Below are 57671 nucleotides of genomic sequence, written 5' to 3'. Positions count from 1 at the left end.
CGCCGGGGCCGTCCTCGCTCAGGTGGGTGCGATAGCCGTCCCGTTCCAGGTACAGCTTCTGGAGGGCGGCGATGTTCTGGTCGTCCTCCACGATCAGGACGAGTCCCTTGCGGGGGTTCATGACGACTCCGGGGAACGTGTACGCAGGGCGGAGCCGCGGGGGACCGGCCGGGAACGTGGCCATGCTAACCAGCCGGCCCCGCCCCCCGGCCGCACCGGGGTCGGCCGGCGCCCCGCCTAACAGAGCCCTAACAATCCCCTCACGGCCGCCTCGCACCGGCCGCCCACGATCATTGCCGGGTGCGGGCCGGAGATCCGGCAGGCGCCCGTCCCGACGTCGCCCCGGCAAGGATCACCGTTGACGAAACCCACCGATCAGACCACCGCGTACATCAATGACGCCGACCGCGCCGACCGCGCCGACCGCGCCGACCGCGCCGACCGCGGCGCCCCGGGCCCGCGGCCGGGCCGGCCGCCCGGGCCCCCGGCCGCCGCCGCGCCGGCCCCCGTCGGCCTGCTGCACCGGACCGGCCGGGCCTGCGCCCGCCGGCCCTGGCTCGTGATCGCCCTCTGGCTGCTCGTCCTGCTGGCCGTCGTCGGCGCCGACCGCGCCTGGGGCGGGCGGTACGAGGACGACTTCAGCCTCCCCGGCACCTCCGTGCAGACCGGCGCCGAACTCCTCGACGCCCACGGCGGCCCCAAGGCCGCCGGCGTGCCCGCCCAGATCGTCCTCTCCACCGGCGGCGGAACCCTCGCCGCACACCGGGCGGCCGTGGGCACCGTCCGCGACCGGCTGGCGGGCCTGCCCGACGTGCTCTCGGTGGCGGACCCCCTCGCCACGCCCGGCGCCCTGACCGACGACGGCCGCACCGGCTACTTCACCGTCCGGTTCGCCTCCAGCCCGGCCGCCTTCGAGAAGACGTACGTCGACCGCGTCGACCGGGCCGTGGCACCCCTGCGCGAGGACGGCGTCACGGTCGAGTACGGCGGACCGCTCGGCCTGCTCGGCCGCCCGGGCGCCGCCGACCGGGCCTCGGAGGCCATCGGCGTCGGCACGGCGGTGGTCGTCCTGCTGCTCGGCTTCGGCAGCGTGGCCGCCGCAGCGTTCCCCCTGATCAGCGCCGCGGTCGGGGTGGCGGCCGGACTGGCCGCCCTCGGACTGCTCGCGGCCTGCTTCGACTTCGCGGCCGTCTCGCCCACCCTCGCCGTGATGATGGGCCTCGGTGTGGGCCTCGACTACTCCCTCTTCCTCGTCACCCGGCACCGCAAGCTGCTGCACTCCGTGCCCGACCCCGCGGAGGCGGCCGGCCGCACCGTCGCCACCAGCGGCCGCGCCGTCCTGGTCGCGGCCCTCACCGTGGCCGCCGCGCTCGCCGGACTCTTCGCCTCCGGCGTCGGCTTCATCGGCATGCTCGGCGTCGCCGCCGGGGTCACCGTGCTCACCGGCGCCCTCGCCGCGCTCACCCTCACCCCGGCCCTGCTGGGCCTGGCCGGACGGCGCATCGACCGGTTCCGGGTACGGCGGCCCGTGGACGAGCCGGACGGCGACGGCGACGTGTGGCACCGCTGGGCCGCGGTCGTCGGCCGCCGCCCCTGGACCTTCCTGCTGCTCGGCACCGCCGTGCTCGGCCTGCTCGCGGTGCCCGCCCTCTCGATGCGGCTCGGCCACGTCGACGCGGGCGCGTCGCCCTCCTCGTACACCGAGCGCCGCGCCTACGACCTGGTCTCCGAGGGCTTCGGCCCCGGCGCCAACGGCCCGGTCACGGTCGTCGTCACCCTGGACAAGGACGGTACGGACCCGGCCGGGCGCGCCCGGCTCGCCGACGGTCTGCACCGGGCCCTGACCGGCACGCCGGGCGTCGCCTCGGCCACCCCGCCCGCCCCGACCCCGGACGGCGCGCTGCTGGTCTCCACCGTCGTACCGGACGGTGCCCCGCAGGACCGGGCCACCGCCGACCTGCTGCACCGGCTGGAGGACCGCACCCTGCCGGAGGCGCTCGACCCGTACGGCGCCACCGGCTACCTCACCGGCCAGACCGCCGCCCAGCAGACCTTCCGGGACGTGCTCGCCGCGCGGCTGCCGCTGGTCGTCGGCCTGGTCGTGGCGGCGGCCTTCGTGCTGCTCCTGGCGGTGTTCCGCAGCCCGCTGGTCGCCCTGAAGGCCGGGCTGCTCAACCTGCTGTCGATCGGGGCCTCGTTCGGCGTGGTCGTCGCGGTCTTCCAGTGGGGGTGGGGCGCCGGGCTGCTCGGCGTGCACGAGAAGGTGCCCGTCGAGTCCTACGTACCGATGATGATGTTCGCGATCGTCTTCGGCCTGTCCATGGACTACGAGGTGTTCCTGCTGTCCCGCATCAGGGAGCACTGGCTGGTCAGCGGCGACAACCAGGAGAGCGTCGCGACCGGGCTGGCCTCCACCGCCCGCGTGATCACCTGTGCGGCGATCGTGATGACCAGCGTCTTCCTGGCCTTCCTGCTCTCCACGAGCACCGTGGTCAAGATGCTGGCACTCGGCCTCGGCGTGAGCGTGGTGCTCGACGCGACGGTGGTCCGGCTGCTGCTGGTGCCCGCGACGATGAACCTCCTCGGGCGGGCCAACTGGTGGATCCCGGGCTGGCTCGACCGGCTGCTGCCCCGCCTCGACCCCGAGGGTGCCGCCCACCCCGCCGCCGAGGGGGCGGGAGCATGAGCCGCACCCTGCAGGCGGCGCCCGCGCCGACGCCCGCACGGCGCCGGCGCCGCCGGGCCGGGTGGCTCCTCGCCGTGCTGACCGGCCTGACCCTGGCGGGCGTCGGGGCCGAGTCGGCCGCCACCGCCGCCGTCGAGCACCGCATCGAGGCGGCCCTGCGGCCCCGGCTCGGGGAGACCACGGCACGCCTTTCGGGCTCCGGCCTGGCCGCCCTCCTCACGGGCCGCGTCGACGCGGCGGACGTCAGCGGTGACCGGCTGCCCGTCGGGGACGGCACCGGCTCGGTGCGGCTGCACCTGGAGGGCCTGACCCGGGCCGGGGAGGGCGGTGCCGAGGTCGACTCGCTGCGCGGCACGGTCACCGTGCCGCTCGGATCGCTGCGCGGTCTGCTCGCCGGTGCCGGCGGGGACCGCCCGCGGCTGCCGCCCGGTCTCGTCCCCGGTGCCGTCCGGCCGGCGGACGGGGGCGTGGAGATCGAGGTCCGGGCGGACCGCCTGGCGCTGGGCCCCGGGCGGTGACGGAGGGGGTCAGCCCACCCGCGCCGTCACCGTCCGCCCGGGCGCGACCGTGACGGTGGCGTAGGTGTACGTGACCCCGTCGATCACCTTCGTACGGGCCGGGCGCGCCACCCCGTCCACCGTCACCGTGGCGTGGCGGCCGGGGAAGCGGGCCTCCCAGGTGTGGGCGGCGCCGCCGGAGACGTGCGTGAGGGCGGACGCGGTGGCGCCGTCGTGCCGCAGGGAGAAGCGGGAGCCGCCGACGGCCAGACCGTCGAGGGCCAGCCAGTCCATGCCGGAGGGCAGCCGGGACTGGGTGGTGAGCGTGTGCCGCGGCGCGTCGGGGGTGACGCCCATCAGGCCCTCGACGGTCTGGCCGAGGAGGGTGAAGGAGACCTCGGGGTAGTCGCCGTTGGTGCCCTGCTTGGTGTTGACGTGCTGGACGTCCTTGCGGTCGTAGACGTGCTTCATCCACTTCCAGGCGGTGTCGTTGCGGTTGTTGGCGAAGAAGGTGTCCGGCAGGTAGGTCAGTGCCTCGATGTTGGTGGGGCGGTCCGTGCCCGAGGCCTGCTCGTCGATGTAGTCGAGGTAGGCCTCGCGGCGCGGGCCGGGGTCGACGATCTGCTTCATGGGCATGAACCAGCTGTTCTCCTTGCCCCATCCGGTCAGGGCCCGGCCGTCGGTGGTGTAGCCGCGGACCATGTCGGCGCCGGAACCCGGGCCGCTCCAGACCGTGTTGTAGTACGTCTTGAGGTCCCGGGCCTTGCGGTCGTACCTGCCCGCCAGCACGCAGTCGCCCTTGGCGCGGGCCAGCGCGGCCATCGCCCGGTAGGCCTGGTACTGGGAGCCGATGCCGTCGCCGGCCTCCGCGAGCGGCTCGCCGCTCTGCTCGTTGTAGCTGGCGGTGCCCTGGAAGATGCCGCCGCCGGTGCCCTCCGCGACCTTCACCGCCCCGTTGTCCTTGAGGCCGTCGTGGAGGTCGACGAACTCGCCGGTGGCGTGCCGGTAGAAGTCCCACAGCTCCGGGTCGTCGAGGTAGGCCCGGTCGCCGCTCCAGCGGTACGCCTCCTCGGCCTTCTGGACCAGCTCGAACGGGGCCGGCACCTCGCGGACGAAGGTCGAGGGGTTGCGGTAGTCGATGGACAGGTAGGTGCTGTCGTCGAAGTTGAACGCCCAGACGGGGTAGTACTTGTGCTGCTTGGTCGCGGAGCCGGCGAAAGCGGTGAGCATCGCCCTGTTCTCGGCGTGCAGGCCCAGGACCCCGGCGCCGGCCAGCTGGTGGGCCGTGTCGCGGGAGTAGAACCCGGTGCGGTTGGCGTAGCCGGCCCAGTACGAGGGCGCGTACGTGCCGGTGCCGTCGCCGCCGGGCTGGCGCTCGTCCACGTTCAGCGGCCCGCGCGTGCCGGGCAGGTGCACCCAGCTGTTCGCCTTGCGCTTGGCCCAGTCGAACATCTCCACGATCCGGGGGTCCGAGGAGCGGACGGTGGGACCGGCCGGTGACGCGGGCGAGAGCATCACGTCGTCGGCGTTGACCCAGCCGTCGCCCGACTCGAAGCGGATCTCCAGCCGGTCGCCCGCGGCCAGGGGGATCCGGCTGAGCGTGTACCGGCGGTAGTTGGCGGAGGCGGGCAGCGTCAGCGCGGCCCGTTCGGTGCCGTTGACGCGGGCGGCGTACCGGCCGTTCGGGCCGCCGGTCGCGATCCAGGCGGAGACGTCGTACGCGCCCGCGGCGGCCGCGGTGACGGTCTGGGAGACCGTGCGGCCGGGCCCGGCGTCGAGGTAGGCCAGCCGGCCGCCGCCGTGCGGGTAGTTGGTGGCGACGCCGGTCCCGGGGCCGAACTCCCAGCCCTCCGCGCCCTGTTCGAAGCCGGGGTTGAGGACGGCGAGCGGCGCCAGCAGGGCGAGCGCGGACAGCAGGGACACGGGGGACGGTGGCACGGGCTCTCCCGGAGGGGGTGGCTGGGGCGGGGCGGGCGGCACGCTAGCAAGCGCGACGGACGGCTTGCAATGACTCTGCCGAAAGTTGGTTGCTGCTTGGACTGAAAACTTTCAATGAAGTCTTGTAAGTCGACGGAGGGGCGTGGTTGAGTTCCGGCCGTCAGCGAACGACCGCCGTGGCGAACAGGAGTGGCCCGACATGGAGTTGAACCGTCGAAGCGTGCTGCGGATGGGCGGCGGCCTCGCCGCCGCCCTGCCCGTGCTCACCGCCTGCTCGGGCAGCGGCGGCGACGCCGGAGGCGGCCACGCGGGGGAGCGGGGCAAGGGCGACATCACGGTCTGGTCCTGGCAGGGGCCGGCCGCCGAACTCAAAGCCCTCGTACCGGAGTTCAACAAGCAGTTCCCGGACATCCGGGTCACCGTCGAGGACATCGGCAACCCGGCCATCTGGGACAAGATCACCACGGCGCTGGCCGCCGGCGGCCAGGGCCTCGCAGACGTGCTCCACATCGGCGTCGACTACCTGCCCGGCTACGTGGAGAAGTTCCCCGGCGGCCTCGCCGACCTCGGTCCTCTCGGCGCCACCGCCCACAAGGACGCCTTCGCGCAGGGCCTCTGGGCGACCGTCAGCCCCGACGGCAAGCGCGTCAACGCCCTCCCGTGGGAGGCGAACTCGGCCGGCTTCTACTACCGTGCCGACCTCTTCGAGCGGGCCGGCGTCGACGTCGCCGCCCTGGCCACCTGGGACGAGACCATAGAGGCCGGCAAGCGCGTCAAGGCCAGGACCGGCGCCCACCTCCTCGGCATCGACAAGCCCGCCTCCCAGCCGGACGCCGCCAACTTCTTCCAGATGCTGCTCCAGCTCCAGGGCGCCTTCTACTTCGCCCTCGACGGCACCATCACCCTCGGCTCACCCGAGGCCGTCCGGGCGATGACCCTCATCAAGACCATGAACGACGCCGGCCTCGTCAGCGACCTCGCGGGCGGCTGGAACGCGCTGATGAGCTCGCTGAAGAAGGGCACCAACGCCGTCCAGCCCCTCCCCACCTGGTTCGGCGGCATCATCGAGGAGCAGGTGCCCGGCGAGGCCGGCAAGTGGGGGGTGCGCCTGCCCCCGGCCGTCCGCCCCGGCGGCCCCACCGCCGCCACCGTCAACTCCACCCACCTCGCCGTCGCCGGCAGCAGCAGGCACCAGGCCGCCGCCTGGACCTTCGTCGAGTACGTCCTCACCCGGCCGGCCTCCCAGGTGCGGATCTACCGCGGCAAGGGCATCGCCCCCGCTCTGATGAAGGCCTACGACGACCCGGTCTTCCACGCCCCCTCGCCGTTCTTCGGCGGCCGGAAGAAGGGCGAGGTGTTCCTGGCGGCCCTCAGGGCACCGCAGTCCGCCACCAACTACACCGCCGACTACGCCCGCGCCCTCAAGCTCGTCACCGACGCCCAGACCAAGGTGCTGCTCAAGGGCGCCGAGCCGGCCGAGGTACTGGGGGAGGCGGCCGACCGGCTCGGCGAGCAGACGGGCCGCAAGGTCCGCTCATGAGCGCCGCACTCACCGCCCCCTCCACCACCGCCACGCCCGCCGCGGGCGCGGGTGCGGGCCGCCGGCCGCGCCGCCGCGGGCGCGCCGCCCCGTACCTCTTCGTCCTGCCCGCCCTGGTGCTCTTCGGGGTCTTCAAGCTCTACCCGATCGGCCGGTCCTTCCTGCTCAGCCTGTACCGCAGCACCGGCGGCACGGAGCGGTTCGCCGGCGCCGCCAACTACACCCGGCTGCTGAACGACCCGCTCTTCTGGACCGCCCTCAAGAACACCGCGCTGATCCTCGCCGTCCAGGTCCCCGTGATGCTCGCCCTCGCCACCGGGCTCGCCGTCGCACTGGACTCCCGCCTGCTCCGCGCCCGCGCCCTCTTCCGGCTCGGATTCTTCCTGCCCATGGTCACCGGACTCGTCGCCTACGGGATCATCTTCTCGGTCCTCCTCAACCAGGAGTACGGGCTGGTCAACTGGCTGCTCGGACTCGTCGGCGGCGGCCCCGTGCCCTGGCTCACCGACCCCCTGTGGGCCCGCGTCTCCCTCGGCCTCGCCCTCACCTGGCACTACACCGGCTACAACGCCGTGATCCTGCTCGCCCGGCTCCAGACCGTACCCGCCGAGCTGTACGACGCCGCCGCCGTCGACGGCGCCGGACCCTGGGCCGCCTTCCGGCACGTCACCCTGCCCGGACTGCGCCCCGCCCTGCTGCTGACCGCCGTACTGTCCACCATCGGCACCCTCCAGCTCTTCGACGAGCCGTACGTGCTGACCGGCGGCGGACCCGACAACGCCACCCTCACCATCGGCGTGTACCTCTACCAGAACGCCTTCAAGTACTTCGACTTCGGCTACGCGTCGGCCATCGCCTACGCCCTCACCGTCCTCATCGGCCTGCTCGGCCTGATCCAGTTCCGGGTCCTCGGGGAGCGCCCGTGACCACCGCCCGCCGTCCCGCCCCCGGCGCCCCGGCCCGCCGCCGCGCCGGCAGCCTCCTGCTGACCTCCGCGCTCGCCCTGGCCCTCGCCGTGGTCGCCGTGCCCTTCGGCTGGCTCGTGGTCGCCGCGACCCACAGCTCCCGCGAGATCTTCGACAGCCCGCCGCCCGTCCTGCCCGGCGGCCGGCTGGCAGAGAACCTCGCCGCCCTGGAAACCGCCGCCGGCTTCGGCCGCGTGGTCCTCAACTCCCTGGTCAACGCCACCCTCTACACGCTGTTGGCCGGCGCCGTCTGCACCCTCGCCGGGTACGGCTTCGCCACCTACCGCTTCAAGGGCCGCGACGCCCTGTTCGCGCTGGTCATGCTCGGCCTCGTGGTCCCGGCCCAGGTCACCCTGGTACCGCTGTTCACGATGATGGCCGACCTCCGCTGGCTCGACACGCCCCAGGCGGTGATCCTGCCCCACCTCGCCCTGCCCTTCGGCATCTTCCTGATGCGCCAGTCCATGGCCGCGCTCCCCGCCGAACTCCTCGACTCCGGGCGCATGGACGGCTGCGGCGAACTGCGCCTGTTCTGGCGGGTCGCCCTCCCGCCGATGCGGCCCGCCCTCGCCGCCCTGGCCGTCTTCCTCTTCCTCTACCAGTGGAACGACTTCGTCTGGCCGCTGATCGTCCTGCGGGACGGCGCGTCGTTCACCATCCCGGTCGCCCTCGCCTCCCTCCAGGGGCTGGACGAGACGGACTACGGCGCGATCCTCGCCGGCACCTCCGTCGCGGCGGTCCCGATGGCCCTCGTGTTCCTGGCGCTGCAGCGCCACTTCGTATCCGGCCTGCTCGCCGGCGCCGTGAAGGAGTGACCCGTGCAGTCCCAGTCCCACGCCCGGTCCGACGCCCAGTCCCACGCCCAGTCCCAGCGCCAGGAAGCCGAGCCCGTCACGACCGCCCTGCTGCCGCCCGCCCCGTACGCGCCGCTGCTCGACCAGGTCTCCCTCGCCGTCCGCGCCCCCGGCGCCGCCACCCCGCCCCGCTGGACGCTGACCGAACTCCCGGACGGACCGCACCTGCTGGAGGTCAGGGCCGACGGCGCGCCCGTCGAGATCCGCTTCTCCGTCCCCCTCGGCAACGCCGCCGGCTACTGGCACCCCCAGGGCGGCTGGCGGCGCACCCTGCTCGCCGACTGGGCCGGCCGGTCTCGTGTCTCCCTCGTCGACGGACACGCCGCCGGCTGCCTGTACGACCACTCCGGCGCCACCCTCCTCACCTTCGCCGCGGCCGACCCGGTACCCGAGGCCGCCCTGCGCTTCGGCGTCTCCGAGGAGAACGACACCCACGTCGTCCACCTCGCGCTGCCCGCCGCCGACACCCCCCACCGGGTGCTGCTCGTGCCCCGCGCCCCCTCCGTCGCCACCGCCCTGCGCACCCTGCGGGCCTGGTTCGCCCGCGCCTTCCCGCCCATGCCGGTCCCCGACGGGGCCCGCATCCCCGTCTACTCCACCTGGTACGCCTTCAACCAGGACGTCAGCGCCGCCGCCGTCGAGACCCAGGCGGCCCTCGCCGCCGGCCTCGGCTGCGGGGCGCTGATCCTCGACGACGGCTGGCAGCTCGGCGGCCACGGCCGCGGCTACGCGCGCTGCGGCGACTGGCGCCCCGACCCGGCCAAGTTCCCCGACTTCACCGGACACGTCGCCCGGGTACAGGCCCTCGGCCTCCGCTACCTCGCCTGGGTGGCTCCCCTGCTGCTGGGCACCGACGCACCCTGCCGCGCCACCTGGGACCCGTACGCCCCCGAGGCGGCCGGGGCGCCCGGCGCGCTGGTGCTCGACCCGCGCCGCCCCGAGGTGCGCCGCCACGTCGTCGCCGTGTGCACCGCACTGGTCCGCGACCACGGCCTCGACGGCCTCAAGCTCGACTTCCTGGAAGAGGCCCGGGCGTACGCGGGCGACGGCCGCGGGGACGTGGGCCGGGCCATGACCGTCCTGCTCACCGAGTTGCGGGACGCCCTCACCGCAGTGCGCCCCGACGTCCTGCTGGAGCTCCGCCAGCCGTACACCGGACCCGGGATGACCCCGTACGGCACCATGCTCCGCTCCTTCGACTGTCCGGCCGACGCGACGGCCAACCGGGTCCGCACCCTGGACACCGCCCTGCTCGCGGTCGGCGGAGCCGTCCACTCCGACATGCTGATGTGGTCGCCCGGCGCGCCCGTCGAGGCGGTGGCCCGCCAGCTGATCGGCGCCTTCCACGCCGTACCGCAGGTCTCCGTGCGCCTGGACCGGATCCCGGAGGCGCACCGCGCGGCGCTCGCGTTCTGGCTCGGCCGGTGGCGCCGGAACCGAGAACTCCTGCTGGACGGCGAGGTCGAGCCCGGCCGCCCCGACACCCTCTACCCCCTCGTCCGCGTCACGGCGGGGGACCGGAGCCTGGTGAGCGTGCACGGCGACCTCGTGGTGCCGGTCGACCTGGCCGCGTACCGGACGATCGAGCTGGTCAACGGCTCGGACCGGGACCGGCTGGTGCTGGACGTGCGCGGCGGCGGGGTGCCCGTACGGGTCGTCGTCCATGCCCCGGACGGCCGTATGATCGGGGACGCTCCGGCCGTCCTGCCGGAGGGGCCCAGCCCGCTGGCCGTGCCACGCGGCGGACTGGCGTCGCTCACGATCACGGAAGGACCGCGATGAAGGTCGGCATCACCGACGTCGCAGCCCGCGCGCAGGTCAGCGAGGCGACCGTCAGCCGGGTCATCAACCGCCGCCAGGGCGTGTCGAAGAAGACCCGGGACGCCGTCGAGCAGGCCATGGCCGAGCTGGGGTACGAGCGCCAGACCCAGGGCCAGCTGGTCGCCGTGGTCACCGGCTTCGTCTCCAATCCCTTCTTCGCGGACGTGGCCGAGCGCATCGAGTCGGCCCTCGCGCCGCACGGCCTGAAGACCGTGCTCTGCCCGGCCTTCCCGGGCGGCGTGCCGGAGCCCGAGTTCATCGCCGCGCTGGTTGACAAGGGCGTGGCCGCCGTCGTCTTCCTCTCCGCCTCCAACACGCTGGAGGGCGCGGACACCGACACGTACGAGATGCTGCGCCAGCGCCGGGTCCCGTACGTCGGCATCAACGGCGTCTTCGCGGACGGCGTGCCCACCCCGGTGTTCTCCACCGACGACGTGCTGGCCGCCGAACTGGCCGTCGACCACCTCCACCGGCTGGGGCACCGGCGGATCGGCATGGCCTCCGGCCCGTCCGGCAACCACCCCGCCGACCGGCGGGTACGCGGCTTCCTGGAGGCCATGGCCCGGCGCGGCATCGAGGACGCCGGGCGCTGGGTGATCCGCCAGTCGTACTCCGTCGAGGGCGGCCAGGCGGCGGTCGCCCCGCTGCTGGCCCAGGGCGCCACCGCGATCGTCGCGGCCAGCGACTACATGGCGCTCGGCGCGATCCGCGGGATCAGGCGGCAGGGGCGCTCGGTGCCCGACGACGTGTCCGTGGTCGGGTACGACGGCTCCGCCATCACCGAGTTCACCGACCCGCCCCTGACCACGGTCCGCCAGCCCGCCGACCGGCTGGCGCTGGAGGTCGGGCGCAGCGTGCTGGCGCTGGTCGGCGGGCGCGAGGTGCCGGACGGCGAACTGCTCTTCGACCCGGAACTGGTCATCCGCGCCACGACCGCCCCGCCGCCGGGGGAGTAGCGGCCCCGGGACCGTTCCGCGCGGCAGCGGCCCAAAACGCCCACCCGCGGTCAATCCGCTCCCCGGCCCGGCCCCCTCACGGTTTCGGCCAGCCGTCCGATTAGGATCACGCCATTCTCAGTGGGGGGCCACCGGGCGGTCCGGCGCGCACGCGCCCGGTCCGGCACGCCCTCCCGCGCATCCGCCCCGGAGGGCCCGCCTTGCCCCGTCACACCCGCGCGCGCCGCGCCGTCCCGGCGCTGCTCTCGCTCGGCCTGCTGGCCGCCACCAGCGCCTCGTTCGCCGGCCCCGGCACGGCGGCCGCCGCCGCCACCGCCGTGCCGCCGGTCACCGAGCTCGTCCTGGACGCGCCCGACCCGAACGCGGAGCCCGGCGACGACCGGCTGCTCGCCTCCGGCACGACCGGCTTCCTGCACGTCCCGCCGGGTGCCGACGCCCCGGTCTGGACCCGGTACGCCGGCCTCGTGAGCGTCCCGCTCCCGGCGACGGCCCCCGTCCCGGCGAGCCCCTCCCAGGGCTGGTACGGCCAGGGCGCCGACCTGGTCGCCCTGCCGAACGACGACGACCCCGAGAGCCTGACCCTCTGGCGCCCCGACGGCTCCGCGCCGGTCACGGTGGACCTCCAGGGCCGGGTGTACGTGGGCACGTTCGGCTCCAGCGTGATCACGCAGGACTTGTCGACCTCGGCCGTGGTGCTGACCGACTTCCCGTCCGGCGAGCGGCGCGACCGTACCATCACCGGACTGCCGCAGGGCGAGACCGTCAGCGTGTACGTGTGGCCCGGCGGCGCGGGTGACACGGCGGGCGCGCTGCTGAAGTACCGGGTCAGCGAGGAGGGCGAGTTCGACGACACCCGCGCCGGGTACGTCGACTTCGCCTCCGCCGTCTTCACCGACGCCTTCGACGCGACGGAGGAGGCGATGCCCCTGCTCGACGGCACGCGGGCCGGCCTACTGGACGGCCCCTACCTGGTCACCAAGGGGCGCACGGCCATGACCGGCCCCGCCAAGACGGTCTCCTTCGAGGAGGAGAACAGCGAGCTGTACCAGCCGAAGTCCGCCGCCCTGCTCGGCGACTGGGTGCTGATCCACGGCGAGTACGAGGCCCTCTACGCCGCCCCGGTCGCCGGCGGCGCCGAGCGCACCGTCCTCCCGGCCGCCCTGACCAGCCTCGTTCCCACTCCCGACGGCCGCGTCCTCGCGGTCGGCGGCACCAACGCCGCGGACTGGTGGGTGCAGCGCATCGGCAGGGCCACCGACGGCACGCCGCTGCCGGCGAAGCTGGCCCAGGTGCCGGGCCCCGGCTACCGCAAGACCGGCATCGCGATCAGCCGCGGCGTGCTGCGGGTGGCCGAGGACCACAACAGCACCGCCACCGACCGCACCAGCGTCTGGAAGATCGGCAGCTCGCCCACCGCCGGCCTGACGGCCTCGGCCCGCACCGCGGGCACCGAGACCGACGCCCCCTGCCCGGTCTCCTCCGTGAACTGCACCCCGCTGTGGGGCAACGCGGGCTCCGGCGGCGACGTGGTCCAGTACCGCGCGGACGTGGAGGGCGAGCGGGACCGGGTCAGGGCGCTCGACAGCAAGGCGTTCCTGGAGTTCGCCGAGACCACGGGCGGCTCGCTCGTGGACGTGTCCGACGGGTACGTGCTCTTCAACTCGGGCGGGGCGGCCCCGGCCCAGTACGTGGCCGAGTTCGGCCGCCACCTGCTCAAGCGGTCTGTCCGAACCGCCGCGCTCGACGCCGGTGTCCTGTGGAGCGCCACCTCCACGGCCGGTCGGCTGGAGAAGCGGAGCACGCCCACGAGCAGCCCGGTCACCGTGGAGACCGGCGCGCCCTGCGTGCCCAAGGAGCTCCAGGCCCGCGGCCGCTGGCTGTACTGGAGCTGCGGCAGCACCGGCCCCGCGGGCGTCTTCGACACCGTGGCCAAGACCTCGAAGTCCGTACCGGCCGGCGACGTGCTGCTCGGTGACGGATTCACCGTGCGCCACGACCACACGGCCAGGACCCTCGCCCTGACCGACGCGCGGACCGGCGCCGGCCGTACCCTCGCCACCGGAGTGCCGGTCAAGGGCCTGGCCCTGGACCGGCGCGTGCGCTGGGCCGTCGACGAGTTCACCAACCTGGTGGCCTGGGTCGACGCCGACGAGAAGGTCCACGTACGGCCGGCAGGCATCGACCCGTCGCCGCTCACCGTGACGGAGAGCGGCTCACCCGGCACCGTCGACCCGAGGTACGCCCCCGTCCGCTGGGACTTCCTGCTCAGCCGCCCGGTCACCTCCTGGACCATGACCTTCACGGACCTGGCCGGCACGCCGCTGCGGACCCTCACGGGTGGCGCGGGCCCCGGCCGCCTCGCGGTGGACTGGGACCTGAAGACCGCCACCGGCGCCTACACCCCCAACGGCGGGTTCCGCTGGACCCTCAAGGCCGTTCCGTACGGCACGACGGCGGCCGTCTCCGTCGCATCGGGCACCGGCAGGGTGTCCGGCGGCGGCCCCGCCCCGCACGACTACGGCAACTTCGAGCAGTGGCCCGACGGCACGGGCGACGTCCTCGCCCACACCACCACCGGCGGCCTCCGCTTCGTGTACGGCGACGGGAAGGGCACGTTCCACGGCACCGCCACCGGCTCAGGCTGGCCCGCCGGGATCCGCCCCGTACCGATCAAGGACATGAACGGCGACCGGTGCAACGACCTGCTGGTCCGCAACGCGGCCGGCGAGCTGCGCCGGTACACCCCCTCCTGCGGCAAGACGGTCACCCCGGCCACCGCCAACAAGCTCGTCGGCACCGGCTGGAACCAGTACGACGTGCTGACCTCGCCCGGTGACGTGACCGGCGACGGCCGCGGCGACCTGGTCGCCCGCAACGCCTCCACGGGCGCCCTGTACCTGTACGCCCGCAACAGCGACGGCGTGTTCGCGGCGCGGACGCAGGTCCCGGGCGCCTACAAGGGCTATAAGCGGATCACCGGCGCGGGGGACCTCGACGGCGACGGCCACGGGGACCTGGTCCTGCACGACACGGGCAACGAGCTGTGGCGGATGAGCGGCCTGGGCGGCGGGAAGTTCGCCGCCCCCGTGAAGCTCGCCGACAACTGGGGCACGGCGTACAACGCCCTGGCCGGCGTGGGCGACCTGACCGGTGACGGCCGGGCGGACCTGATCGCCCGCGACACCTCCGGCGTCATCTGGCGCTACGCGGGCACCGGAAAGGGCACCTTCGGCTCTCGCGTCCAGATCGCCACCGGCTGGCAGGTCTACGCCGGGCTGTACTGAGCCGGGCTGTACAGGGCGAGGGCGGCACCCCGGCTTCGGCAGGGGGGCCGCCCTCGGTCCGTTCGAGCGGGAGGCTACGCCTCGCAGCCGCGTCCCGAAGAGGGGTTGCGGCAGGTGTCGGTGCCCGAGCCGCCGTTGTTGACGTTGGTTCCGGCGCCGCCGTCGAGGGAGTCGGCGCCCGCGCCGCCGCCCAGTTCGTCGTCACCGTCGCCGCCGAGCAGGGTGTCGCTGCCACCGCTGCCCGTCAGGGTGTCCTGCCCGGCGCCGCCGTCGAGCCGGTCGTCGTTCCCGCCGCCGTTCAGGCTGTCGTTGCCGGCGCCGCCGCAGATCCGGTCGTTGCCGCCCCGGCCGTTGACGTTGTCCGCGCCGTCACCGGCGATGATGACGTCGTCCCCGGACGTGCCGCTGATGCGGTCGTTGCCGGCCGTGCCGGTGATCGTCGCCGGGAGCCCGAAGCACAGCGCGGGGCCGGGGTTGCCGGGGGTGAGGGTGGTCGTCTCCTGGACCCGGTTGTTCGCGGGGTTGGGGTCGGACGGCCACGGGACCTCCGCGGTGTCCGTCGCCGAACCGGCGGCGACCGCCGTCGCGTTGACGGTCACCGTCCTGCTGCTCCCCGCGTCGAGCGTGCCGAGGTCGCACACGACCAGGCCCACCACCTCCTCGACGCAGCTGGCACCGCTCGCCGAGGTGAAGTCCAGCAGGTTCGTGGGGAGTTCGTCGGTGAGCGTCACGCCGGTGGCGGCGGCGGGGCCGAGGTTGTCCACCCTGATCGTGTAGGTCACCGTGCCGCCCACCGCCACGGGGTCGGACCCCTGGTCGGACTTGGTGACCGCCAGGTCCGCGTCGGGGGTCTCGGTCACCTTGGCCACGAAGGCGTCGCTTGCCCCGCCGTGGGTCGTGGAGGGGCCGACCACCGTGGGGAAGGGCGGCGTCAGGCTCCCGGTGGCGTAGGTCTCGCCGACGACGTAGGCGCTGCCCGCGGAGTCGACGTCGACGCCGGAGCCGAGGTCGTCGGAGATGCCCCCGAGGTAGCCGGCGTACTGGAGGAGCGCGCCGGAGGGTGCCACCTTGGCGATGAAGGCGTCCCACACGCCGCCGCCGTGCGTCACGTCCGGGCCCCGGTGCGCAGGGAAGCCCTGCGCGACGGTCGTCCGCCCGACGACGTAGGCGGCGCCGTCCGCTCCCACGGCCACCGCCCGGCCGAGGTCGTCGGCGTCCCCTCCGATGAAACCGGAGTAGACGAGGCCGGTTCCGTCGGGCCGCACCTTCGTGACGAACGCCTCGCTGCCCTGGCGGGGCGTGGTGGCGGGCCCCGTCACCGCGGGGAAGCCGGAACCGGACCTGGTGTCACCGGTGAGGTAGGCGGCGCCCGACGCGTCGACGTCGATGCCCCGGCCCGAGTCCTCCTCCGTCCCGCCGAGGTAGCCCGCGTAGCCCAGGCCCGCCCCGCCGGAGTCGATCCTGGCGACGAACACGTCGTTGCCGCCGTTGTGGGTCAGGTCGGGACCCACGGTCTCCGGGAAGGTGCCCTCGTTCGAGGCGGTCACACCGGTGACGTACGCCGCCGCGCCGGACGGCGCCACGGCGATCGACTGGCCCGCGTCGTAGGTGTCGCCGCCCAGGTACCCCGAGTAGAGGATGCCGCTGCCGGCGCTGTTCACCGCCGTGACGAAGGCGTCGTAGTGGCCGTTCTGCGTGAGGTCGGGTCCCACCGCCACCGGGAAGGTGGCCTGGGCCGAGTCGGTGTACCCGGTCACGTAGGCGTTGCCCGCGGCGTCGACCGCGACGCCGTTGGCGATGTCCACCCGGTCGCCGCCGATGTAGCCGGAGTACACCAGGGCCGAGCCGGTCGGGTCGACCTTGGTGATGAAGGCGTCGTAGAGGAAGCCGTTGTAGAGGCCGTCCGGATCGGGGCCGCCCACGACGGGGAACGACGTGGCGGTCGAGGAGGTGTAGCCGGTGACGTAGGCGGCGCCCGAGGCGTCGACCGCGACTCCCTGGCCGATGTCCCCGGCGGTCCCGCCGATGTAGCCGGCGTAGACCAGGGTGGCGCCGTCGGGAGCGACCTTGGCGATGAAGGCGTCGGTGCTGCCGTTGTACGACAGGTCGGGGCCGGTCCCCTCGGGGAAGGTCCCCGCGTCCGAGGCGGTCTCCCCGGTGACGTAGGCGGCACCCGAGCCGTCGACCTCGACGTCGTAGGCCGCGTCGGCGCCCGCGCCGCCGACGAACCCGGAGTAGGCGAAGGTCACCGGGTCGATGACCAGCGGCCGGGTCCGGTCGTACGAGCCCAGGTCGAAGCCGTACGTGAAGACGTCCTCGTGCTTCGACAGCCGGAACGCGCTGCGCACCTCGGTGCGGCGTCCGCCGCCGCTCCCGGGCTGGTACGTCACCGGCGCCTCGTCGGTGAAGGACCCGGCACCGGTCTCGACCCGGAGCGCCCCGGACCCGTCCACGCTGACGTCGGACGGTCCGCGCCAGGTCATCCGGATGCGGGAGGGATCCGCCCCGGGGTCCACCCGGAACTCGTACTTCATCCGGCCGCCCGAGCCCGAGTAGACGAGATCGATGCCGGGCCAGAGGTCGTTGTAGACCACGCGCTGGTACGCGCGGATGCCGGTGCGCCACTCCTCGGGCGCGCCCTTGAAGTGGCTCACGTGCCCCGGGGCGAGCTGTTCGGCCACGGGCCTGACGGGCCGGGCGCCGTCGAAGCCCAGGGTCAGGCCCCAGCGGGTCCGCTTCTCCCCGGCCCGTGCGCGGAGTTCCGCCACCGGGTCCCGGCCGACCCCGGTCCTCGGGGCCGCCCCGGACGGGCTGGTGACCGCGTACCTGAGCCCGGACGCGCCGAAGCCCACGGAGGCGGTGGCGCCGTCGAGGTAGTAGTCCACGCCCGGGGACGCCTGCCCGCGGTTCTCGACGAACCGCAGCGGCAGCCGGGTGAGGGCCGTCGCGACGCGCTCCTCCTGCCCCGCGGCCGGCCGGTCCGGGGCGTGACGCTCCGTCACGGTCCCCGGCTGTATGGACGCGTACGCGGAGCCGCCTCCTGCCAGCAGCAGACCGAGAACCGCACCGACCGCGGGCGCACGTCGCATGAACCAGCCCTTCCTCGTCCCTTGCCTCCCCCTTCGGGTCCAGGGAACACCAGGACCGCCCGCGCACGGCGTTGCGACGACGGACAGTGACGAGGAGTGCCCCGAACGGCCGGGTACTCGTCACGGTCCGTCAGCGCCCGGCGGACTTGACCCCTTTCGCGCCGTTCGCGCCGTTCGCCGCCCACTCGCGGCCGATGCCGCGGATCAGTGCCGGGTAGACCCCCGCGTACCGGAACGGCTTGATGGCCAGCATGTACAGCGCGCCGAGCCGGCCGTTCGGCTTGACGAGTACGGCCATCTGACCGCGGTACGCGCCGGAGCCGTCCGGTACCCAGCCGATGTGCATCAGCCCGTGCACGGTCCCGTTGCCCATCTCGGCGACCCACTCGTCGTGCGTCTGGTAGACCGAGGTGAACGGGACCGTGCGCAGGTCGGGGCCCCTGTTCCCGGCGCGGAGGTCGGCGGGCAGGCGGTCCCGCAGCGTGGTGATCCGTCCGCCGACGCCGCTGCCCTCCTCGTCCCAGCCGAACCACTCGCCGAGCTTCCAGCGGGCGGCGAAGAGGAAGCGCGTGACGGGCGCCCGGACCGGCTCGCCGGTGCCGCGGGCGAACTGGTCCACCAGACGTGCGAGGTCGTCGGGGCCGCCCGGGGTGGGGAGGGCCCAGACGTCCTCGACCGTGAAGTCCGGGGCGATCTCGCGGATCCGCCAGGGCTGGGAGGTGTGCGCGGACCTGGGAAGTCTCATCAGCCGTACCCCTGTCTATACGATGCCGTATAGATCTACGCTAGCACCGTCTATACGGCACCGTATAGACGGGTGGAGACACCCGAGGGGAGACATCCATGGGCGCGATCCGCACGCCGCGCGGCGCCTGGATCGACGAGGGTCTGAAGGCGCTGGCCGCCGGCGGCCCGGACGCGGTCAGGGTCGAGACGCTGGCCGCCGCCCTCGGGGTCAGCAAGGGCGGCTTCTACGGCTACTTCCGCAACCGGGACGCGCTCCTGGCCGAGATGCTCGACACCTGGGAGCGCGCGGTCGCCGACGCGGTCATCGAGGAGGTCGAGAGCGGCGGCGGGGACGCCCGGACCAAACTCGACCACCTCTTCACCATCGCCGCCGGCGGTGAGCGCCACCCTGCCCTGGGCACCGCGGCCGACCTCGCCGTCCGCGACTGGGCCCGCCGGGACGAGGCCGTGGCGGAGCGCCTGCGCCGGGTGGACAACCGCCGCATGGAGTACCTGCGTTCCCTCTACCGCTCCTTCTGCCCGGACGAGGACGACGTCGAGGTCCGCTGCCTGCTCACCTTCTCCGTCCGGATCGCCGGTCACTTCCTGCACGTGGACCACGGCGGCCGGAGCCGCGGCGAGGTCATGGCGCTGACCCGCCAGTGGCTCCTGCGCTGAACCGCGGGTTGCCCCTGCGTCGAGCCGCCGGTGGCTCCTGCGCCGACCCGCCTGTCACAGCGGCGCGGCCGGGTCGAAAAGCGGTTGACCCCGGTCCGCCGGCGCCGGTCACATGGTCCTCATGATCCCCACGGACGCAGCACCGTCGGCCCCCGGCGGACAGGACATCGACGAGGACCTCGTACGACGGCTCGTCGCCGGGCAGTTCCCCGAGTGGGCCGGACTCCCGGTGACCCGGATCCCCTCCGGCGGCACGGTCAACGCCATGTTCCGGCTCGGCGACCTGATGGCCGTACGGCTGCCGCTGACCGAGGGCGGTGCCGGGGACGTGGGACTGGAGCGCCGCTGGCTGCCGCGCCTCGAGCCCCTGCTGCCCACGCCCGTCCCCGCGGTGCTCGGCGCCGGCCGCCCGGCGGAGGGATACCCCTGGCCCTGGTCCGTGTACGGGTGGCTCGCCGGCGCGAACCCCGAGGCCGGGGCACTCGACGCGCCGGTCCCGCTGGCCCGCGACCTCGCGGCCTTCGTCACGGTGATGCGCGGCGTCGCGCTGCCGGACGCGCCGCCCGCGTACCGCGGCGGGCCGCTCGCCGGGCTCGACGCCGCCACCAGGGCGGCGGTCGAGGAACTGCGGGGGATCCCCGAGGAGGGCGTCGACTGCGACGGCCTGCTCGCCGTCTGGGAGGACGCGCTGGCCGCGCCGGCCTGGGACGGGCCGCCGGTCTGGCTGCACGCGGACCTGATGCCGGGCAACCTGCTGGTCTCCGGGGGCCGGCTGACCTCGGTGATCGACTTCGGCTGCACGGGTGTCGGAGACCCGGCCTGCGACCTCTTCCCCGCCTGGAACCTGCTGCCGGCCGGGGCGCGCGAGGTGTTCCGCGACGCCCTCGGCGTGGACGACGCCACCTGGCGCCGCGGCCGGGGCCGTGCCCTCTCACAGGCCGTCATCGCGCTGCCCCACTACCGGGGTGTGAACGCGCACATGGCCGGCAACGCACGCCACGTCATCCGCGCGGTCCTCGACGGGGCCTGACCCCGGCGGGACCCCGGCACTGCAGGACGTGCGCGTCCCCGGCCCGCACCGGGCCGGGGACGCGCACGCCGTCAGAGGGCCGGGGTCAGCGGCGCTCGGGCAGGTCCGCCTCAGCCGGGTTCACCGAGAACCCGCGCGCCGCGGACCGCGCCGCCGGGGCCTTCTTGCCGCAGAACGCGGGCTCCAGCACGCCGCCCAGGGCCGTGTTGGCGACACCCCGGTTCGAGGTGTTCGCCATCGCGGCCAGGCTGCGCTTGCCGTCCTTGGTCGCGAACGCGTACGTGTAGAAGCCCTGCACGGTGCCGGTGTGCCCGTACACCGAGGTGCCGCACGACAGGTCGTACCGGCGCAGCCCGAGCCCGTAGTGACGGGTGTTCGTGGCATCGGTCGGCGTGACCGTGGTCATGGCGTCCAGCATCGCCGGCTTCAGCAGCTTGCCGCCCAGCAGACCCTTCACGAAGGTGTTCAGGTCGGCCGCGTTCGAGATCATCGCGCCGGCCGACTGGCCCCAGGACACGGTCTGCTCGGTGGAGTCGACCAGCGGCGCGCCCGCCTCGTCGGGGTGCAGGTAACCGCGGGCGTGCAGGCCCTTGATCTCCGTCTGCGGGTGCACGTACGAGGTGTTGCGCAGGCCGAGCTTCTTGATGATGCGGCGGTCGTACTCCTTGGCGACCGGGCGCCCGGTCAGCTTCTCGATGAGCATGCCGACCACCACGAAGTTGGTGTTCGAGTACTTGTACGCGACGCCCGGCTGGGTCGTGCGCGGCTCGGCCAGCGACAGGTCCACCAGCTCCTGGTAGCTGAACTGACGGTTCCGCACGGCCTCGAAGCCCGGGACCGTCTGCGCGAACATCTTCTCCGTGTAGTCCGCCAGGCCGCTGCGGTGGGTCATCAGGTGGCGCACCGTGATCCGCTCGTCCGGCAGCAGACCGGGCAGGTAGCGGTTGACCGGGGCGTCCAGCTCCAGCTTCTTCTCCTGCACGAGCTGCAGCAGCACCACCGAGGAGAAGGTCTTCGTCACGCTGCCGATGCGGAAGCGGGCCTTGGCGTCCATGGCGGCACCACTGACACGGTCACGGACGCCCACGGCACGGCTCTGCGCGCCGTCGGGGCCGGTGAAGCGGGCGAGCGCGCCCGGCGCGCCGTTCGCCATCGCGGAGTTGAGCGCCGCGACGACCCCGTCCAGGTCGGGGGCCGGAGTGGTGGCCCGCGCGGCGGCGGGAGCGGCGGGGGCGGGAGCGGCGTACGCGCCGGCGGCGGGCACGAGACCGCCCACCAGGGCGGCGAGCAGGGTGGTGCTCACGGTCAGGCGTCGATGCGGCGACAGGGACACGTTGGTTCCTCGACTTGATCGTTACGGGTCGGCAGGGCCGCCCACGCGGGGCGGTCGGCCCGTGGGGGCCGGGCGCTGCGCGCCGTTCCCCCCGGGGTCCACTGATCATGAGGGGTGCCGTGGCGGACGGGTTCCTTCCGCTCCTGGCGGGTTCCGGGCGGCGCCCGGAGCGGGGCACGTACTGGGCCGGCCGGGCCCACCCGATCGTGTGGCCTCGCGTGTCCCCGCCGTGGCGCTGAGGGGTGGCCGTTCCGTCAGGGGCCAGGGTGGCGGAGGCCGTTCCCCACGCAGGTGGTGGAGCAGTTCCCCACGCTAGGAGCAAACCCCATGCGCATTCGTACGACCATCGCCGCCGGTGTGCTGGCCGCCGCCGCCCTCGTCCTCGGCGGCGCGGGCGCCGCGTCCGCCGACTCCATCGCCGAGGGCTTCGCGTACGGCTCGCCCGGCGTCCTCTCGGGCAACGTGATCCAGGTCCCCGTCCACGCCCAGCTGAACGTGTGCGGCAACTCGATCAACGTCATCGGCCTGCTCAACCCGGCCGCGGGCAACGTCTGCGTCAACGCCTGACGCACCGCCCCGGCCCGCCCGCCGGCCGCGGGCGACGCCGACGCGCCGCGCCCGGGTGCCCCCGCACCCGGGCGCGGCGTCGTTCACCCCACCGGGAGCCCGCGTACGAGCCTCCCGTACGCAGTCCCCCTGTGAAGTCCCCTCACGACGGGACAACCGCCCCATGCGCCCGGGACGCCCCCCGCCCGAGCATGAGCCCGTCCCGATGAACGGGCAATGACAGGGGGGCACATGAACCACCGCATACGCATCACCCGCACCGGCGGCCCCGGCCCGGCCGGCCGCACCGCCGCGCGCCGCAGGCTGGCCACCGTGCTCGGCGCCGGTGCGCTCGCCGCGTCACTCGTGGCCGGCACCGCCGCCGCACAGGACGCACCCGCAGCCAAACCCGCGCCCGCCGCCCCGGCCGGCGCCACCACCGGGCACACCGGCCCCGTCCCCGGCGGCTTCGCGTCCTGGGCCGACCTGATGGCCCTGCAGAAGAAGCTCGACGCCGCCGCCGACCGCATCACCGCCACCCGCGCGGAGGGCTACGCCGGCATCGTCACCGCACCCGAGAACCGCGAACTGCGCCTGTACTGGAAGGGAGCGCTGCCCGCTCCGGTACGGAACCTGGTGGCCGACATCCGGCGCAGCGTGCCGGTACGGGTGCTGCCGGCAGCCCACACCGAGCGCGCACTCCAGGCCGAGGCGGCCCGGCTCATCCGGCAGCCGGGCGTGCTCTCGGTCGCCCCGGACGCCGACGGCGGCGGCCTCACCGTGGCCACCGCCGGCACCGCGGCCGCGGACGGCCTGACCGCCTCGGTGCCCCTGCGGCGGACGGCCGAGCGCCCCGCACCCGTCTCGCGCGGCGCGGACACCTCGCCGTACTGGGGCGGCGCCCGCTGGAACGGCTGCTCCACCGGCTTCGCCGTGATCACCAGCACCGGCACCTCGGCCATGCTGTCCGCCGGGCACTGCGCCGACGACGGAGCGACCGCCCGCACCGGCGGCGGCATCACCATGGGCACGGTCTCCGGCACCAACAAGACCCGCGACACGCTGCTGGTCAACGCCACCTCCGCGGGCCGCATCTACGACGGCGGCGTCGGCACGGGCGAGTTCTCCAAGCCCGTGGCCGGAGCCCGCCGCAGCTACACGGGCGACTGGCTCTGCGACTCGGGCGCGTACTCGGGCGCCGTCTGCAACATCCAGGTCAAGGCCACCGGCCAGTGGATCAACATCGGCTACAGCGTGGGCCCGGTGGTCCGCGCCGAGCAGGTCGACCACGTCGCGCCGGTCGGCAACGGCGACAGCGGCGGCCCGGTCTTCGAACTCGACTGGCCCGACCACCCCGAGCGCGTCATCGCCAAGGGCACCAACACCGCGATCGACCTCAGCACGCAGGCAGCCTGCCAGGGCGTCCCGGAGAGCGCGAGCCGGCGCTGCGCCTGGCGCTTCTACTACGCCGACGTGATCGGCGCCCTCACCTCCTACGGCGCCCGCATCGCGACCGGCTGACCCGACCGCCCGCACCAGGCCGGGCCGCACAGCCGGGCCCGGTCACCCGGGCCCGGACCCCCGGGGCCCGGGCCGGCCGGCTCACGGCACGTGGGCGGCGAAGGCCTCGTAGGCCGGCTCCCCGAAGAGCACGAAGCGGACCTCTTCCACGGAGGTCGGGGTGGCGCGCACCGTCTCGACGGCGATGCGCGCGCCGTGGTCCATCGGCCAGCCGTAGACGCCCGTCGAGATCGCGGGGAAGGCGACGGTACGGGCGCCCAGCTCGTCCGCGACGCGCAGTGACTCGCGGTAGCAGGAGGCCAGCAGCGCGGAGCGGTCCTCCTCGCGCGACCAGACCGGGCCGACGGTGTGGATCACCCAGCGGGCCGGGAGCTTCCCGGCGGTGGTGGCCACGGCTCGGCCGGTGGGCAGGCCCTTGCCGTAGTGGGAGGCCCGCAGGTCGCGGCAGGCGGCGAGGATCTCCGGGCCGCCCCGGCGGTGGATCGCGCCGTCCACGCCCCCGCCGCCGAGCAGGGAGGAGTTCGCGGCGTTCACCACGGCGTCCACCTGCTGTTCGGTGATGTCGCCCCGCACCAGCGTCAGCTCGGTCATCGTCCCTCCCTTGGGGTCTGCCCCTCGGTTCGAGGTCCCTGCGCCTCGCGCGTGCGCTGCTGCCCGAGCCTACCCGCCGGGCCGGGAGCCCGGCGGATTCCGTAGGCTGGAGGCATGACCGAGCGAAAACCACCGGGTGTCAGCTTCGAGTCGTTCGTGGACAAGCAGATCCGCGAGGCCACGGAGCGCGGCGACTTCAAGGAACTGGCCGGCTTCGGCAAGCCCCTGGCCGACGACGCGGCCCCCTACGACGAGCTGTGGTGGGTCAAGGGCAAACTCCACCGCGAGGGCGTCTCCGTCCTCCCGCCCGCGCTGGCCCTGCGCAAGGAGGCCGAGGACGCCGTGGAGGAGGTCGCCGGGGCGAGGACCGAGGCCCGCGTCCGGCAGATCCTCACCGCCGTCAACGAGAAGATCGCCGCGGCGATCCGGATGCCGCCCCCGGGACCGCCGCTGAACCTCCGCCCCTTCGACGTCGAGGCCATGGTCCGGGACTGGCGCGAGACGCACCCGGGCTGAGCCCCGCAGCGGCCCGCGGGCCCCTGGTCAGGTCTCCCGGGACGGCGCGTACTCCGCCGCGTCCAGGCCGAAGGTCCACGCCACCCCCTGCCGTGCGGTGAGGGTCTCCGGCGGTACGCGCAGCCAGTAGGTGCGGCTCGTACCGTCGGGCTCGGGCGTGGAGTTGACCACCTCCACCATCACCACGTCCTCGTCGTCCGGCAGCGGTATCCGCCACAGCACCCCCGTCCCGTCCCGGTGCACCGGCTCGGCTCCCGACTCGTCCAGGTACCGCTCGTAGCCGTAGTGCTCCAGCATCACGCGGCGCAGCTCCGCGTTCTCCTCCTCCCGGATCCGCTCGGGCGTCAGCGTGGCCAGGCCGGACAGCAGATCGGCGGGCACCGGCATCCCGCGCCACGCGTACAGGGCGAAGCCGTCCGGGAAGGCGAGGGCGGGTCCGTCGCCGCGGTCCAGCCGGCCCGCTTCGTCCCGGTGCAGCTCCACGGGGCGCTCGCACACCACGGCCAGCCGCTCGTACGGCCACCACCAGCCCGCGGCCGTGGCCACCGCCGCCACCCCCTCCAGCGGCGTGCCGGCACCCGTGTCGTACGCGCTCAGCCAGGCCGCGTCGTGCTGGCCCAGGACCGCGTCCAGGAGCAGCAGCCGGACCTCCGCCTCCTCCGCGCGGTCCTCCGCCAGCTCCTCGACCAGCCCGGTGCGGATGCGGTCCGCGAGCCGCTCGGTGTTCTCCCACAGGCGGGCTCCGGTCAGGGCCCATCGCCGGCTCCACCCCTGGGGCCCCAGCGTCCCGTTGAGCCGGGCGCGCTCGGCCGCCCAGGGCGCGCTGCGGACCGCCTCCCGTACGCTCCGCCCGCGCGACTCCGTGCCCCAGGGGCCGTCCGGGTCGCCGAGCAGGCACAGCGCGGCCCGCGGCGAGTCGGCCCACACGATGCGGGCGGGCTCGGCGAGTCCGGCCGTCCGGTACGCGAGCCGCACCCCCGCCTCCGCAGCCGCCCGGTCCGCCGGCCCGGTCGCGGCCGCGACCGCCCGCCAGCCGTCCGCCGGCCGGTCGCCCTCCGCGACCCCGTCCGCCGGCGCCGCGCGCCCCGGCCCGACGACCGACACGCCGTCCACCTCGACCTCGTCCACCTCGACCTCGTCCGTCTCGGCCCTGTCCACCTCGGCCCCGTCCACCTCAGCCCCGTCCACCGGTACTTCCGCCATCGCCTTCACCACGTTCAACCCCCTCAGTCCGCCGGCCTGTGGATGCACCGGCCCGCACCGCCGTCCGTCACGTCAGTCCGCCACGTCAGTCCGCCACGATGCGGACCGCGCCCGGCACGTACTCCCGCTGCCGCACCACCCGGTACCAGCCCTTCGGCAGCGGGATCGCGGCGTGCTCCTCGTGCACCACGCGCCCGCCGTCCGGGAGATGGAGCAGCATCGGCCCGAACGGGCCCGGCTCCCGCACCAGTCGGCCAGGACCGAGCACCGCGTGCGCGTGGCCGGTCACCTCGCCCAGCGCCAGTACCAGCCGCCCGCGCCCGTCCCTCGGCTCCTGCGGTGCGTCCGCCGCGTGCGGCGGCACCGAGGCCTCCGCGAGCGGCACGATCAGCACGTCCCCCTGCCGGTACATACGTGTCCCCTTCCCGCACGCCGCCCCGTGCGCCGCGCCGTTCACGAAACGTAGGGCCGGGGTCTGACAACGGGGCCGCACGCGGTCCGGGAGGCGGGGAACGCCGCCGGAACCGCCCCTGCCGCGGCCGTTGTCAGCGCCGCTTGCTACAACTTGCAGGCACGTCGGACGAGGCGTCCGGGACCGAAGAGGAACGGCGGGGACCATGAGTTACGCGAGGCATCTGCGGGAGTCGTACGGACTGCCCGTGTTCGACTTCCCGGAGGCCGAGGACCTGAAGGGCCTGGCCGCGCTGCCCGAGGCCGACGCCGTCGCCTGGCGGATCTCCTCCAACCCCTACGACGCCACCGAGAGCTGGCCCGCGGCCTTCGACCGCTTCACCGCGGCCGTCGACACCACCCGCGTCAAGTCGCTCGTCGTCGGCGCCTGGGAGGAGGCGTACGACCAGGGCCCCGGCGACATCATCGAGGCGCTCCTCGCCGCCCGGGACCGGCTGCCCGCCCTGCGGGCCCTGTTCCTCGGGGACATGGAGTCCGAGCAGTGCGAGATCTCGTGGATCAACCAGGGCGACGTCGGCCCCCTGCTCGACGGGTTCCCCGAACTGGAGGAGTTCGGGGTCCGCGGCGGCAGCGGCCTCGTCATCCCGCCGTTCACGCACGGGCGGCTGCGCTCCCTCACCGTGCAGACCGGCGGCATGCCCGCCGCCGCCGTCCGGAACGTCGCGGCGAGCAGCCTGCCGGCCCTGGAGCACCTCGACCTCTGGCTGGGCACGGACAACTACGGCGGGGACTGCGTCCTGACCGACGTGGAGCCCGTCATGGCGGGCGACCGGCTGCCCGCGCTGCGGCACCTGGCCCTGCGCAACAGCGACATCCAGGACGAGATCGCCACCGCCATGGCCGCCGCGCCCGTGGTCGCCCGGCTGGAGCACCTGGACCTCTCCATGGGCGTCCTCACCGACCAGGGCGGCACCGCCCTCCTGGGCGGACAGCCCCTCACCCACCTCCGCTCCCTCGACCTCCACCACAACTACCTCAGCGACCCGCTGAAGCAGCGCTTCCGCGACACCCTGGCAGGCGCCGGCGTCCGGCTCGACCTCGACCGCGGCCACGCCGACGAGGACGAATGGGACGGCCGCGTCTGGCGGTTCGTCGCCGTGGGCGAATAGCCACCACGGCCGTGACACAGCACACGCCCCCGCGCTGGGCGGTCGTCGGCAACCCGGAGAACCGCCGCGTCGCCCTCTTCGGCCAGGCCCTGCACGACGCGGGGCTGCCCGCGCCCCGCGTCGTGCCCTGGGCCGCCGTCCTGCACGAGGGCGGTGCCGTCTTCGGGCCCGACGAGCTCGTACGCCTCGACTCGCCGGGGGAGAACGCCGAGGTCGACCGGGTCCTGCGCGGACTCGACGACCCCACCCGCGTGGAGGGCGGCGCCCGCTGGTACGCCGGGTTCACCGCGGCCGTACGGTCCCTGACCGGCGGGGTGCGCCTCGACGACCCGGACGAACTGGCCGTGCTCTTCGACAAGAGGCTCTGCCACCGCGTCCTGGACACGGCCGAGGTGCCCGTGCCCCGCTCTCCGACCTCCGGCGGCCTGGCACCGGTCCGGGGCTGGGACGACGTGCGCGCCCTCATGGACGCCCACGCCATGCCGCGCGTGTTCGTCAAGCTCGCGCACGGCTCCTCCGCCTCCGGCATCGTCGCGGTCGAGACGGCGGGACGCGGCCGGATCCGGGCCACCACCGCCGTCGAGACCACCGAGGACGGCAGCCTCCACAACTCGCTGCGGGTGCGCCGCATCACCGGCGAACGCGAGACCGCCGCCCTCGTCGACGCCCTCGCCCCCGACGGGCTGCACGTCGAACGCTGGTGGCCCAAGGCCTCCCTGGGCGGCCGTACGGCGGACCTGCGCGTGGTCGTCGTGGCCGGCCGCGCCACCCACGCCGTCGTCCGCACCAGCCGGTCACCCATGACCAACCTCCACCTCGGCGGGCTGCGCGGCGACCTCGCCGCCGTGGTCGAGGCCGCCGGCCCCCGCTGGGCCGACGCCCTGCGCATCTGCGAGCGGGCCGCGGCCTGCTTCCCCCGCACCCTCTGCGTCGGCGTCGACCTGCTGCCGGCCGTCGGCTGGCGGCGGTTCGCCGTCGCCGAGGTCAACGCCTTCGGGGACCTGCTGCCCGGCCTCACCGGCCTGCCCGGCAGCGGGGCCGAGGGCCTCGACACCTACGCCGCCCAGGTCGCGGCCGCACTCCCGTACGCGCACGGGCGCGCACCCCTGCACCACCACCCGAGGAACCACCGTGCACCAGCCTGAGACCGCCCCCGAGGGGCCGGACATGAACGAGGTCGTCGGCCGCGACGACCTCCTCCTGCTCACCCTCGACACCCTCCGGTACGACGTGGCCGCCGAACTGGCCGCCGCCGGACGCATCCCCCACCTCGCCCGCCACCTCCCGGGCGGCGCCTGGGAACGGCGGCACGCGCCCGGCAGCTTCACCTACGCCTCCCACCAGGCGATGTTCGCCGGCTTCCTGCCCACCCCCGCCGCGCCCGGCCCGCACCCGAGGCTGTTCGCGGCGCGCTTCGCCGGCAGCGAGACCACCGCGGGACGCACCTGGGTCTTCGACACGCCCGACCTGGTCTCCGGCCTCGCCGCGGCCGGCTACCGCACGGTGTGCGTCGGCGGCGTCGGCTTCTTCAACAAACAGGGTGCGCTCGGGGACGTGCTCCCCGGCATGTTCCAGGAGAGCCACTGGGAGCCCGAGTTCGGCGTGGCGTCCCCCACCTCCTTCGAGGCCCAGGTGGCGCGGGCCGAGCGGGTCGTCGGCTCGCTCCCCGAGGAGCAGCGGCTGTTCCTCTTCCTCAACGTCTCCGCGCTGCACCAGCCCAACTGGTTCCACACGCCCGGCGCCACCCGCGAGGCCGGCGACAGCCGGGCCACGCACGCCGCCGCGCTGGAGTACGTCGACCGTCACATCGGCCGGCTCTTCGCCGCGATGGGCTCCCGCCGGCGCTGCTTCGCCATCGTCTGCTCCGACCACGGCACCACCTACGGCGACGACGGCTACACCGGACACCGGCTCGCCCACGAGGCCGTCTGGACCGTGCCTTACGCCCACTTCTTCCTGGAGCACTCCGCATGACGCCCACCGCGACCGAGACGGCCACCGCGACCGAGACGGCCGCCGCGACCGAGACGCCCACCGCGACCGAGACGCCCACCGCGACCGAGACGCCCACCGCGACGGCGACGCCGACCGGGGCGGCGGAAGGCACTGCGGCCCCCGTCCGCCCGTACCAGAGCTACGTCTACGCCTACCCGCACAAGACGGCGTACCGCCCGCTCCCCGAGCGGCCCGCCCTGCGCGACCTCTGGCGGGGCGAGGACAAGCAGGCCCTCTCCCTCTACCTGCACATACCGTTCTGCGAGGTCCGCTGCGGCTTCTGCAACCTCTTCACCCGCATCGGCGCCCCCGACGGGCTCGCCGGCCGGTACCTCGACGCGCTCGACCGCCAGGCCGCCGCCGTCCGGGAGGCCCTCGGCGACGAGGGCCCGGTGCGGTTCGCCAACGCCGCCTTCGGCGGCGGCACCCCGACCTTCCTCACCGCCGCCGAACTGACCAGGCTCTGCGACATCGCCGAACACCGCATGGGCGCCGACCTGCGCGCCGTACCCCTCTCCGTCGAGACCTCGCCCGCCACCGCGACCGCCGACCGGCTCGCCGTCCTCGCCGACCGCGGCGCCACCCGCGTCAGCATCGGCGTACAGAGCTTCGTCGACGACGAGGCCCGGGCGGCGGTCCGGCCGCAGCGCCGCGCCGACGTCGAGGCCGCGCTCGGCCGGATCCGCGACGCCCGCGTCCCGGTCCTCAACATCGACCTCATCTACGGCATCGACGGCCAGACCCCCGCCACCTGGCGCACCTCGCTGGACGCCGCCCTCGCCTGGCAGCCCGAGGAGCTGTACCTCTACCCCCTGTACGTCCGCCCGCTCACCGGCCTCGCCCGCCGCACCGCGCACACCGACCGGGAATGGGACGAGCAGCGCCTGGCCCTCTACCGCCAGGGCCGCGACCACCTCCTCGCGCAGGGCTACGAGCAGGTGTCCATGCGGATGTTCCGGCGGCCCGGCGCCGCCCCGCAGGGACCCGACGACCACGCCTGCCAGACCGACGGCATGATCGGCCTCGGCTGCGGGGCACGCTCGTACACCTCGGCCCTCCACTACTCCTTCGACTACGCCGTCGACATGGGGGAGATCCGGGCCATCATCGACGACTACACGGCCACCACCGACTTCGGCCGCGCCGTCCACGGCCGTTACGTCGACGGCACCGAGGCGCGCCGCCGCCACCTCCTGCAGTCCCTCCTCCAGGCCCGCGGCATGCCGCTCGCCGACTACCGGGACCGCTTCGGCACCGGCCCGCACGAGGACTTCCCGGCGGAACTGGCCGCCTTCGACGCCCGCGGCTGGCTGGAGGAGACCGCGGACCCGGCGGGCGGCGCCGGCCCGCTCCTGCGCCTGACGCCCGAGGGACTCGCCCACTCCGACGCCCTCGGCCCCGCGCTCTTCTCGCCCGCCGTACGCGCCGCCATGGCCGCCTACGACCCGAAGTAGCCGCCGTGGACCTGACGATCCTCTACCGAGGGCCCCTCGCCTCCTGCGACTACGACTGCCCGTACTGCCCCTTCGCGAAGCGCCGTGACACGCCCGGTCAGCTGCGCGCCGACCGCGCCGCGCTGGAGCGCTTCACCGCCTGGGCGGGGGAGCAGCGGGACGACCGGTTGTCGGTCCTCTTCACCCCGTGGGGCGAGGGCCTGGTCCGCTCCTGGTACCGCCGCGCCCTCGTCGAGCTGTCCCACCAGCCGCACGTCACGCGCGTCGCCATCCAGACCAACCTCAGCTGCCGCACCGACTGGCTCGCCGACGCCGACCCGGCCACCGTCGCCCTCTGGTGCACCTACCACCCGGGCCAGACGCCGTACGACCGCTTCCTGGCGAAGGTCCGCGACCTCGCCGACCGCGGCATCCGGCACAGCGTCGGCATCGTCGGCCTGCCCGAGAACCTGCCGGACGCCCGGCGGCTGCGCGCCGACCTCCCGTCCCACGTCTACCTCTGGGCCAACGCGGCCGAGGGCCACACCTACACCGACGCCGAGGCCGACGACTGGACCGCCCTCGACCCGCTCTTCCCGTACAGCCGGCACCCCCACCGATCGGCCGGACTGCCCTGCCGCACCGGCGAGTCGGTCCTCTCGGTGGACGGCGAGGGCACGGTCCGCCGCTGCCACTTCGTCCGCGCGGAACTCGGCAACCTCTACGACGGCTCGTACCGTGCCGCCCTCGCCCCCCGCCCCTGCCCCCTCGCCACCTGCGACTGCCACATCGGCTACGTCCACCTCGAAACCCTCCCCCTGTACGACGTCTTCGCCGGCGGAGTCCTGGAACGCGTCCCCGCTCCCACCCACCCCGAAGCCCCCGCCTTCGTCCCCTTGGCCCGGGTACGTCCCATCGCGGATTGACGACTTCCGGTTCGCAGGCGATATTTGCGCGGCCGAGCAACGGCTCGGATCGCAACACCGGGGTGGGAAACATGCACGACACGAACGAACAGGCCACCGCGTCGCGCGCGGACGTCGGCGGAAGCGCCGTGACCACGGCCGACGTGGCCGCCGAGGGCGCCAGAGCCCGGGCGCTGATCGCGGCCGGCCGGTACCGCCAGGCACGCCGGGTCGCGAAGGCGGCCCTCGAAACCCACGGCCCCGCCCCGGAGTTGTCGCTCGCCCTTGCGGTCGCACACGTCGCGGAGGACCGCGACGACCACGACGACCGGGCCGAGAAGGTGTTCCGGCGCGCCCTGGCGGACTTCCCCGGGGATCCGGACCTGCTCGCCGGCTACGCGGAACTGTGCCTGCGCACCATCCACGCGGACCGCCCCGCGCGCAGCAGCCGGGGACCGGCTCTGGTGGAGCGCCTCACGGTGCTCGCCCCCGGGTCGGCGCAGGCCCGCAGGGTGGCGGCGGTGGCCGCCGCGCCGCACCACAACGCCGGGCTGGCGCACGCCCGCGCCGTCCAGCGGCACGACCTCCGCGACGCCCTCGCCACCGCCGGCGCGCGCGGCGCCGCGCAGGCAGCCCGGGCGCAGGCCGCCCTCCGTCCGGACGACGCGCGACGGGCGGTGCTCGCCGCCAGCCTCGGCGAACTGGCACGCCCCTGGGCGGCCCCTCTCGTGCCGCTCGCCCGCTCGCCCTACGGATCCGACCTCGTCGGGGCGGCGGTCCTCGCCGTGCTGCTCCTCAACGCCGCAGCCCTCGGCTTCCCGGCCTGGGCGCTGGGCTGCCTGGCCCTGCTGGCGCGGATGCCCCGGATCCTGCTGGCCGGCCGGCTCCGCGTCGCCCGGCGCCGCGGGGAGCTCGCGGCGGCGGCGCACCCGGCGATCGTCGCGCCCGCGCTGCCCGGCCTGCCGCCCGTACGGCTCGCCCCGCGGGACAGGCTCCTGGCCCTCGCCTCGCGCGGTGTCGTGTGCTCCGGCGTCGCGGGCGCCGTCGTGGGGACGTACGCCGCCCACGTGTAGGAGTTGCGGGCCGACGAGGGGGGACCCGCGGCACGGGGCGGGCTCGGCGTCAGAGGACGTTCATCAGGATGATCGCCGCGAGGTCCGCGAGGATGACGGCGACGACTCCGATCACCATGAACCACGCCTGGCGCGACTCGTCCACGCCGTCACCCGCCTCCCGTACCCGTGCCGCCGGCCCCCGGGTGCCGACAGACCGGCCGGCCGCGGACCGCTCGTACGCGCGCCGGCCGGCCTCCTGCCATCGTCCCCCGGCCGGCCCGGGACCACATCTCGGGCCGGCCGGAGCGGTGGGACGCCGCGTCAGCGGTGCTCGTCCCACTGGTCCCGTCCGGGCCCCTCCGAGGGCCAGATGTGGCTCTGCGGAGCCGCCGGGTACGGGGCCTGCCGGGGCCGGTACGCCGGTGCGGGCCCGGGGTCGTACCCGAAGCGCGGCGCGGGCTGGGAGCCGTACGCCTCGTCGAAGCCGGGCGCCGGGTCGGCGGCCTGGGCCTCGTACCCCTGCCCGTACCCGGACGCCGGCACGGCTTCGTACCCGTGCGCGGCCACCGGCACCGGTGCGGGCGCTTCCGCCGGCGCCGCCACCGGAACCGAGAGGCTCCCGTACCGCTCCATCCGCTGCCACCGCAGCCGGGAGCCCGCGATCGCGGTGAACACCGACTGGATCACCACCAGGTACATCAGCTGGCGGTAGACGAACTGCTGGAGCGGCAGGCTCCACAGAGGTCCCGGCCGCTCGCCGTCCAGCCGGAACGCGTACAGCCCCATCAGCACCTGGAGCAGCAGGAACGCCGTCCACAGCCCCACGATGCGCACCGGGTCGAGGAAGACCAGCCCGTACACGGCGAACACGTCCACGACCGGCGCGAGCAGCGGCAGCAGCACCTGGAACATCAGCAGGTACACCAGCCCGCGCCGCCCCAGCTTGCCCGCCTGCCCGCGCTGCACCAGAGCGCCGCGGTGCTTCCACATGGCCTGCAGGGTGCCGTAGCACCAGCGGTAGCGCTGCTTCCACAGCGCGCCGAGCGAGGCCGGCGCCTCCGTCCAGGCCTTGGCCCGCTCCTCGTACACGACCCGCCACCCGTCCCGGCACAGCGCCATCGTGAGGTCGGTGTCCTCGGCCAGCGTGATCTCGCTGACCCCGCCCACCCGCAGCAGCGCGTCGCGCCGGAAGGCGCCCACGGCCCCCGGCACGGTGGGCATGCACTCGGCCAGGTCGAACAGACGGCGGTCGAGGTTGAAGCCGACCACGTACTCGATGTGCTGCCAGCGCCCCAGCAGACCGCCCCGGTTGACCACCTTGGCGTTGCCCGACACGGCGCCCACGCGGGGGTCCGCGAAGGGCTGGACGATCATCCGGACCGCGTCGGGCTCGAAGACGGTGTCGCCGTCGACCATCACCAGCAGGTCGCAGGAGGCCGCGGCGATGCCGGTGTTCAGGGCGGCCGGCTTGCCGGCGTTCTCCTGCCGGATGACGCGGACGCCGGGCAGTCGCAGCGCCTCCACGATGTCGGCCGTGCCGTCGGTCGACCCGTCGTCGACCACGATGACCTCGACCGGATGGTCCGAGGCGAGCAGCGAGCGGACGGCGGCCTCGATCCCCGCGCTCTCGTTGTACGCCGGGACGATCACGCTCACCGGCTCGGTGACCGGCGGACCCCAGGGCTTCCGACGCATCCGCACGTGGCGCCGCGCGGCCACGAACACCGCGACCGCCCGGAGGGCGCTGATCGCGCCGGCCGCCCACAGCAGCCAGGACAGCCCGTCCAGCACCCAGTCACTGGTGCGGAGCGCGGCGATCAGGGCGGAGCCCTGCCACGCGTGCGCGGTGGTGGCGGGCCGCTCCGTCCGGGGCAGCGAGACGGCCTCGCCGACCGTGGTGAACCGCCACCCCGCCTTCTTCAGGCGGGGCACCAGCAGGTCGAGTGCGGCGACGGTCTGCGCCCGGTCCCCGCCCGCGTCGTGCAGCAGCACGATCTGCCCGGACCGGCCCGCGGGGGTCGAGTTCGCGACGATCCGGTCCACGCCCGGGCGCCGCCAGTCCTGGCTGTCGCGCGTGGTCAGCACCGTGAGGTAGCCCTCGCGGCCGGCCTGCGCGACGGCGTCCCAGTCGGCGTCGGTGAGCGCCCGGTTCGTGGAGGAGTACGGCGGCCGCAGCAGCGGCGTGGTGACCCCGGTGGCGCCGGCGACCACCAGCTGGCTCTGGCGCAGCTCGAACGTACGCCGCCAGGGGGAGGCCGACCCGAGGTCGGTGTGCGTGAAGCTGTGCAGGCCGATCTGGTGCCCCTCGGCGACGATCCGGCGGGCCAGCCCGGGGTTCTCGGCGACCCGGGTGCCGACGGTGAAGAAAGTGGCGTGCACCCCGTGGCGCCGCAGCACGTCGAGGACCTTCGGCGTCCAGACCGGGTCCGGGCCGTCGTCGAAGGTCAGGGAGACCGTGCGGGCCGCCGGGGCGGTGGTGCGGGCGGAGGACCCCTCGATCACCGGCCCGCCGGAGCCGACGGCGGCGGGCACGGAGGTGGCGGTCGCGGGCTCGCGGGGGGTCGCGTCGGGGGTGCGGTCGAAGAGGTGCTGGGTGTAGCCCTGGAGGAGCAGCGCCGCCGAGAGGGTCAGCACGAGGGTGGTCAGCAGCATCCAGTGCGTGCGCACGGGGACGTCGCGGACGCTGGTGTGCCGGCCGCGGGCCCGGCGGCGGATGGTGGTGGCCAAGGGGGGAGCGCTTCCTGTTCTGCCTGCTGCGGTGGGGTGGAGCGTGGCGGGGACTACGGCTTGGCGGTCGGCTTGCCGTTGCCCTGGCCGGGCGGGGAGGTGGTCCGGCCCCGCCCCTGGCCGGGCGGGGTCGGCTTGGCCGTGGGGCCGCCGGTGGCCCTGGTCGGCGCGGGCGCTGTCGTGGGCGCCGACGTGGGTGCCGGGCTGCCGGAGCCGGACGTGGCGCCCGGCCGCGGAGAGGGGGTCGTCTTGCGGGTGCCGGCCGGGGTGGTGCGCGGGTCGCCGCCCGTCGGGTCCCCTCCGGTGGGACCGGGGGTGCCGGCACCGGTCGTCGGGCCGGCCGGCTCGGCGCTGCGCGGCGCCTGGGCGGAGGGCAGGAAGGGGGCCTCGATCGTGGGGCCGCCCAGGAGGGTGCTGACGAGCAGGGCTACGTACGCCAGTGCCGGCACGACCAGCAGGTAGCCCCACCGGCGCACCCGCCGCTGCCGGCGGCCGGAGCTGTCCACGAAGACCGGACCGGCTTCGGGTATCCCCGCCGGCGCCGGGCCGGGCACCGCCTCGTGCGCGCCCGCGTCGCCGAGGAGGAGCTCCATGGTGTCGTCGTCCTGGATGCCGGAGGGTCGGTGCATGCGGGGATGGCCTCTGGGGGGTCGGGTGTACGGGCGGGTCGTCTCATGCCCTACAGCGTTGGCGGACCCCCATGTGTCACTCCCGCCCCGGCGGGCGGTGCGGGCACCGTGATCGTGCCGATCCCGGGTCGTGCGACTCGGCCGGACATGTCCGAAAAGCGTCCGTCGCCTGCGTGTGCCGGAGGCTTCTGCCCGCCCTGTCCGTGACGCGGACCGGGCGTCAGCCTGTCCGTGAGCGGTTGCCCCGTGATGGCCGCCGCGCCGCCTGGGCCGTCCCTTCCGGATCTCGCGCGTCGAGCCCGCGTCGTCCGGTGCCGTGCAACGCAGGGCGGAGAGCTGCCGGCGTACCGGATGCACCTGGGCACCTCCACAACGCGGCGAGGTGCGGTGCCGGACGACGGGGGTTCTGTGGGCACCTCCCAGCGGTAGCCGGGGGAGCATGACCCGGAAGAGACGGCCCGGCCGCCGGCCAGGCTCACGTGCTGCCGCCGGCCGGGGCCGCCGGGGCGGTGCCGCTCGCCCTGTGCGTCGGCACTGGCCGCGGTGGCGTGCCAGCAGAACGGCACCAACGCCGTCGGGCTGCAGCACCGGATCAATGCAGGCGCGGCCCCCGCCTCGCCATTTCCCAACGGGATGGGGCCGCCGGGCCGCCGGGCCGCCCGGGTCACGACGGCTGCTCTCCAGGGCTTCCGCGCGGGCACGGTGCTCCTCGGGAGTCGCGGCCGCGGGCGGTTCTGCCTCCTCGCCGTAACGCGCGGCGGGTCGCAAGCGTGGGGCGGGCGGCTCCGAATGCGTCCCTCCGTGGTCCGCACGCCGCCCGGGACGGCGGTCAGTCGTAGGCGCCGGCCCGGGCGAGGACGGCGGCCATCTCGGCCTCCGGGAGTGCGGGGTTGGCGCCCGCGCTGGAGGCCAGTTCGGGGACGTGCAGCGCCTCGCGGAGCCGGGGCAGCGGGAGGCGGGGGTCCTCGGCCGCCGCCTGACGCGTCCAGACCGCCGGATCGTGGCTGAGGCGCTCGATCAGCTCGGGGGTGGCCGCGGGGTCACGGACGGCCAGCCGGCGGTAGTTCCCGTCCGGATGGTCCGCGTACCGCGCGGCCAGGCCCTCGCGGGGGAACCGGGGGTGCGTCTCGGCCATCCAGGCGGAGAACGTCCCGCCCAGCCGCGCGAACACCCGCATCAGGACTTCCTCCGGGGCGTCGGGGTGGTGGATGCCCAGGTGGTCCTCCACCAGGGGGTCCCCGCTGCGGGCCAGCACGTCCAGGAGGCCGGGCGGCAGGTGGGGGCTCAGGGCGGCCGTGCGGCGGAGCAGCGGGTGGGCGGAGGTCGCCGCGCGGCGCAGCACGTCGGGATCGGCGAGCCCCTCCCGGACCCACTCCACGTCCCCCCGGTCGAAGTCCCCCGCCGTGAACTCGACCGACATCCGCCGCGCCTCGTCCAGTTCCGGCCGGAGGGAGACCGCGAGCCGGACCTCCTCGTCCGGGTCCGTGGCCAGCAGCTCCACGAGGTCGGCGGGCAGGGACGGGTTCCCGGCCAGCGCGGCCAGGTGCGTGCGCCCGGCGACGCACCGTTCGGCGTCGGCACGGCGGAGGTGTCCACGGCGCTGCGCCTCCTCGGCGGCCTCCGGATCGCCGAGAAGTCCGGCCGTGACGCGTGCGTCGCCCCGGCACTCCCACAACGCGGCGGCCCGCCGCACCCCGGGGTCGGGGTCGGCCGCCAGCGCGGACCGCTCGCCCGCCGTCAGCAACTCCCACGCGCCCACGGCGCGGAGACGCGCCGCGGGATCGTCGTGGGCGGCCAGCGAGGCCGTGAACGCGGGCCTCAGGTAAGGGGAATCCAGCAGCGCCGCCCGTACGGACGGCTCGGGGTCCCGGAGCAGCCGGGCGTACACGGCGTCCGGCAGCGGCAGCACCGTCGCACGCGGCACGCGCCGCTCGGGCCCGTACGCGAGAGCGGCCCGTACCACGGGGGAGGGGTCGTCCACGAGCCGCGCCCGCTGGCCGGGCCCGGCCCCGGTGCTGGTCGCGAACTCGACCCGGACCGCGGGACGGGGGCTGGCCAGGACGAGTACGACGGCCTCCTCGGGGAGCCCGGGGCGCCGGAGCGCGTGACCGAGGGCGAGGTCGTCGTGCCCGTCGAGCGACAGCAGACGCAGCAGCAGGGCCACCGGGAGCGCCGGATTCCGGGCAAGCCCGCTCAGCGCGGATGCGTGAAACGCGGCCATGCGGTGTCTTCCCCCGTGTGGTCCGGTGCCGGTCGCCCCCATGATGCCGGGTCCGACCGGTGTGGCCGGGGGTGCCCCTGCGATCCTGGTTGCGGGTGAGTGGCGTCCGTGACATTGGCGGCCATCGGCACGTCGAGCCCTTCCCGGATCACCACTGCTCGCCGCCGGGTCGCTCCACATGGTCGTGAGCAGTCCTCATGGAGGCGCGCCGGCCCGCTTGAGCCCCCGACCAGCCGCTCGGCAGGGGGCCAATTTCTTCGGCCAAGCTGTTCGGGCCCCGGCGCCCGTGGCGGTGTGAGCCCGGTGCGATAGTTGGCTCCGTCGCAGGTGAACAGGGCTGCCAGCCGCAGGAGGTATGAGTGGAGCGGATCACTGAGGACCAGGTCGCACGGCTGGCCCGCTTCGTGTCGGCACGAATTCCCGACACGGCTTCGCTTCAAGGCGACGCCCGCCGCACGGCCACGGCCCTGCGCCTGGCCGCGAACAAGCAGATCGCGGCGGTGCTCTTCCACCGAAACTCTCCGGCCGAGCGCTCAGGGGAGACAGAGCTGCATGCAGCCGCCTCGTGGAACCTGCTGGTCGCCTTGGCCGGAATCTGGCACGACCACCCGGACTTCCCCGCGGACGCCGCCGTGGAAACCTTCGACTTCGACTGCGAGTCGCCTCTCACCACGTCTGTGCAGCGCGACTCCTGAGCGATGCCATGCCGTTCACGGCCATCGCCTGCACGTTCATATGCCTGCGCCGTCTCGCCTGCTGATGTGCTGGCGCAACAGCTCTGTCGCCAGCGTGTGATCGTACTGCTCGGCCACATGCATGGGCGTGTGACCATCGGGATCTGGGAGCTGCGGGTCCGCGCCGAAGGCCAGCAGGACGGCCGTGGTGTGCACGGTCAGTGGCCTCCCGCTCTGCAAGGCACTGTCGCCCTCGACGTCAATGGCGTGTGTCAAGAGCGTCGAGTTGCCCTGCACCTCATTGGGATCAGTGCCTGCAGCAAGCAGACGCGCCAACGTCTCGGCGTCCTCGTGCTCCACCGCAAGATGAGCCGGCGTCCAGTCGTCGTTCACGAGGCCATTCAACCCGCCCCACCCCCGTCCGCCAACGAGCTTTCACAATGATTGAGACGACGTCTAAGAGGTCGTCTCAACTGGCTCGATTACTAGGCTGGCGGCCGTGCTGGCGATGGTGGAGCGTCTGGTGCCGGATGGGTTGTGGGAGTTGTTCCAGCGGGTGGTTCCGGCCGCTCCGGTACGACCCCAGGGTGGTGGCCGGCGAAGGTATGGGGATCGGCAGGTGCTGGCGGCCATCGTGTTCGTGGCCACGACAGGCTGCACGTGGCGCCAACTGCCGCCGGGTTTTGGCCCGTCCGGGCCGACCGCGCACCGCCGGTTCACCGAGTGGAGCCGGGCCCGGGTATGGGGCAAGCTCCACCGCCTGGTCCTGGACGAGCTCGGAGCCCGCGGCGCCCTGGACTGGTCCCGGTGCGCGATCGACTCCGTGAGCATGCGGGCGACGAAAGGGGGGACCTGACAGGTCCGAATCCCGTAGATCGCGGCAAGAAGGGATCAAAGATCCACTTGATCACCGAGCGGACCGGTCTGCCGCTGTCGATCGGGATCTCGGCTGCGAACACCCATGACAGCCAGGGGCTGGAGCCCTTGGTGCGGGGCATCCCGCCGATCCGGTCCCGCCGCGGGCCGCGGCGCCGTCGACCGGCCAAGCTGCACGGTGACAAGGGATACGATTTCGACCGGCTTCGCGCGTGGCTCCGCTCCCGCAGCATCACACCGCGCATCGCGCGCCGGGGCATCGAATCCTCCCAGCGGCTGGGCCGTCATCGGTGGACCGTGGAGCGCACGGTGGCGTGGCTGTGCGGGTGCCGTCGTCTGCACCATCGCTACGAGCGCAAGGCCGAACACTTCCTGGCGTTCGCCGGCATCGCCGCTGCCCTGATCTGCTACCGCAGGCTGACAGCCTGACCGGCGAGCCCTCCGGGCTGGGATGATCCGTGCCATACCCCGAATGCCCCAAGAGGGCTTGCTTCCCGCACAGGCGGCACACACCAACGAGGAACGCCATGACCGACTACCTGGCCGCCACCATGGCGATGCTCGGCCCGGCCCAGAACCGCTACGCGGACCTCGCCGCCTGGGAGCGGCTCCACGCACAACTCGACATCCGGCTGCCGACCGACTACCAGGCCCTGGTGGACGCATACGCTCCCATCCACCTCAACGGACACCTGTACCTGCTCCATCCCGCGACCGAGCGATGGAACCTGGGCCAGTGGATCACGGACACGGTCCGGGCCTGGAACGACGTGCCCTGGGATGAACTCGACCTTGACGCCGACGAAGATCCCCGTGCGCTGTTCGGACTCACGGAGCTGAGATTCGGTACCCGCAACGGACTGTGGCCGATCGCCAGCACCGACCGAGGCGAGACGATCTTCCTCAGGGCCCCGGACGACACGGTCCCTTGGTTCCTGGTCGAAGACGGTGAAGGCGGCTGGGCACGGTACGACATCAGCTTCGCCGAGTGGCTCTACCGCCATCTCATCGGTGAAGACATGGCCGGCCCCAACACCTCCGCCTTCTACCCCGGCCCGGTACAGCTGCGCCGACTACCGATGACCGCCGACGAACGGCCAGAACCGTGGAGCGGGCCGGACCGCGGCATGTAACCCATTCCTCCACGACAGCCACATGCGACCACCAGAATGCCCCAGCGACCCAAACGAGATGAACTCTAAGGTGCGGTTCAGATCAGCCGATGAACAGGAGGAACAGAGGAACAGGTGCTGGAGAGCGGAGGCTCTACAGATCGCGGTCTCGTTCCTGGAAGGCAGCCGTCGGGAGCGCGGCTTCAAGAAGGTCCCGGGCGTGCGGAGCGAGTCCGTCCTTCCAGGTGTGTCGGTGATGTCACCGCCGGTCGAGCAGCCGGACAAAAAGTACCCGGCGCACGACGATGTCGACGGGCACGGGACCACCATGACCGCGGCCATCGTCGGCGACGGCTCCGGAGGCGCGCCTAAGGGTCTGGCTCCACGATGCTGCCGGGAGTCATCGGCGTAGGGAGCCATCGACGAGAAGGCCAAGGCGTTGAAGCTTTCCTCCCACGGGCCGGACACGGACTCGTCCGCATACGGCGGCAAGGCCCGGATCCGCTGCAGCGAGAACCATGGCACTCGCTCCTCGGCTTCCCAGTCGGGCAGCGGGCCGTCGGTGACGAAGGTCAGGACTTCCGGTCTCATGTCGTGATCACGGGTGTTCCCGCTCGGCCCTGACAAGCCTCCTCGGCAGGTCAGGCGGTGTTCGTTGCGGCTGTGGCACCGCAGGGGCCCGCCCCCGGGCCGGACCGCGGGGGCGGCAGGCACGGGGGCGGGTGGGGGAGTGGGCTCAGCAGGTCCGGCCTGAGCCGGTGCGCCTGGCGGCCGGGTACAGGACCGCCGCGGCCAGTACGGCCGCGAGGCCCGCGGCCAGCACCGCCAGGGCGTCGGCCATGGGGACCGAGTCGCCCCAGGCGCGGGCGAGCGGCTCGAAGCCGGTCACCCTGCCCATGACGTGCAGGCCGACCGCCGACAGGGCGGCCAGGGCGGCGGCCCACCACGCGGCCGTCGTGTCCCGGAGGACCAGCACCACGGCACAGCCGAGGCACAGCGCTGCGACCGCCGCGGGCAGGAGCCGTCCGGAACCCGCCGACAGCAACGGCACGGGATCCGCGGGCAGGTGCAGCCCGGCGACCACGAGCAGCGCCAGGGCCACGGGCCAGCGCAGGACCAGCCGCAGCGCGGCGGACCTCCGGACGACCCCGGACCCGGTGTCCTCACCGGGATCCTCGTCCTCGTCCTCGTGCCCGGTCCCGCCGCCGATGCGTACGGGAACGCGTACGGGGTTCCGGGCGGCGGCAGTTCGGACCGGAGCCCGTCCCGTGCCGCCGACGGCCGCGTCACCGGTGGCCGCGCCGCCGTCCGCATCCCGTTCCGGGGGTCCGGGATCGGGGACCGGGGCCGGGGCGGTGGTCCCGCGTACCGCGGGATCCTGGCCGGCGAGGACGCCCACCAGCTGGGCTACGTCCTCGACGGGCCGGGTGAGCGCGACCGCGCGCAGCGCGATTTCCGCCTCGGCTCCCTCCCGCGGGGACTTCGCCAGCAGGTCGATCAGCTCGCCCACCTCGTGGACGGGGCGCGAGACGGCCGCGGTGCGGAGGGCCTCCGCCACGAGTTCGGGGTAGCGCCCGCTCTGGTTGAGCAGGTCGAGAAGGGTGGCGACCTGGTCCAGCGGTCGGCCCGCGGCCGCCGTGTTCACCAGGGAGTGCAGGGCGTCCGCACTCACCTCGCCCGCGGCAGGGGGGTCGTCGGGAAGCCCGCGGCGGTCTGCCGGTGGTGCCGCGGGCGCGATTGTCTTGTTCATCGGAACTCCGTTCGCCGACGCGCGGGGTTTGCTCGACGCGCGTCGGTCGCTGTGCGCCATTGGATGCGCACGCAATGTCATTAGGTGCCATGTCCGCGTCGTACGCCATTCGGGCCAGGCAAACGGGGGGTGTGCGGTGCCCTGCGGAGGCCGTCGCGGGTACCCCACGCCGCCTTACCCTGGGACGCTCCGTCGCCTCCCGGCCGGCGAACGCGACTTCCCCGTCGCGAGGGTCACCACCTTCCGAGGCCGCACCCGACCTGCGCGCGTGCCGACGCGCGTTGCGCCCCGTGGGCCGCGGGGCCCGTCCGTAGGCCACGTCCCACGTGCCGCCGCACCGGCCCGGCCCGGCGGCTCGCCGGTTCCCTGCCTGTGGCACCGGGACCCGTTGTCCGCGCCGCTGCCTGCTCGCCGGCGGCCCGTGTACGGGTCAGGGGATCCGGCATCGCCCCTCTCCCGCCTCTCCTCTCGGCCGCTGCCGGCCTTCGGCGCCGCGATGCCGCACGTTTCCGCGTGGCTCCCTCCCTCGGGGCGCCCCGCCGGAACCGCGTCGCGCCTCCCGCGCGTCCCGCTCTCCGTGCAGCGGTCCCCGGGCCTCCCCGTCGGTCGGCTACAGCCCTCCCACCAGCCGGTTCGGCCTTACGCACGGTAACCCCGCGCTCCCTGCGGGTCGATGAGGCCCCGCCAGGTGACGGGCCGCCATCGGCGTTGTCAGTGGCCCCCGCTACTGTCCCGCTCATACCGCAGCTCAGGGGGAGTTGGACCCCCTGGTTCCGGCTGCGCGGGAATCGGCAGGACTTACCGAGGGGGCACCACGATGGGCTGGCTGGCAACGGGCGAAGGGTATGAAATCGCCCTGGTGGAGGGCCGGGTGGCGGCACGCGCTGTGACCGGCCGGGCCGCGGGACGGCAGTTGAAGACACTCCCCAAGGCCCTGCGTGACCACCCCGAGGTGGACCGGCTGCGCCGGCTCGCCGAGTGGCTGGACCGGCACGAGGCCGCGTGCGTGGCGCAGGTGGACGGCTGGATGGTGTCCTCCCTGCCCGTGCCCACGGCACTGATCGCCCGGGTCTGGCGCGACGAGGCCTGGCAGAGCGCGCTGCGGGACATCGCCGTCGTCGGCGACGACCCGGACGAGGTGGGCTTCCTGCGGGAGGCCACCGAGTCCGGCGAACTGAAGGTGGTCGACCTCGACGGCGAGACGGTGCGGCTGTCCCCGGCCACGGTGACGCTCCCGCACCCGGTCCTGCTGCCCGACCTGGACGACGTACGCGAGTTCGCCGCCGAACTCGGCATCGTGCAGCGGGTCGAGCAGATCCACCGGGCGACGTGGGCCAAGCCGGCGGAGCTCGCTGCGGAGGTCACGGAGGTACGGGAGTTCGCCGGCGGCGCCTACGCCTCCCGCTTCCGCCTCGCGGCCCGCGCCACCGGGCTCGGCTACCGCGTTTCCGGCGGCTACGCCACCTGCACGGTCCGCGACGCGGGCCGGAGCCTGGAGGCGGCCGTCTGGATCGGCGAGCCGTACTGGGACGGGGACTCCAGCACCGGCGCCCTGACCTGGCAGGACGAGAAGGGCCGGGCCGTGCCGCTGCGGGAGGTCGGGCCGGTGGCCTGGTCGGAGGGCATGCGGATGGCCGCGGCGCTGTACGCGGGACGCCGGATCGAGGAAGGCGCGGGCGCATGAGCGGCAGTCCCTCCACCACGACCGGCACCGGCCCCGCCGCGACCGGCACTGCCACCACCACGGGCACCGGCACCGCCGCCACGGGCACCCCGACCGGCACCACCGCCACGGGCACCCCGACCGCCACCGCCACCACGCCCTCGGCCACCGCCACCCCCGTCACCCCACCCACGACGAAGAAGAGCACGGACATGACCACGACCCACGGCAGCGCCGCCGCCCCGGCCCCGCGGCCCCCGCACGAGTCCGAACTGCTGCTCAAGGCCGGCGCGGTGCTGCCGCACGGCACCCCGGACGCCGGCCCGGAGGCCGTGGACCTCACCGCCCGCGCGTACCGCCACCCCGCCCTCGCCGACGACCGCGTCGTCGTACGCCTCGCCCCCGCCGAACTCGGCGCCGCCGAGGACCTCGCCACCGGCTTCCTCGGCCTCGTACCCGACGGCGAGCCCGCCCTGGTCGGCCTCGGCCGCCGGCAGGCCCTCGGTTTCCCCGAGTGGGTGCTCGTCCACCACCCCGAGGACGGCCACCACGCCCTCGCCCTCGTCCCCGAGATGGAGCGCGTGGCGCGGCGCGCCAAGACCAAGCCCAAGGCCGCCCTGGAGGACTGCCAGGAGCTGGCCGGCCGGCTCGCCGCAGCCGTCCCCCACTTCCTGCCGGTCTTCTACGAGGAGGCCGCGCGCGTCTTCCTGTCCGTGGAGAACCCCACCTTCGCGGCTCAGCTCTTCACCCGCGCCCGCAAGGCCGAGGCGACCCACGGACTGGCCGTCGACCAGGACCGCCTCGACGCCGTCTTCCTGGAGTTCGCCCTCGCCGGCGCCCTGCCGGTCCGCGTGCTCACCTCCTACGCCAAGGAGCTGGAGGCGCGGGTGGCCGCCCCCGAGGCGTACGAGCGCTTCCGCCGCCTCTGCGTACGCCGCACCGCGGGCGGCATGGCGCCCTCCGCCCAGGCCGCCCCCGCGCTGCGCCGGCTGGCCCGCGCCGCCGGACTCGACCCGGCCGCGGCCGAACAGGACTTCCTCGCCGAGCTGCTGCCGCTGCCGGCCACCCTGCGCGCCACCACCGCCTGGTGGAAGTCCCACAAGCCCGCCCTGACCGCGCTCGGACGCCGCGTACCGGCCGTGCGCGGCACGCTGCTGACGTTGATGCCGCCGTGCGAGGGGTACGACGACGAGATGTCCCCGCTGTGGCTGGACATCCTGGAGGAGTCCGGCGCCACCGCCGGTCTCACCTCGGCCGAGGTCACTCCGGAGGAGCGCTGCGCCGACGGCGCCGCCGGCTGGCTGGAGCGCTTCGCCAAGGCCCGCCACACCCAGTGGAGCCGGCGCCCCGGCCTGCCGCTCCTGCTCGACGTCGTCACCCGCGCCGCGGACCGGCTGCATGCCGAACTCGACGGACCGGGCCGGGAGAAGGGGCTGGACGTCGGCGTCGGCGACGTCGACCTGATCGACCTGCTGCTCTCCCTCGGCCTCCCGGTCGCCGGGCCGGGCCCGCAGGCGGTGCTGAACCTCAACGGCTGGGCGGCCACCGCCGGCCGGCGCGACCTGCTGGCGCTCGCCGCGGACGAGCGGTTCCGGGCGGCGTTCGACCAGGCCGCGTACGCCTTCGGGGACGACGACTTCAGCCGGACCGCGATCCGCCGCCTGGCCGACTCACCCGGCGGCCGGCCCATGCTCGCCGCCTGGGTCCGCGAGGTGGCACGGAACTCCGCCGCCACCGGCCTGCCGCTGCTCCCCGAGAAGACCGCCCGCCTCACCTGGCTGCCGGCCGAGGCGCTCGCCCTGGCCGAGCCGGAGGTCGCCGCCGCGGCCGCCACCGACCTCGGCGCGCTGTTCGCCCGCACCCTGCGCGGCGGACTCTTCGAGGAACTGGCCTGGCCCGCCTGGGAGGAGGCGCTCGCCGCGCTCGACCCGAAGGGCAACCGCAACGACCTGACCGTGGTCTCCGCCTGGCCCCACCTCATCGTGGCCAACGACCGACAGGTCCGCGTCATCGGCGCCGACTCCACCCTGCTCGTCCACGACCTGCGCATCCCCGGCGACAACCGCCGCTCCACCGGCTTCCAGTACGCCGACGGCGCGCTGCTCGTCTGCTGGCGCCCCTGGTACGGCGGGGGAGAGGCCCAGGGCTACTGGCACACGGCACCCGACCAGATCTTCCCGCTGGACAACGGCAAGCAGTCCTGGCGCCTCGCCCTCCAGCAGATCGGCCTCCCGCTCCCCGATGGGGGCCTCGCCACCGGCGAGGGCGTCCTGCACCGCGGCGACACCCGGCTTCCCCTGGAACGCCCGGTGATCTCCGACGGCATCACCTATTGGGCCTGGCACGGCGAGGAGCGCCCGGCGGGCTGGTACGAGTTCGACCCCGCCGACGGCAGCCGCGGCCGGCACTCCCTCCCCGGGTTCCTCGCCGACGCCCTCCAGGGCCTGCCCGAGGGCAGCACCCTGTGCGAGAACACGAGCTGGCTGCGCCCCGCGCCGCACGTCGAGGGCTCGGTCACCGGCGCTCCCGTGGACGGCCTCCTCGGCTGGCGCGCCGTCGCACTGCCCGGCGGCGGCTGGCGGGCCGGCGACACCGCCGGACGCACCGTCACCGTGCCCGAGGACAGCGACTACCCGGTCGCCGCGGTCACCTTCCCCGGCGACGACCGACCCCGCGCCCTGTCCCACCACTGGCAGTCCTTCCGCCTCACCGACCCGGACGGCGTCGTCACCGCCTCCGGGGGCATGCGGCCGGGCAACGGCCACGGCGGCCACGGCCCCAAGCTGCCGCCCGCCGACCACTGGTTCTGCCTGCGCACCCGGGACCACGAAGGCTCCCTGGCCCTGCGCGGCATCGGTACGGACACCGCGTCCGCCCTCTTCGCCGCCGCCGCGAAGGCGGTCCCGGCCCCGGACACGTACACCCACCAGGGCACCGGCGTCACCCGCGCCACCGTGGAACTGACCGCCCTCGTCCGCACCGCGCTGCCGCAGGTCACCGACCCGGCCCTGGTCGAGGGCGTCGTCGCCCAGCTCGGCCAGGCCCTCGACCAGCGGGCCCTCCTGGACGGCATCGCCCGCCGCCTGGCGGCCGGCACCGACGCCGAGCCGGGCTCCCGCGTCCCGGACGGCCCGAACGACGGAGTCCTGGCCCACGCGGTCTCCGGCCTCACCGGGAACACCCGCTACGGCTGGATGAACAACGACGGCCACGGCTGGTTCGAGGCGCTCCGGGCGTTCTCCGGCGCCCTCGCGGACACCGCGGCCACCGCGGTGCCGGGCCGGCTGCACTGCGACGTGCCCGGCCTGCCGTACGCCGGGCTGGCCTGGACCGAGTACCTGGAGCACCCCGCCGCACTCGCGTACCGGGCCGTCGCCGCGACCACCTCGGCCGAGCACCGCGAAGCCCTGCTCGCGCTGCTGGCCGAACTCGACGGCCTGGGCCTGGCCGCCGCGGCGACCGGCCGGTGGCGCCGCGTCACGGTCGAGCTCACCCAGCGCGACCTGCTCAAGGAGGACGGCTCCCACCACAACGTCCACCACCGCGGCGTACTGCCGCTCGGCGAGGGCGCCTTCCTCGCCAGCACCGAGCACTGCGTCTCCGTGCCCACCGGCTTCTCGCTCGGCATGCTCCAGCACGACCCCGCGGGCCGCTTCGAGCTGCCCGCCCCGTACACCGAGCGCGGCACGTCCCCGCTCGGCGACGCGGGCCGCGAGGCCGACTGGCTGACCCGCTTCCTGAAGGAGGCCGCCGACCGCGGCCCCGCCCCCTGGCTGCCCGAGGCCGTCGAGGAGTTCGCCCGGCTCACCGGCGTCCCCGACGTCCTGGCCGGCCTCGTGATCGCCGGCCTGCCCGGCGTCGACGCGTACGAGCGCGGCTTCCTCACCACCGAGCAGCGGACCGTCCTCAGCGTCAAGGTGGCCGACGCGGCCGTCGCCAAGGACGACCTCGGGGCCGTCACGGGCGCGGTGCGCCGGGCCGTCCTCGGCGCCCTGCTGCCCGAGGACCCGGCCCGCCTGTGGACGCACGGCCCGGACACGGCCGCGGCCGCCGAGGTGTGGAACCGCCTGGTCGGCCGCCGCACCCCCACCCCCCAGTGGCTGGTCACCGAGGCCCACCGGAGCGTCAAGGGCGCCTGGCCGGCCCTGCGTTCCCTGCCCGCGGTGCTCTCACCGGCCACGTCCGCCGCGCTCAGTACCGACGTGGCGTGGGAGGTCAAGGGCGACCGGGTGGCCCCCCGGGAGGGCGGCGCGAACGGGGGCTTCTCCGGCGAGGTCCTCACCGGCGCCGTCGCCATGCTGGCCTGGCTGGCCCACCGCCTGCCCGCCGGCGACCCGCTGCGCGCCCAGCTGCCGCCGGCCCTGACCGCGGTCAGGGACCGCCTCGCGGCCCCCGACCTGATGCTCAGCCTGGGCCGGTACGTCGGCCTGGCGGAGTTCCGCAAGGCCGCCGGCGCCCCGACCCGTACCACCGAGCACTACGAGGAGTACGGCGCGGTCGTCATGGCCACCCACGACGGGCAGCCGATGCCCGCGCTGCGCCCGAGCCTGCTGGACTCCGCCGGCGGCTGCCCGTACCTGCCGCTGCTGCGCGGCACCTACCAGCAGCCCTTCCCCGCGGAGACGGCGCTGCGGCTGGCCGGCGACCTCCGCTTCGCGGCCCTGCTGGCCGACCCCGGTGCGCCCGCGGCGGGCGAAACCGCCGCGGACGGCACCTGGTGGCCCCAGGACCCGACGCGTTCGGTGCCCGGCCTCGTCGCGGAGGCGGCGGCCTCGTACGGGCTGGGCGAAGACGCCGCCGCCCTGTACCTGATGCTGCTCGCGATGCCCGACCCCACCGACCGGAACACGGCCCGCTGGACGGGCTGGAAGCCGGCCCGGCTGAAGGCCGCCCGCGCCGAACTCGCCGCCACCGACCTCGTCGTGCAGGCCGTTCGCACCCGCGCCGGGCGGAGCCTCTTCCTCCCGGGCGGCTGGGCCGAGCTCGCCTCGCCGGTCGTGCCGGTCGAGGAGTGGAAGGCCCCGATGTACGAACTGCTCGCCGGCGGCAGCGCACACCTGGGCGTCCTGATGCCGACCGAACCGGTCGCCGACCTGTACCGCAGGGCCTGGGAGCGGGTCCGCTCCGGCGACGTACCGCGCTTCGCGGAACTGAAGGTGCGTCGGCGCGCCCGGCGCCGCTGAAGCGTCGGCGCTGCACCGGTGCCGGTGACCCGGCACCGGTGCACCGGTGCACCGGCGCCGCCGGCCCGCCCGCCGGGCCGGCGGCACGCGCCCGCGCACCGGGGGTCCACCTCCCGTACGCGCCGAACCGCCGCCCGGTACGCGGGCCCGCCCCGCTGGGTGAGGCCCGCCCCGCTGGGGGAGTCCCCCCAGCTACTCAAGGTCCACCCCCGGTACGCGCCAGGCCCACCCCGGTACGCACCGGACTCACCCCCCACCACCCACCCACCTCACCGACACACCGCACCCACCACCGAACAGGACTCCGCACACCATGACCGCCACCACCCAGCCCGGCCTCCCGGACCTGCCCGAACAGTCCGCCGCCGGACGCCCCGCCCGTCGGGGGAGCGCGACGCCGCCCGCCCGTCAGGTGCTGCCCGCTGAGGAGCGGTACGCGACCGAACTCGCCTTCCTCGCCGCCCAGGACACCGGCCCCCGCCCGCCCGGCTGGGCACTGACCCCCCGGGCCGTCGTGACCTTCGTCTGCGGCAGCGGCGGCGAGGAGCTCGCCCTGCCCCGCCGCCGCGCGGGCCTTCCCGCGAAGCTGACGGTCGCGCCCAAGTTCGTGGGCGAGCGGGCTCTCGTCGAACGCTGCGTCGTGACGCTCGCCGGCGAGCGCGGCCTGCTGCTCGTCGGCGACCCCGGCACCGCCAAGTCCATGCTCTCCGAGCTGCTGTCGGCCGCCGTCTGCGGCACCAGCGCCCTCACCGTCCAGGGCACCGCGGGCACCACTGAGGACGCCTTCCGTTACGGCTGGAACTACGCCCAGCTGCTCGCGCAGGGGCCCACCCCGGACGCCCTCGTCGACTCCCCGGTGCTGACCGCCATGCGGACCGGACGGGTGGCCCGCATCGAGGAGATCACCCGCTGCCTGCCCGAGGTGCAGGACGCGCTGGTGTCGATCTTGTCCGAGCGCCGGGTCACCGTGCCCGAACTGACCGCGACCGAGGACGCGGTGGTCAGTGCGGCCCCCGGCTTCACGGTCATCGCCACCGCCAACCTGCGCGACCGCGGCGTGTCCGAGATGTCCGCGGCCCTCAAGCGCCGGTTCAACTTCGAGACGGTGCAGCCGATCGCGGACGCCGACGCCGAGGCGGCCCTGATCCGCCGCCAGGCCGTCGCCGCCGTCGAGCGTGCCGGTGCCGGGTTCGGCGTCGACGACGCCGTACTGGACGCCCTGGTGACCGTGTTCCGCGACCTGCGGACCGGTCGCTCCGCCGAGGGCTGGGACGTGGAGCGGCCCGGCACCGTGATGTCCACCGCCGAAGCGGTCCAGGTCGCGGCCTCGCTGGGCGTCGCCGCGGCCTACCTGCCGGGCGGCGACGTCCTCGACCTGCTGCCCGGGCACCTGCTGGGCGTGGTCCGCAAGGACGACCCCGCGGACCACGAGAGGATGCTCGGCTACTGGGACGGCCCGGTCCGCCGCCGGGCCGAGGACGGCTCCGCGATGTGGCGCCGCCTCTGGGACCTCCGGGGGAACCTCCGGTGACGACCCCCCGTACGCAGCACGACCCCCACGCGGCCGTGGAGGCCCTGGCCGGCTCCCGGCAGCCCTTCCTGCTCGGGGTGCGCCACCACAGCCCGGCCCTGGCCGCGATGACGCCGGCCCTGCTGGACGCCTCCGGCGCCGAGGTGGTCTGCGTCGAGCTCCCCGCCGACTTCCAGGACTGGCTCCCGCACCTGGCCGACCCCGAGACCGTCGCGCCGGTGGCACTGGCGGGCGCGGGCACGGACGGCCGCCTGGCCTTCTACCCCTTCGCGGACTTCTCCCCGGAACTGGCCGCGATCCGCTGGGCCCGCGAGCGCGGGGCGCAGGTCCTGTGCTGCGACCTGCCACTGGCGGACGAGGGCTGGGCGGCCGCCCGGCCGGCCCTCGCACCGCCGGCCCCCTCGGCCACCACCCCCGACGGGAAGGCAGCCGGCACCACTGCCGGGGCGAACGGAGCGAGCGGGGAGGCGCCCGGCAACCCGGTCGCCGCGGGCGGGCATGCCACCGGCGCACCCGCCGCGGCGGCGGGGGAGGCGCCCGGCACCTCCACGGGCCGCGGCGGCGAAGCCTCCGGCGTCGCCGCCGCGGCGGGCGGGAACGGTGACGGCGAGTCCGGATCCGCCCCGGTGCCCCCTGCGGTCACCGCCGGGCGGACCTTCGCGGACGCGCTCGCCGCGGCCGGCACCGGACGCGAGGGCGAGGACATGTGGGACCGCGCCGTCGAGGTCCTGGCACCCGGCTGCACGCCCGAGGCCGTCCGGCGCGCCGCGCTCGGCGTCGGCTGGGCCCTGCGTCAGGACGCCGAGACGGGCGGCGGAGTCCCCGCCACCGACCTCGCCCGCGAGGCGCACATGCGCCGTGTGATCGGCGACGCCGCGGCGTCGGGCCGCAAGGTCGCGGCCGTGATCGGAGCCTTCCACGCCCCCGCGCTGTACGCCCCCGGCACCCCCGGGGACGCCCGTGTCCCTTCCCGGACGACCACGCCCGGCACCGCGCACAGCACCGCGCCCACCCCGGTCCCCGCGTCCGGTACACCCACGGCCACCACGAGCCGGCCGGCCGCTGACACGGCGTCCGGCCGCGTGCAGGGCCCCGCCGACGCCGCCGGCACGCCGGCCGACTGCGGTGCTCCCGGTACGGCGGTCGTGCCCGACGGCACGTCCGGTGTGGACGGCCGCGCCGGGTCGCCGTGCGGCGGGGCGGCTCCTGCGGGCCCCACCACGGGCCCCGTACCCGCGGGCGCCGCCGCGCGTCCGGTGCCCGGTCCGGGTGGGGGCGAGGAGCTGGTCACCTCGCTCGTTCCGTATTCCTTCGATCTGCTCGACTCCCGGTCCGGGTATCCCGCCGGGATCCGGGATCCGCGGTGGCAGCAGGCCGTGCTGCGGGCCGGCGGAGAGCCCGGGCGGGTGGACGCGGAGGCTGCGCGGGCCGTCACCGACGTGTGCCGGGAGCTGCGGGCCGCCGGCCACACCGCCGGTACCGGAGAGGCCGCCGAGACGCTCCGGCTGGCCGGGGACCTCGCGCGGTTGCGCGGACTCCCGGCGCCGGGGCGCGGAGAGCTGCTGGAGGCCGTGACCTCCGTACTCGGCCAGGGCGAACTGCTCGGCCGCGGCCGGGCGCTGGCCCGCGCCCTGGAGGCCGCACTCGTCGGCACCGCCCGCGGGCGCCTCGCCCCCGGCACCCCCCGCTCCGGCCTCGCGCCCTCCGTGGAGCAGGAGCTGGCAGCGCTGCGGCTGCCCTGCCCCGACGAGCCGGGCGCCCGCGAGGTCCGCCTGGAGCCGCTGCGCTCACCGCTCGACCACCGCCGCGAGGTCCTGCTCCAGCGCCTGCTGGTCTGCGGCGCCTCGTACGGTGAGCCCCTCAAGGTCGCCGGCACCGGCGACGCCGCCGCGCTCGGCACCAAGTGGCGGCTGCGCTGGACGCCTTCCGTCCCCGCCCGCCTCGACCTGGCCGGGGTGCGCGGCGTCACGGTGGCCCAGGCAGCAGCCGGCACGCTCCGGGCCACCGCCCGCCGCGAGGCGGCCGAGGGCGGGCCGACCTGCGCCCAGATCCTGACCGGACTGGCCGCGGCCGCCCGCTGCGACCTGCCCGAACTGGTCGACGCACGGCTCGCGGAGGCCGCCGGAACCCTGCCCGCGTCGGCGACCCTGCCCGAACTCCTGGAGGCACTCGACCTGCTGGACGCCCTGCACCGCGGCCACCTGCCCGGCACCGACGAGGCCGGCCGAGCCGAGGCCGCCGGGCTCGCGGCGGAACTCCTCGAGGCGGCCGTCCGCACCCTCCCCGGCCTCGCCGGCAGCGAGGACCCCGCGGATGCCGCCGCGCTCGTGGCCCTGGCCGACCGGGCCGCCGCACACCACCTCGGCCTGCGCCTGGACACGTCCCTGGCCGGCCTCGCCGGCACCGGGGCCCCGATGATGCAGGGCGCGGCCCTGGCCGTACGGGCCCTGCTCCAGCTCGACCCGACGGAGGACCTGGGCGACCGGGCCGCCGGCTGGATCGACACCGCCACGGACCCGTCCGGGCGCCGCCGGCTCACCCGTCGGCTGACCGGCCTCCTGACCGCCGCCGGGCCCCTGCTCCAGGCGTCCGCCGCCGCCCTCGACCCGCTGCTGGACCGCATCGAGAGCCTGGACGACCAGGGGTTCCTGGACCGGCTGCCCGCCCTGCGCGGCGGGTTCGACGCCCTGGCTCCGGCCGCCCGCGGCCGGCTCCTCGACACCGTCACCGGACGGCTCGGCGACCGCATCGACCTCAGCCTGGAGGCCGCGCCTGCCCTGCTCGCCCTGTGGGCGGCGGCCGACGCGGCCGGCGCCGCGGCACTCAAGGCCTTGCCTGCGCGGCCGGAGCCGGGCAGCGGGGGACCCGGTGCGGGCGATGCCGGGCTGGAGCCTGGCGTGGCTGGTGCCGGGCTGGTGGCTGGTGCAGGGGTGGTGCCTGGCGTGGCTGGTGCCGGGCTGGTGGCTGGTGCAGGGGTGGTGCCTGGAGTGGCTGGCATCGGCGCGGCTGTGGCTGACGCGGCTGGGGCCGCGGCATGCGCCGGAGCCACTGGACGCCGGCGGTCCGAGCCCCACCGCATCGCCACCGCCGACCGGTGGAGGCTGCTGCTCGGACGGGAGCACGACCGCCTCCCCGACGGCGCCCGTCGCCACGCCCGTGCCCTCGACGAGCTGTACGGCACGGGCCGGGGCGAAGGCGCCGCCGATCTGGACCGGGGCGGCGTGCCCGGTGCCGGCGGCGGCCAGGAGGCGTCGTTCCCCACCGCCCGCGAGTGGGCCGGCGAACTGGAGGCCCTGTTCGGCGCCGACATCCGCGAGGAGGTGCTCGCCGCGGCGGCCGACGCGGGCCGGACCGACGTGCTGACCCAGCTCGACCCGGCCTCCGTACGCCCCTCCGTCGAGCTGCTCACCTCGGTCCTCTCCCTGGCCGGCGGCCTGCCCGAACACCAACTGGCCCGGCTGCGCCCGCTGGTGAAGCGGCTGGTCGAGGAACTCACGCGCGAGCTGGCCACCCGTACCCGGCCGGCCCTCTCCGGGCTGACCACCCCCCGGCCGACCCGCCGCCCCGGCGGCCGTCTCGACCTCGCCCGCACCCTGCGCGCCAACCTCGCGCACGCCCGGCGGGCGGAGGACGGCCGGGTGAGCATCGTGCCCGAGCGCCCGGTCTTCAGCACCCGGGTGCGCAAGGAGGCCGACTGGCGGCTCATCCTGGTGGTCGACGTGTCCGGTTCGATGGAGGCGTCGGTCGTCTGGTCCGCGCTGACCGCCGCCGTGCTGGCCGGAGTGCCTGCGCTGTCCACCCACTTCCTCGCGTTCTCCACCGACGTCGTGGACCTCACCGACCGGGTGGACGACCCGCTGTCCCTGCTGCTGGAGGTGTCCGTCGGCGGCGGTACGCACATCGCGGCCGGCCTCGCGCACGCCCGTTCGCTGATCACCGTCCCGAGCCGCACCCTCGTCGTCGTGGTCAGCGACTTCGAGGAGGGCATGCCCGTCGGCGGCCTGCTGGGCGAGGTACGGGCCCTGGCCGCGTCCGGCGCCCACCTGCTCGGCTGCGCGGCCCTCGACGACGCGGGCACCCCCCGCTACTCGGTGCCCGTGGCCCGTCAGCTCGTCGCCGCCGGCATGCCGGTGGCCGCACTCAGTCCGCTCGCCCTCGCCCGCTGGGTGGGCGACCGCCTCCGTGGAGATGCCCGTTGAACGCCGAACCGTCCGCTGTCCTTCCGCCGGTGGCGCCGGCCGTCCTTCCGGAAGAGGTGTCCGCCGGCCTTCCGGCCGGGGCGTCCGCTTCCCTGCCGCCGGTGGCGCCCGTCGTGCTCGCCGAGGCGGTCGAAGGCCTCACCGCCCGGCTTCGGAAGAAGTTGGACGCGGCCATCGCCGAATGCGCCGGGGCCGCAGTGGCCGGTCCGGACGGCACGGTCACGGTCCGCTTCGGCGAGGACACCGTGGTCACCCTGCGGCCTGGTGACGCCGGGGTGATCACCACCGCCGGGCAGGCGGTGTGCGGTTGCCTGCTCGCACCGCGCTGTCTGCACCGGACTGCCGTACTGGGGGCCGCCCCGATCGCGGATGATGTTGATGATGCCGAGCCTGGGGCTGCTGGGGCTGCTGGGGCTGCTGGGGATGGGGCTGGGGCTGGGGCTGGAGCCGAGGCTGGGGCTGGGGCTGGGGATGGGGCTGGGACGGAGGCCGCCGTTGATGTGGGGGCGGGGGCGGGAGTCCCGTCGGCCCGCGCGTCGGGCCGGGGAGAAGCTCCGTTGGCCGGTGCCGTTGCCTCCCGGGCACTGGTACCGGGTGACCCTGTAGCGGCAGATCAGGTGCCGGGCACCCCCGAACCCCTCACCGAGGGTCAGGTCACCGCGGCCGGCGCCCTCTGGGAGGCGGCCGCCACCGCACTGGCCGCCGGCGTCCCCGCCTCCGGTGCCGTGGTCCAGGCGGAACTGCTCCGTGCCGCGCACAGCGCACGGGTCGCGGGCCTGCCCCGTGCAGAGGCGGCTGCCCTGCGCCTGGTACGCGGCCTGCGCGCCGCCCGCGACGGCGGCGCCACGCAGCCGCTGGCCGCCCTCACGGCGGCCTACCGCGAACTCCTGCTGGTCAGCGCCGTGCTGGCCGCCGGGACCCCCGACCCCGCACTCGTCGGCACCGGCCGGCGCGCGTACCGGCCCGGCGGCAGTGTGCGCGTGCACGGCCTGTGCCGCGAGCCCGTGCTGTCCGCCACCGGGTACGGCGGCGTGGTCACCCACCTGCTCACGCCCGACGGCGCCCGCCTGTCCGTCTCGGACGTGAAGCCGGGCGGCCTCGCCCGCGCCAGGGGCGCGGGCTCCGCCTCCGTGGCCATCGGGGGCGCGGTGCTCGACCACGCCGGACTGGCCCGCGGGGGGCTGCTGGTCGTGGGCGCCACCGTCTCTACCGACGGCCGCCTCGGCGCCGGCCGCGGGGTCAAGGCCACGCCGCTGCCCGGCCTCGCGTGGACCGACGAACCCGTCGCCGCGCTGTTCGCCCGGCCTGCTGCGGAGGTCGTCGCGGACCGGCAGGCCCACGCCGAACGGCAGTCCGACGCGTCCGGGTACGAGGGCCGGTCCGAGCTGCTCGGCTGTGACGTCGAGGTCGTGGGGGCGTACGCTGACCACCTCCTGGTCCGCGAGCTGTCGCCGGACGGCACCGTGCGCGACGGCGCACCGCCGCTGCGCCTGCTGCCGGCCCACCCGCACCCCGACCTCCCGTTCGTGGCCAACCTGCGCCGCCTCGCCGGCTGCCCGGGGCTCCGGATCCGGGTCCTGGGCCGCCCCGACCTCGACCGGGCCGCCACCCTGCGTCCCGTTGCCGTCGGACCGGTCCCCGGGGCGGAGTTCACCCTGCGGCTCCCCGATGCCTGGCTCGGGCGGGCCGACCTGGGCTACGACCTGCTCCAGGGCGAGCACCTCCCCGCGGGAGCGCCCGGTTCCGTGCCCCTGGCCGTCGATCCCGGGTCCGACCTGCTCGCCGACTCCCCGCTGTGGCGGGTGCGGCGGCTGCTGGAGTCCGGCGTGTCGGGCGGACGCCGCGCGGTGGCCGAGGCCGCCCGTGGCGGCGAACCGGTCAGCCGCCCCGACCTGCTCCGCCGGGCCGGTTTCGGTACGGCGGCCGAGCTTGCCGGCACTCTGGCCGCAGAGGCGCACCGTCGTACCAGGGACGCCTTCGGGCGCCTCACGGACACCTCGGCCGACCGGTACGCGCGGGCTTGGCTTGCCTCGGCGGTCCACCTTTCGGCGGCTGAGAGGTCCTTGATTGCGGCTTCCTGGGCGTGAGCGTGAGGGGGAGGAAGTCCGGGAGGGACGTGGGGGAGGAAGTCCGGGAGGGACGTGGGGGAGGAAGTCCGGGAGGGACGGAGGCGGTGGCCGGGTGCGTGGGTGACCGTTGGCTTTGCCGGTGGTGCTGGGCGCCGGTCTGTTCCGTTGGCCCGCCGGAGCTCGCTTTGGTGGTGGGTCGCGTGGTGTGTGGGTCCCCTCGGTGCTTGACCCGTCGTGGCCTGCAGGCCCTGCGGCAGGCCCACCCCTGGGGCTTTGGGGCTTCGCCCTGGCCTTC

General features: G+C 75.0%; 42 protein-coding genes (1 of these 42 running past the window's edge). 29 read left to right on the top strand and 13 right to left on the bottom strand.

Features of this window, described 5'->3' with window-relative positions; all coding sequences use genetic code 11:
- A protein-coding gene (locus ACIQUQ_RS32750; RefSeq protein WP_403983360.1) for a response regulator transcription factor crosses the window boundary here: on the bottom strand, positions 1-121 show its 5' portion. 569 nt of this gene lie to the left of the window's left edge; 121 of the gene's 690 nt are visible here — the first part of the coding sequence; its start codon is at positions 119-121; the stop codon falls past the left edge of the window.
- 237 nt (positions 122-358) lie between these two features.
- Between ACIQUQ_RS32750 and ACIQUQ_RS32745 the strand changes: the two genes are divergently transcribed.
- Together ACIQUQ_RS32745 and ACIQUQ_RS32740 are read left to right on the top strand one after the other, a co-directional pair.
- Complete coding sequence (locus ACIQUQ_RS32745; RefSeq protein ID WP_403983358.1) at positions 359-2686, top strand: MMPL family transporter; 2328 nt, start codon at positions 359-361, stop codon at positions 2684-2686.
- Positions 2683-3204 (top strand): LmeA family phospholipid-binding protein, encoded by a 522-nt coding sequence (locus ACIQUQ_RS32740; RefSeq protein WP_403983356.1) that lies wholly within the window; start codon positions 2683-2685, stop codon positions 3202-3204. The genes ACIQUQ_RS32745 and ACIQUQ_RS32740 overlap by 4 nt, the downstream gene beginning before the upstream one ends.
- Positions 3205-3213: 9 nt before the next feature.
- Here the strand turns inward: ACIQUQ_RS32740 and ACIQUQ_RS32735 are convergent, their stop codons facing one another.
- The gene (locus ACIQUQ_RS32735; RefSeq protein ID WP_403983354.1) at positions 3214-5121 is read right to left on the bottom strand and encodes a hypothetical protein; all 1908 of its coding nucleotides are present in this window, start codon (positions 5119-5121) and stop codon (positions 3214-3216) included.
- A gap of 199 nt (positions 5122-5320) precedes the next feature.
- On the opposite strand from ACIQUQ_RS32735, the gene ACIQUQ_RS32730 reads away from it, so the two are divergent.
- The 6 genes from ACIQUQ_RS32730 to ACIQUQ_RS32705 all read left to right on the top strand — a co-directional run bounded on the left by ACIQUQ_RS32730 (position 5321) and on the right by ACIQUQ_RS32705 (position 14541).
- A complete protein-coding gene (locus ACIQUQ_RS32730; protein ID WP_403983352.1) occupies positions 5321-6661 on the top strand; it encodes an ABC transporter substrate-binding protein in 1341 nt (446 codons plus the stop codon).
- Positions 6658-7587 (top strand): carbohydrate ABC transporter permease, encoded by a 930-nt coding sequence (locus ACIQUQ_RS32725; protein WP_403983350.1) that lies wholly within the window; start codon positions 6658-6660, stop codon positions 7585-7587. Before ACIQUQ_RS32730 ends, ACIQUQ_RS32725 begins: the two co-directional genes overlap by 4 nt.
- Entirely contained in the window at positions 7584-8441 is an 858-nt protein-coding gene (locus ACIQUQ_RS32720) for a carbohydrate ABC transporter permease (protein WP_403983348.1), read from the top strand. The genes ACIQUQ_RS32725 and ACIQUQ_RS32720 overlap by 4 nt, the downstream gene beginning before the upstream one ends.
- Positions 8442-8444: 3 nt before the next feature.
- Complete coding sequence (locus ACIQUQ_RS32715) at positions 8445-10262, top strand: glycoside hydrolase family 36 protein (protein WP_403983346.1); 1818 nt, start codon at positions 8445-8447, stop codon at positions 10260-10262.
- Positions 10259-11257: a LacI family DNA-binding transcriptional regulator gene (locus tag ACIQUQ_RS32710; RefSeq protein WP_403983344.1), complete on the top strand. Its 999-nt coding sequence runs from the start codon at positions 10259-10261 to the stop codon at positions 11255-11257. Before ACIQUQ_RS32715 ends, ACIQUQ_RS32710 begins: the two co-directional genes overlap by 4 nt.
- 200 nt (positions 11258-11457) lie before the next feature.
- A complete protein-coding gene (locus ACIQUQ_RS32705) occupies positions 11458-14541 on the top strand; it encodes an FG-GAP-like repeat-containing protein (RefSeq protein ID WP_403983342.1) in 3084 nt (1027 codons plus the stop codon).
- A gap of 74 nt (positions 14542-14615) precedes the next feature.
- Here the strand turns inward: ACIQUQ_RS32705 and ACIQUQ_RS32700 are convergent, their stop codons facing one another.
- Both ACIQUQ_RS32700 and ACIQUQ_RS32695 read right to left on the bottom strand, forming a co-directional pair.
- The gene (locus ACIQUQ_RS32700) at positions 14616-17630 is read right to left on the bottom strand and encodes an SBBP repeat-containing protein (RefSeq protein ID WP_403983340.1); all 3015 of its coding nucleotides are present in this window, start codon (positions 17628-17630) and stop codon (positions 14616-14618) included.
- Between the two features lie 130 nt (positions 17631-17760).
- Positions 17761-18375: a DUF2867 domain-containing protein gene (locus tag ACIQUQ_RS32695; RefSeq protein WP_403983338.1), complete on the bottom strand. Its 615-nt coding sequence runs from the start codon at positions 18373-18375 to the stop codon at positions 17761-17763.
- 98 nt (positions 18376-18473) lie between these two features.
- Here ACIQUQ_RS32695 and ACIQUQ_RS32690 point away from each other — a divergent pair, with 98 nt between their 5' ends.
- Together ACIQUQ_RS32690 and ACIQUQ_RS32685 are read left to right on the top strand one after the other, a co-directional pair.
- Entirely contained in the window at positions 18474-19034 is a 561-nt protein-coding gene (locus tag ACIQUQ_RS32690) for a TetR/AcrR family transcriptional regulator (protein WP_403983335.1), read from the top strand.
- Between the two features lie 121 nt (positions 19035-19155).
- Positions 19156-20064 (top strand): aminoglycoside phosphotransferase family protein, encoded by a 909-nt coding sequence (locus ACIQUQ_RS32685; protein ID WP_403983333.1) that lies wholly within the window; start codon positions 19156-19158, stop codon positions 20062-20064.
- 85 nt (positions 20065-20149) lie between these two features.
- Here the strand turns inward: ACIQUQ_RS32685 and ACIQUQ_RS32680 are convergent, their stop codons facing one another.
- Positions 20150-21367 (bottom strand): serine hydrolase domain-containing protein, encoded by a 1218-nt coding sequence (locus ACIQUQ_RS32680; RefSeq protein ID WP_403983331.1) that lies wholly within the window; start codon positions 21365-21367, stop codon positions 20150-20152.
- Between the two features lie 357 nt (positions 21368-21724).
- Between ACIQUQ_RS32680 and ACIQUQ_RS32675 the strand changes: the two genes are divergently transcribed.
- Both ACIQUQ_RS32675 and ACIQUQ_RS32670 read left to right on the top strand, forming a co-directional pair.
- On the top strand, positions 21725-21964 hold the full coding sequence (locus ACIQUQ_RS32675) for a chaplin (protein ID WP_403983329.1): 240 nt from the start codon (positions 21725-21727) through the stop codon (positions 21962-21964).
- Positions 21965-22195: 231 nt separating this feature from the next.
- Complete coding sequence (locus tag ACIQUQ_RS32670; RefSeq protein WP_403983327.1) at positions 22196-23464, top strand: hypothetical protein; 1269 nt, start codon at positions 22196-22198, stop codon at positions 23462-23464.
- Positions 23465-23545: 81 nt separating this feature from the next.
- Here the strand turns inward: ACIQUQ_RS32670 and ACIQUQ_RS32665 are convergent, their stop codons facing one another.
- Positions 23546-24055, bottom strand: a complete 510-nt coding sequence (locus ACIQUQ_RS32665) for an O-acetyl-ADP-ribose deacetylase (protein ID WP_403983325.1) — start codon at positions 24053-24055, stop codon at positions 23546-23548.
- A 114-nt stretch (positions 24056-24169) separates the two neighbouring features.
- On the opposite strand from ACIQUQ_RS32665, the gene ACIQUQ_RS32660 reads away from it, so the two are divergent.
- Positions 24170-24571 (top strand): DUF1992 domain-containing protein, encoded by a 402-nt coding sequence (locus ACIQUQ_RS32660; RefSeq protein ID WP_403983323.1) that lies wholly within the window; start codon positions 24170-24172, stop codon positions 24569-24571.
- 27 nt (positions 24572-24598) lie between these two features.
- Here the strand turns inward: ACIQUQ_RS32660 and ACIQUQ_RS32655 are convergent, their stop codons facing one another.
- Together ACIQUQ_RS32655 and ACIQUQ_RS32650 are read right to left on the bottom strand one after the other, a co-directional pair.
- A complete protein-coding gene (locus ACIQUQ_RS32655) occupies positions 24599-25774 on the bottom strand; it encodes a DUF6745 domain-containing protein (RefSeq protein ID WP_403983321.1) in 1176 nt (391 codons plus the stop codon).
- A gap of 85 nt (positions 25775-25859) precedes the next feature.
- Positions 25860-26186, bottom strand: coding sequence for a hypothetical protein (locus ACIQUQ_RS32650; RefSeq protein ID WP_403983319.1), 327 nt, complete (start codon positions 26184-26186; stop codon positions 25860-25862).
- 205 nt (positions 26187-26391) lie between these two features.
- Here ACIQUQ_RS32650 and ACIQUQ_RS32645 point away from each other — a divergent pair, with 205 nt between their 5' ends.
- From ACIQUQ_RS32645 to ACIQUQ_RS32620, 6 genes are all read left to right on the top strand, one after another.
- Positions 26392-27354: an STM4015 family protein gene (locus ACIQUQ_RS32645; protein WP_403983317.1), complete on the top strand. Its 963-nt coding sequence runs from the start codon at positions 26392-26394 to the stop codon at positions 27352-27354.
- Positions 27312-28499, top strand: a complete 1188-nt coding sequence (locus tag ACIQUQ_RS32640; RefSeq protein ID WP_403983315.1) for an STM4014 family protein — start codon at positions 27312-27314, stop codon at positions 28497-28499. The genes ACIQUQ_RS32645 and ACIQUQ_RS32640 overlap by 43 nt, the downstream gene beginning before the upstream one ends.
- Before the next feature lie 22 nt (positions 28500-28521).
- Positions 28522-29328, top strand: coding sequence for an STM4013/SEN3800 family hydrolase (locus ACIQUQ_RS32635; protein WP_403983393.1), 807 nt, complete (start codon positions 28522-28524; stop codon positions 29326-29328).
- Positions 29325-30803, top strand: coding sequence for an STM4012 family radical SAM protein (locus tag ACIQUQ_RS32630; protein WP_403983313.1), 1479 nt, complete (start codon positions 29325-29327; stop codon positions 30801-30803). The genes ACIQUQ_RS32635 and ACIQUQ_RS32630 overlap by 4 nt, the downstream gene beginning before the upstream one ends.
- A 5-nt stretch (positions 30804-30808) precedes the next feature.
- A complete protein-coding gene (locus ACIQUQ_RS32625; RefSeq protein ID WP_403983311.1) occupies positions 30809-31708 on the top strand; it encodes an STM4011 family radical SAM protein in 900 nt (299 codons plus the stop codon).
- A gap of 71 nt (positions 31709-31779) precedes the next feature.
- The gene (locus tag ACIQUQ_RS32620; RefSeq protein WP_403983309.1) at positions 31780-32760 is read left to right on the top strand and encodes a tetratricopeptide repeat protein; all 981 of its coding nucleotides are present in this window, start codon (positions 31780-31782) and stop codon (positions 32758-32760) included.
- Positions 32761-33063: 303 nt separating this feature from the next.
- Here the strand turns inward: ACIQUQ_RS32620 and ACIQUQ_RS32615 are convergent, their stop codons facing one another.
- The 3 genes from ACIQUQ_RS32615 to ACIQUQ_RS32605 form a co-directional block, all read right to left on the bottom strand.
- A complete protein-coding gene (locus tag ACIQUQ_RS32615; protein ID WP_403983391.1) occupies positions 33064-35394 on the bottom strand; it encodes a bifunctional polysaccharide deacetylase/glycosyltransferase family 2 protein in 2331 nt (776 codons plus the stop codon).
- 128 nt (positions 35395-35522) lie between these two features.
- On the bottom strand, positions 35523-36098 hold the full coding sequence (locus tag ACIQUQ_RS32610; protein WP_403983307.1) for a hypothetical protein: 576 nt from the start codon (positions 36096-36098) through the stop codon (positions 35523-35525).
- A gap of 829 nt (positions 36099-36927) precedes the next feature.
- Positions 36928-38319 (bottom strand): Mucin-2, encoded by a 1392-nt coding sequence (locus ACIQUQ_RS32605; protein ID WP_403983306.1) that lies wholly within the window; start codon positions 38317-38319, stop codon positions 36928-36930.
- A 359-nt stretch (positions 38320-38678) separates the two neighbouring features.
- On the opposite strand from ACIQUQ_RS32605, the gene ACIQUQ_RS32600 reads away from it, so the two are divergent.
- A complete protein-coding gene (locus tag ACIQUQ_RS32600; RefSeq protein WP_403983304.1) occupies positions 38679-39014 on the top strand; it encodes a hypothetical protein in 336 nt (111 codons plus the stop codon).
- A 36-nt stretch (positions 39015-39050) separates the two neighbouring features.
- Here the strand turns inward: ACIQUQ_RS32600 and ACIQUQ_RS32595 are convergent, their stop codons facing one another.
- Positions 39051-39386 (bottom strand): ankyrin repeat domain-containing protein, encoded by a 336-nt coding sequence (locus tag ACIQUQ_RS32595; RefSeq protein ID WP_403983302.1) that lies wholly within the window; start codon positions 39384-39386, stop codon positions 39051-39053.
- A gap of 115 nt (positions 39387-39501) precedes the next feature.
- Between ACIQUQ_RS32595 and ACIQUQ_RS32590 the strand changes: the two genes are divergently transcribed.
- The 3 genes from ACIQUQ_RS32590 (at position 39502) to ACIQUQ_RS32580 (ending at position 41393) form a co-directional block, all read left to right on the top strand.
- Positions 39502-40298, top strand: a protein-coding gene (locus ACIQUQ_RS32590; RefSeq protein ID WP_403983389.1) for an IS5 family transposase whose coding sequence is annotated in 2 segments (ribosomal slippage) — positions 39502-39837 and positions 39840-40298 — 795 coding nt in all. Because the reading frame shifts where the segments join, the coding sequence is not laid out codon by codon here.
- A 98-nt stretch (positions 40299-40396) separates the two neighbouring features.
- Positions 40397-41002 carry an SMI1/KNR4 family protein gene (locus tag ACIQUQ_RS32585; RefSeq protein ID WP_403983300.1) on the top strand — a complete coding sequence of 202 codons (606 nt, stop codon included), beginning with the start codon at positions 40397-40399 and terminating at the stop codon, positions 41000-41002.
- A gap of 58 nt (positions 41003-41060) precedes the next feature.
- Positions 41061-41393 (top strand): hypothetical protein, encoded by a 333-nt coding sequence (locus tag ACIQUQ_RS32580; RefSeq protein WP_403983298.1) that lies wholly within the window; start codon positions 41061-41063, stop codon positions 41391-41393.
- A gap of 324 nt (positions 41394-41717) precedes the next feature.
- Here the strand turns inward: ACIQUQ_RS32580 and ACIQUQ_RS32575 are convergent, their stop codons facing one another.
- The gene (locus tag ACIQUQ_RS32575; protein ID WP_403983296.1) at positions 41718-42731 is read right to left on the bottom strand and encodes a hypothetical protein; all 1014 of its coding nucleotides are present in this window, start codon (positions 42729-42731) and stop codon (positions 41718-41720) included.
- A gap of 817 nt (positions 42732-43548) precedes the next feature.
- Here ACIQUQ_RS32575 and ACIQUQ_RS32570 point away from each other — a divergent pair.
- From ACIQUQ_RS32570 to ACIQUQ_RS32545, 6 genes are all read left to right on the top strand, one after another.
- On the top strand, positions 43549-44415 hold the full coding sequence (locus ACIQUQ_RS32570; RefSeq protein WP_403983294.1) for a DUF4132 domain-containing protein: 867 nt from the start codon (positions 43549-43551) through the stop codon (positions 44413-44415).
- Positions 44412-49577 (top strand): DNA-binding protein, encoded by a 5166-nt coding sequence (locus ACIQUQ_RS32565; RefSeq protein WP_403983291.1) that lies wholly within the window; start codon positions 44412-44414, stop codon positions 49575-49577. Before ACIQUQ_RS32570 ends, ACIQUQ_RS32565 begins: the two co-directional genes overlap by 4 nt.
- A 313-nt stretch (positions 49578-49890) precedes the next feature.
- Positions 49891-51108 (top strand): AAA family ATPase, encoded by a 1218-nt coding sequence (locus ACIQUQ_RS32560; RefSeq protein ID WP_403983288.1) that lies wholly within the window; start codon positions 49891-49893, stop codon positions 51106-51108.
- Positions 51105-55307: a DUF5682 family protein gene (locus ACIQUQ_RS32555; RefSeq protein WP_403983285.1), complete on the top strand. Its 4203-nt coding sequence runs from the start codon at positions 51105-51107 to the stop codon at positions 55305-55307. The genes ACIQUQ_RS32560 and ACIQUQ_RS32555 overlap by 4 nt, the downstream gene beginning before the upstream one ends.
- 378 nt (positions 55308-55685) lie before the next feature.
- Positions 55686-55913: a hypothetical protein gene (locus ACIQUQ_RS32550; protein ID WP_403983282.1), complete on the top strand. Its 228-nt coding sequence runs from the start codon at positions 55686-55688 to the stop codon at positions 55911-55913.
- An 11-nt stretch (positions 55914-55924) separates the two neighbouring features.
- Positions 55925-57394: a hypothetical protein gene (locus tag ACIQUQ_RS32545; RefSeq protein ID WP_403983279.1), complete on the top strand. Its 1470-nt coding sequence runs from the start codon at positions 55925-55927 to the stop codon at positions 57392-57394.
- Positions 57395-57671 lie beyond the last annotated feature (277 nt).

Origin of the sequence: Streptomyces sp. NPDC101118 (genome assembly GCF_044759445.1) — a bacterium.
In the GTDB taxonomy this organism is placed as follows: Bacteria; Actinomycetota; Actinomycetes; order Streptomycetales; family Streptomycetaceae; genus Streptomyces.
The sequence above is the reverse complement of the archived record's forward strand: the minus strand, read 5'-3'. Positions and strand labels throughout refer to the sequence as shown.

What these genes read in the sequence shown, in the direction of transcription:
- ACIQUQ_RS32740 (WP_403983356.1), top strand. Translation starts at nt 2,683, where the DNA reads ATGAGCCGCACCCTGCAGGCGGCGCCCGCGCCGACGCCCGCACGGCGC.
- ACIQUQ_RS32730 (WP_403983352.1), top strand. Translation starts at nt 5,321, where the DNA reads ATGGAGTTGAACCGTCGAAGCGTGCTGCGGATGGGCGGCGGCCTCGCC.
- ACIQUQ_RS32725 (WP_403983350.1), top strand. Translation starts at nt 6,658, where the DNA reads ATGAGCGCCGCACTCACCGCCCCCTCCACCACCGCCACGCCCGCCGCG.
- ACIQUQ_RS32710 (WP_403983344.1), top strand. Translation starts at nt 10,259, where the DNA reads ATGAAGGTCGGCATCACCGACGTCGCAGCCCGCGCGCAGGTCAGCGAG.
- ACIQUQ_RS32700 (WP_403983340.1), bottom strand. Translation starts at nt 17,630, where the DNA reads ATGCGACGTGCGCCCGCGGTCGGTGCGGTTCTCGGTCTGCTGCTGGCA.
- ACIQUQ_RS32695 (WP_403983338.1), bottom strand. Translation starts at nt 18,375, where the DNA reads ATGAGACTTCCCAGGTCCGCGCACACCTCCCAGCCCTGGCGGATCCGC.
- ACIQUQ_RS32690 (WP_403983335.1), top strand. Translation starts at nt 18,474, where the DNA reads ATGGGCGCGATCCGCACGCCGCGCGGCGCCTGGATCGACGAGGGTCTG.
- ACIQUQ_RS32685 (WP_403983333.1), top strand. Translation starts at nt 19,156, where the DNA reads ATGATCCCCACGGACGCAGCACCGTCGGCCCCCGGCGGACAGGACATC.
- ACIQUQ_RS32675 (WP_403983329.1), top strand. Translation starts at nt 21,725, where the DNA reads ATGCGCATTCGTACGACCATCGCCGCCGGTGTGCTGGCCGCCGCCGCC.
- ACIQUQ_RS32670 (WP_403983327.1), top strand. Translation starts at nt 22,196, where the DNA reads ATGAACCACCGCATACGCATCACCCGCACCGGCGGCCCCGGCCCGGCC.
- ACIQUQ_RS32665 (WP_403983325.1), bottom strand. Translation starts at nt 24,055, where the DNA reads ATGACCGAGCTGACGCTGGTGCGGGGCGACATCACCGAACAGCAGGTG.
- ACIQUQ_RS32660 (WP_403983323.1), top strand. Translation starts at nt 24,170, where the DNA reads ATGACCGAGCGAAAACCACCGGGTGTCAGCTTCGAGTCGTTCGTGGAC.
- ACIQUQ_RS32655 (WP_403983321.1), bottom strand. Translation starts at nt 25,774, where the DNA reads ATGGCGGAAGTACCGGTGGACGGGGCTGAGGTGGACGGGGCCGAGGTG.
- ACIQUQ_RS32650 (WP_403983319.1), bottom strand. Translation starts at nt 26,186, where the DNA reads ATGTACCGGCAGGGGGACGTGCTGATCGTGCCGCTCGCGGAGGCCTCG.
- ACIQUQ_RS32645 (WP_403983317.1), top strand. Translation starts at nt 26,392, where the DNA reads ATGAGTTACGCGAGGCATCTGCGGGAGTCGTACGGACTGCCCGTGTTC.
- ACIQUQ_RS32640 (WP_403983315.1), top strand. Translation starts at nt 27,312, where the DNA reads ATGGGACGGCCGCGTCTGGCGGTTCGTCGCCGTGGGCGAATAGCCACC.
- ACIQUQ_RS32635 (WP_403983393.1), top strand. Translation starts at nt 28,522, where the DNA reads ATGAACGAGGTCGTCGGCCGCGACGACCTCCTCCTGCTCACCCTCGAC.
- ACIQUQ_RS32630 (WP_403983313.1), top strand. Translation starts at nt 29,325, where the DNA reads ATGACGCCCACCGCGACCGAGACGGCCACCGCGACCGAGACGGCCGCC.
- ACIQUQ_RS32620 (WP_403983309.1), top strand. Translation starts at nt 31,780, where the DNA reads ATGCACGACACGAACGAACAGGCCACCGCGTCGCGCGCGGACGTCGGC.
- ACIQUQ_RS32615 (WP_403983391.1), bottom strand. Translation starts at nt 35,394, where the DNA reads ATGCTGCTGACCACCCTCGTGCTGACCCTCTCGGCGGCGCTGCTCCTC.
- ACIQUQ_RS32610 (WP_403983307.1), bottom strand. Translation starts at nt 36,098, where the DNA reads ATGCACCGACCCTCCGGCATCCAGGACGACGACACCATGGAGCTCCTC.
- ACIQUQ_RS32605 (WP_403983306.1), bottom strand. Translation starts at nt 38,319, where the DNA reads ATGGCCGCGTTTCACGCATCCGCGCTGAGCGGGCTTGCCCGGAATCCG.
- ACIQUQ_RS32585 (WP_403983300.1), top strand. Translation starts at nt 40,397, where the DNA reads ATGACCGACTACCTGGCCGCCACCATGGCGATGCTCGGCCCGGCCCAG.
- ACIQUQ_RS32580 (WP_403983298.1), top strand. Translation starts at nt 41,061, where the DNA reads ATGAACTCTAAGGTGCGGTTCAGATCAGCCGATGAACAGGAGGAACAG.
- ACIQUQ_RS32575 (WP_403983296.1), bottom strand. Translation starts at nt 42,731, where the DNA reads ATGAACAAGACAATCGCGCCCGCGGCACCACCGGCAGACCGCCGCGGG.
- ACIQUQ_RS32570 (WP_403983294.1), top strand. Translation starts at nt 43,549, where the DNA reads ATGGGCTGGCTGGCAACGGGCGAAGGGTATGAAATCGCCCTGGTGGAG.
- ACIQUQ_RS32565 (WP_403983291.1), top strand. Translation starts at nt 44,412, where the DNA reads ATGAGCGGCAGTCCCTCCACCACGACCGGCACCGGCCCCGCCGCGACC.
- ACIQUQ_RS32560 (WP_403983288.1), top strand. Translation starts at nt 49,891, where the DNA reads ATGACCGCCACCACCCAGCCCGGCCTCCCGGACCTGCCCGAACAGTCC.
- ACIQUQ_RS32550 (WP_403983282.1), top strand. Translation starts at nt 55,686, where the DNA reads ATGATGCCGAGCCTGGGGCTGCTGGGGCTGCTGGGGCTGCTGGGGATG.